This window comes from Pustulibacterium marinum, from assembly GCF_900116665.1.
Classification (GTDB): domain Bacteria; phylum Bacteroidota; class Bacteroidia; order Flavobacteriales; family Flavobacteriaceae; genus Pustulibacterium; species Pustulibacterium marinum.
In genome coordinates, this window is record NZ_FPBK01000001.1 from 699,783 (window position 1) to 757,453 (window position 57,671).

Here is a 57,671-nt window from a genome sequence, read left to right on the forward strand (position 1 = left end):
ATTATTCGTGCAGCTGCGTTAGAAGATTTTAGACAAGCTTATCAAAAAGATGCAGCATTGCCAAACATTTTATTGGATGAAACAATTGGGAAATCTATGGTTGAGAAACAAACTGCAGCGAGAGCAATTGTAAAAAAAGTTATAGATAAAGGAATTCCGGCAGCAGTATTTACTTCTGCATTAGCGTATTTTGATGCGTTTAGAAGCGAAACATTACCAACTAATTTAATCCAAGCACAACGCGATTTCTTTGGTGCGCACAGATATGAGCGTACCGATGTGGAAGGTATTTTCCATACTGAATGGAATTCATAAAAGTTGCACCGCTATCAAACCCAAAACAAGATGAAAACAGAAAAAAAAGCAGCTCCCACCATCATTGTTATCTTTGGAGGAACAGGAGATCTTGCCAATAGAAAATTGATTCCCGCCTTCTACAATTTGTATGTAGACGGAAGAATGGCCGATAATTTTGCCATTTATGGTCTTGGTAGATCCGATTATAATGACGAGTCATACCGCGAAACCATGTATGATAGTTTGAAAGAATTTTCACGAAGAGAGCCAGATGCCGAAAAATGGGAAACTTTCAAAAAATCAATATTTTATTTTAAATCAGATATCACCAATGAAAAGTCATATGCTGCGCTTCAGAAAAAGTTAGTAAAGCTTGATGAAAGTTGGGGGCAAAGAGCCAATAGATTATTTTACCTGTCAGTTTCGCCGCGTTTTATAGAGCCGGTAACTACAAATCTGAAAGATCAAAATCTGGTTGAAAAAGTAGAGAAAGATAGAATTATTATTGAAAAGCCTTTTGGTTACGATAAAGAATCGGCAATTGAGCTTAATAATCTTTTAAAACGAACTTTTGTTGAAGAACAAATCTTTAGAATTGATCATTATCTAGGAAAAGAAACCGTTCAAAATATCCTTGCGTTTCGTTTTGCAAATGCACTTTTTGAGCCACTTTGGAACAGAAGTTATATAGATTATGTTCAAATTACAGTGGCAGAAAAAGTTGGGGTAGAAGAGCGTGGCGGATATTACGAAGGTTCTGGTGCCCTACGCGATATGATTCAAAACCACTTACTGCAAATTTTATGTATGGTGGCTATGGAAGCGCCAATTTCTTTTGATGCAGAAGAAATTAGAAATAGAAAGGTAGATGTTTTACGTGCTATACGTAGAATCAAACCAGAAGAAGTGAGCCACAACGCTGTGCGTGGGCAGTATAGTGAAGGTTGGATAGAAGGTGAAAAAGTGCCAGGATACCGTGATGAAAACGGTACAGATTCAAAATCCAATACCGAAACTTTTGCAGCATTGAAGTTCTTTATAGATAACTGGCGTTGGCAAGATGTTCCGTTCTATTTGAGAACAGGAAAGCGTATGCAAGAAAAAACATCTTCAGTGACAATTCAGTTCCGTCCGGTGCCACATTCTACTTTCAAGGGAGCGCAAGCCGATAATATTGTTCCGAATAAATTAACCATCAATTTACAGCCGCAAATGGATATTCGTTTACGTTTCATGACTAAGAAAACTGGTCTGGAAATGAACTTAAATCCTTCAGAAATGATTTTTAATTATGATGATTGTGCAACTGATACTCCAGAAGCATACGAAACATTACTGTTAGATGCTATGTTGGGTGATACCACGTTGTTCATGAGATCAGATCAAGTTGAAGAAGCTTGGGATGTGATCAAAACCGTACAAGAATCTTGGGAAGGTCGTGAGTCTATCAATTTTCCAAATTACCAAGCTGGAAGTTGGGGCCCAGAGAACGCAGAGATTTTAGTAGCCCAACAAGGTCATGTTTGGTCTGTAAACACAAAAAAAATAGATAGTAAGAAATGCTAAACATATTTAAAGACAAAGCAGCGGCAAGCAAAGCAGCTGCCGAACTTTTTGTAGAAAAATCTAAGGAAGCTATTGCAGCAAGTGGAAAGTTTACCGTAGCCTTGACAGGTGGTTCTTCCCCTGCAGGAATGTATGAATTACTACTTACAGAATACAAAGAACAGGTAGATTGGGAAAAAATCTATGTTTTTTGGTGTGATGAGCGCTGGGTTCCTATTAGTGATGATCGTAGCAATGCGGGAAATGCTTATAAAGATTTACTGAATAAAGTTGATATTCCTGAATCCCAAATTTTTCCAATGTGGAAAGATGATGTAACTCCGGAAGCTTATGCCGAAGCATACGAAGCTATCATGGATGAAGTTTTGGAAGATGGAAAAACATTTGATTTGATCTTTTTAGGAATGGGAGATGACGGACATACAGCTTCTTTATTTCCAGGAGAAAGTATCATTCATGAAACTGAAAAAAGAGTGGCTGCCTATTTCTTGAAGCCGCAGGATATGTATCGAATTACGTTGACAGCTCCAGTTTTAAATGCAGCTAAAAATGTAGCATTTATAGCATTTGGAGAAAAGAAAGCTCCTGCGCTGTATGAAGTTTTAAAGGGAGTGCCAAATGTAGAGCAATATCCATCACAAATTGTAAAACCTGATAGTGGCGAGGCAATTTGGTTAGTAGATGAAGCTGCCGCAGCGAAGTTGTAGCAAACTAAAAATAGCGATAAACAAAAAGAGAGGTTCTTATCATAAGAACCTCTCTTTTTGTTTATGTAAAATGTTTCAACGTTTTTATAGTGTAAACATAGCTTTGATCTGTTTTGCAGTATCACGACCTTCAGCAATAGCATTCACTACCAAGGATTGTCCTGTTCGAGCATCACCAGATATAAAGTATTTTGGATTGTTTGTGGCATAATCCTTCAAGTTGAAAGGTTTTCTTTCTAGACTTACTTTTTCTGTAAAATAGCGTGCATTAGACGGACCTGTAAATCCAATAGCTATAAACAAAGCATCGCAAGGAACTGTTCTTGTTGTATTTGGAACTACTTCTTTTGTTCTTCTTCCTTTGGCGTCTCTTCCAACATTTACTTCGGTAATAGTTACAGAAATAAGATTGTTGTTTTGGTCAACGTGAAACTCTTTTGCGTAGCTTTTGAAAATTCTATTACAACCTTCTTGGTGCGAAGTGCTTTCAGCGTATTTCAAAGCATCCATAGGCCATGGAGTCTTATCAGATCTTTTGATAGGTGGACGTTCGTGGTAATCTAATTGTGTTACACTTTGCGCTCCATCTCTATTAGCGGTACCAATACAATCAGAACCTGTATCTCCACCACCAATTACAATCACATGCTTGTCTTTTACATCAATGGTTCGGTTGGTATCTTCGTCTGAGACAAATCGGTTTGCTTCTGCAAGATAATCCATCGCATAGTATACGCCATTGATGTTTGAAATATCTTCATCATATTTTCTGTGTTCTTGAGCACCTAAGGCTAGAATGATGGTTTCAAATTCATTTTCTAGTTCTTCCAGCGTAATATCTTTACCTACTTCGGTATTCATTCTGAATTCAACACCAGAAGCTTTCATTACTTCTACACGGCGTTCAATAAATTGTTTTTCAAGTTTAAAATCTGGAATTCCGTAACGTAAAAGTCCGCCTGCTTCTTGGTCTTTTTCAATAATAGTAACATTGAATCCGTAACCATTTAAAAAATGTGCAGCAGCCATTCCTGCCGGACCAGAACCAATTACCGCAACTTTAACTCCAATATATTTTTCGGGAGTATTTGGCTGAACTAGATTTTTTTCAAATGCTTTTTCGGCAATTGTTTTCTCTATTTCTTCAATAGTAACTGCATCGCTATTGATACCTAAAACACAACCTTGTTCACATGGAGCAGGACAAATTCTTCCTGTAAATTCCGGGAAAGGATTTGTTTTAAGTAGAATGTTGTATGCATCGTCCCAGCGGTCTTCAAATGCTGCTTTGTTAAAGTCTGGAATGTTATTTTCCAACGGACATTTGAAGTGGCAAAACGGTACGCCACAATCCATGCAACGTGCAGTTTGCTCTTTCTCTGCCTTTGGTTCAAAAGGTTTGTAGAATTCGTTATAATGTTGAACTCTGTTTTCCGGTGCTTCCGCTTTAGCGTTCTCTCTCTTGTATTTTAAAAATCCATCTGTCTGTGTAGCCATAGTAAGTACCTTTTATTTTTGAACCTCTAAGGTTTGTTGTGATAATATTTTCTTGTATTCTGTTGGAATGATTTTCACGAATTTGGATACATAATTGTCCCAATCTTCAAGAATTTCTTTTCCATAACTACTGTTGGTAAATTTGATATGTTGTTCAATTTTATCTTTGATATATTCAATTTCTTCTTGTTGAAGTGTATCAAATTCAATCATTTCCATATTCACCATTTCCTTGAAGTTTTCTTGATTGTTAAGAATGTAAGCAATTCCTCCACTCATACCTGCTCCAAAGTTTCTACCAATGGTTCCCATAACAATGATTCTACCTCCGGTCATATATTCACAGCCGTGAGCACCAATTCCTTCTACAATAACATGAGCTCCTGAATTTCTAACAGCAAAACGTTCACCAGCTCTACCATTTATGTAAACATGACCACTTGTAGCTCCGTACAAAGCAACATTTCCAGTGATGGAGTTGTCTCTAGAACGGAAAGTAGCAATGCTATTTTTCTTTACCACAATGGTTCCGCCAGATAATCCTTTTCCAAGGTAATCATTGGATTCTCCGGTAAGCGTCAATTTCATGTTTTCATTGGTGAACGCTCCAAAACTTTGTCCGGCAGATCCTTCGAACTCCAAATCAATATATGGAGGTTTTTTAAGATTTTCTTTCTGATATTTGGTTTGATAGTAGGATAAAGTTGCTCCAACTGCTCTGTCAAGATTTATAATCTTATACTTTTTAGAGATTACATTTTCCTGATTGAATTTTGGAAGTAAGTCGTTCACCATACGCTGATTTAAACTTCCTTCTAAATCAAAAGCCTGACAAATAAAGGCGTGATTGGTAACATTGAAATTGTTGGTTGGTTTGTATAGAATAGGCTTCAGATCTAAATTTTGAAGTTTCCAGAAGCCATTGTTTTTATTTTCTTTTAATACTTCAACTTGACCCACCATTTCATTAATGGTTTTGAAACCAAGTTTTGCCATAATTTCACGAAGTTCGGTAGCTATGTGTGTAAAATAGTTCACTACATATTCCGGTTTACCGCTAAACAATTCTCTAAGTGTTTTATTTTGAGTAGCAACCCCAACAGGACATGTGTTTGTATGACATTTACGCATCATAATACAACCTTGTGTAATCAGTGCGGCTGTGGAAATACTCCATTCTTCAGCTCCTAAAAGTGTAGCAATAGCAATATCTCTAGCGGTACGCAATTGCCCATCCGTTTGTAAAACTACACGGTCTCTTAGTCCATTCATTACAAGAGTTTGGTTTGCTTCTGCTAAACCAAGTTCCCAAGGTAAACCTGCATGTTTGATAGAGCCAATAGGAGAAGCTCCTGTTCCACCATCGTAACCAGAAATCATGATAGCTTCGGCTTTTGCTTTGGCAACTCCGGCAGCAATGGTACCAACTCCTGCTTTTGAAACCAATTTCACATTGATTCTTGCTGAAGGGTTTGCTGATTTCAAATCGTAAATCAACTGAGCTAAATCCTCAATAGAATAGATGTCGTGGTGTGGAGGAGGAGAAATTAAACTCACTCCAGGAGTAGCATTACGAACGCGTCCAATCCATTCATCCACTTTGAATCCTGGTAATTGGCCACCTTCACCGGGTTTTGCGCCCTGTGCTACTTTAATTTGTAATTCATTTGCTTCTGATAGATATTCAATAGTAACACCAAAACGTCCTGAAGCAACCTGCTTAATAGCAGAACGCATATAGTCTCCATTTTCTTTTGGCGTATAACGTTCTGGATCTTCACCACCTTCTCCAGAATTCGATTTTCCACCAATTTTGTTCATGGCAATGGCCAATGAAGTATGTGCTTCCCAAGAAAGGGAACCAAAAGACATAGCGCCAGTAGAAAATCTTTTTAGGATATTGGTTACCGGTTCTACTTCTTCAATAGGAACTGGTACACGTTTTTTAAATTTCAATAGACTTCTTAATGAAACTCTACTGGTATTATCTATAAGATTTGCGAATTGTTTATAAACTTGATAGTCATTTTTCCATGCACACTGCTGAAGTAAATGAATAACTTCTGGAGAGAATAAATGTTCTTCTCCATCTTTTTTCCATTGAAAATATCCACCGGCTTGTAGATAATTGGTATGCTCATCATACGCCAATGAATGTTTGCTCAAAATTTCTCTTGAGATATCATCAAATTTTAATCCTCCAATACGACTCACAGTTCCAGTGAATGAGTAGTCAACCACTTCTGGGTGAATTCCAACTGCTTCAAAGATTTGTGCTCCGTGGTAAGATTGTAAAGTAGAAATTCCCATTTTAGAGAAAATCTTCAATAAACCTGCATTTACAGATTTAATATAATTGTCGTACGCTTTTTCTTTTGTGATTTCTCCTTTGCTTTCTGCTACAATTTCGTCAATGTTAGCAAAAGTCATATACGGATTTACCACATTGGCACCATAACCAATTAGAGTAGCAAAATGGTGAGATTCCATAACGTCACCAGCTTCTACTAAAATTCCGGTACGTACTCTTAATTTTTTTCGGGTTAAATGGTGATGAATTGTTCCGGTTGCTAATAATGAAGGAATTGGAGCGTATAACTCATTCGCTTCACGATCCGAAATTAACAGTACATTCATCCCTTCATCAAGTAATGCTTTATCGGCTTCTTTACAAAGTTGTTTTAAAGCTTCTTCCAGTCTTCCAGGTTTTCCGTCCGCCAAATAAACTGCATTCAATTGACGAGTACGAAAATTGGTATGATCTATTCTTCGCATTTTTTCCAATTGCTCATTGGTGGCGATTGGATGTTCAAATGTAATTTGCTTACAATGTGCTGGTGTACTTGATAAAATATTGAAAGATCTACCAATACTGGTTTTAGTAGACATCATTACTCGCTCTCTAAGCGGATCAATTGGTGGATTACTTACCTGAGCAAAATGTTGTTTAAAGTAGTTGCTTAAATGTTGAGGTTTGTCCGAAAGAACAGCCAAAGGAGTATCTGCACCCATGGAGCCGATTGGTTCTTTTCCGCCCGTTACCGTATCTACTAAGTTTCTATGTAAATCTTCTTCGGTATAACCAAACATTTTTTGCTTGGTGAATAGTTGTTCATCCGAAATGGTGTAGGATAACTTTTTGTTTGGTAAAGCATCAATTTCAATTTCATTATTTTCTAACCATTGACCATAAGGTTTTTCGGTTATGATGCGTTTTTTTACATCTTCATCTTCTATGAATTGCTCTTTTTTCAAATCAATTAAAAAGATTCTTCCTGGCTCCAATCTACCTTTTCTGCTGATGTTTTCTTCTGCTACAGGTAATGCCCCAGCTTCCGAAGACAAAATAATTCTACCATCTTTAGTGAAACAGAAACGCGATGGTCGTAATCCGTTACGGTCTAGCGTGGCTCCAACAATTTCTCCATTCGTGAAACAAAGAGAAGCGGGTCCGTCCCAAGGTTCAATAAGTGAAGCATGATATTGGTAAAACTCTTTTCGCTCTTTATCCATAATATCGTCTTCTTGCCACGCTTCCGGAATGAGCATCATGGCGCTGTTTTCCATAGTTCTTCCTCCTTGATATAGCAATTCTAACATATTGTCAAGATTGCAGGAATCAGAATTTGTATGTTTTACTACAGGATTTAATGTTCTGATGTCATCTGGAGAAAAATGAGAAGACTCTAAGTGGTTTTGGAAAGATTGCATCCAATTGACATTTCCTTGAATGGTATTGATTTCTCCATTGTGAGCCAAATAGCGGAATGGTTGCGCCAAATGCCATTTTGGAAATGTGTTGGTTGAGAATCTAGAGTGAATTAAGATAATTCTAGATTTATATAAAGGATTGGTAATATCTTTATAATAGTCCTTTAATTGAAAGGTAGTTAATTGTCCTTTGTAAATAATAGTTCTGGAAGAAAATGAAGGAATATAGAAATCTTCATCGCTCATGTTTCTTCCGGAGTGAATTGTATTGGTAATTTCTTTTCTCAATACATAAAGGCGTCTTTCAAACTCACGAGAATCTTCGGCATAGGATTCATGCGTAACAAAAAGTTGCTCTATAGCAGGTTCTGTACTTTTTGGAGTATCGCCCAAGGTAGAATTATCTACAGGAACTTTTCTGTAACCAATAAGATCAAAATCATTCTTTTCTAGAATTACGTTGATATCGTTTCTACATTTCGATTTTAATTTTTTGTCACTAGGTAAAAAAAGCATGGCAACACCATACTTGCCAGCTTCAGGAAGATCTAGCCCAAAATTTTCAAGTTGATTTCTAAAGAACTCATCTGGGATTTGGGTTAACATACCAGCTCCGTCACCAGAACAAACGTCAATTCCTGTTCCACCTCGATGCTCCATATTTTCTAACATGGTAATACCATCTAAAACCAATTGATGATTGGCTTCTCCTTTCACTTGGGTGATAAACCCTATTCCACATGCATCATGCTCAAATGAATCTCTATATAATCCTTTCATGTTTACCTTTGTTTAATTGAGAAATGTTTACCAATTTAAGTTATTAATTGTAATATTTTAACTTAAATTAACAGTAGTTTGAAATTAATACTGAATTTTTAAATTACAGTTGCATAAAATTCAAAGCTCAGATATTTCACTTCAAGTTATTTATAATTTCTTAATTCTGCAATTGAAATTCGGGGTTATCCTGTGACTAGAAAGGGGTGTTTGAAGATAATTTGTGAAATAAATATAATTTACCCCTAAAAAAAGAGGGGGTTGATTCATTTTTTAAAAATATAAACAAAACAACCCTTCTTTTGGAAGGGTTGTTTTGTTTTTGAAGTAAATAGAATGTTGTTAAAATGTAAAAACTAAGTAAATTTCTTAGGTATTTTTCAGTAATTAATCCTGAAGTAACCCTCTTGAGATTACGATTTTCTGAATTTCAGAAGTTCCCTCGTAAATTTGTGTGATTTTGGCATCACGCATCAAACGTTCTACATGATATTCTTTTACATAACCATTTCCACCGTGAATTTGAACAGCTTCAATTGCGGTGTCCATAGCAACTTGAGAAGCATATAGTTTTGCCATAGCTCCAGAAACGTCGTAATTATTTCCGTTATCTTTGTCCCAAGCAGCTTTGTAAACCAAATGTCGGGCAGCTTCAATTTGTGTATGCATATCGGCCAGTTTGAAAGCAATAGCTTGATGGTTACAAATTTCTGTTCCGAAAGATTTTCGTTCTTTAGAATATTTTCTGGCCAATTCATAAGCACCAGCTGCGATTCCCAAAGCTTGCGATGCAATCCCAATTCTTCCACCGCTTAATGTTTTCATGGCGAATTTAAATCCGAAACCATCTTCTCCAATTCTATTTTCTTTAGGAACTTTAACATCGTTAAAAATTAACGAATGCGTGTCTGAACCTCGAATTCCCATTTTTTGTTCTTTTGGTCCAATTTCAAAACCTTCCCATCCTTTTTCTACAATAAAAGCATTGATGCCTTTGTGTTTCTTTTCTGGATATGTTTGCGCAATAACTAAATAGAAATCGGCTGAACTACCGTTGGTGATCCAGTTTTTGGTTCCGTTTAAAACGTAATGATCATCTTTTTCAATGGCAGTAGTTTTCTGTGAAGTAGCGTCGCTACCTGCTTCGGGTTCCGATAAGCAAAATGCTCCAATAACTTCTCCAGTAGCCAATTTGGTTAAGTATTTTTCTTTTTGGGCTTCGGTTCCAAAATGTTCTAGACCCCAGCACACCAAAGAATTATTAACAGACATAACTACAGATGCAGAAGCGTCTACTTTAGATAGTTCTTCCATGGCAATCACATAGGAAAGTGTGTCCATTCCGCCACCGCCATATTTGGGATCAACCATCATTCCTAGAAAACCAAGTTCTCCCATTTGTTTCACTTCCTCAGTAGGAAATTGTTGTTTTTCGTCTCTTTCAATCACGCCCGGAAGCAGTACATTATTTGCAAAATCACGAGCAGCTTGTTGTATCATTAAATGTTCTTCTGATAAAGAAAAGTCCATATGTTTTGTAATATAATTAACGTATTGTTGATAGATTGTTTCAAATATAGATTTTAAATGTGATATTTTCAATAATCAATTTCTATTTTTGTGAAAATGGAAAATATAAATTACAAGGTTGTAGGTGTAATGTCTGGTACTTCGTTAGATGGAGTAGATTTGGTCTATTGCGAAATTTATGAAGATGCTACTTGGAAATTCAATATTTATGAAGCCAGGACGTATGCTTACTCTTCTTTATGGAAATCAAAATTAGAAAATGCTATTTCGCTTGCTGCTGAAGAACTGGAAGAATTGGATATAGCGTACACCAAATATCTTTCTGAAGTAATCAATCAATTCAAGAGTGAATTTTCTTTAAATGATATTGATGCTGTTTGCTCTCATGGTCATACGGTTTTTCATGAACCTCACAATGGTATTACCAAGCAAATTGGAAATAGGCCAGAATTGGCAAGTTTGATCAATGAGCTTGTGGTCTGTAATTTTAGAGTTCAAGATGTGGAATTGGGTGGGCAAGGAGCACCTTTGGTTCCAATAGGAGATCAATTGTTATTTTCAAATTTTGATTTTTGTTTGAATTTGGGTGGTTTTGCAAATGTTTCTTATCAAGAAAATGAAATCCGTATAGCTTTTGATATTTGCCCTGTGAATATTGTGATGAATGTTTTTGCACGTCAATTGGGTGAAGAATATGATAAAGGAGGTGCAATTGCCAGAACAGGTAAAATACATGAAGAACTTTTAAATGAACTCAATCAACTTTCTTATTATCAAAAAACACCCCCAAAATCCTTGGGGCTAGAATGGGTGAAAGCGGAAGTTTTACCCATAATTCAGAAGTTCACATTAGTAGAAAAAGATGTTTTAAGAACATTTGTAGAGCATGTTGCTATTCAGTTGAGTGAGGTAATTCAACCCAATAAAACGGTTTTGGTTACGGGCGGTGGCGCTTATCATAGCTTTCTTATGGAGCGTACTGAAAAATTAGCTGGTGTTTCGATTGAATTACCTGAAAATGAACTTGTAGAGTTCAAAGAAGCTTTGATTTTTGCATTTTTGGGAGTTTTGCGTATGTGTAACAAAGTCAATTGTTTAAAGTCGGTTACAGGAGCAAAACATGACCATAGCTCAGGATATATTTATAAACCTTAATATATCCTTAAATTAAAACATCTCCATTTTTATATATTTGTTGCTTCCAACTAAAAAGAACTAATGAAAGAACTAATAAATCAATACGAGAACAAACAACCGGAAATAGTATTTAACTGGAAAGATTCTGAAACCGAAGCAGAAGGCTGGGCAGTAATCAACTCCTTAAGAGGTGGAGCCGCTGGTGGAGGAACTAGAATGAGAGCAGGACTTGATATGAACGAGGTGCTTTCCTTGGCTAAAACGATGGAAATTAAATTTACAGTTTCCGGTCCTGCAATTGGAGGCGCAAAGTCAGGAATCAACTTTGATCCAAAAGATCCTCGCAAAAAAGGCGTATTAGAAAGATGGTACAAAGCGGTTTCTCCATTATTAAAAAGTTATTATGGAACCGGTGGAGATTTAAATGTTGATGAAATCCATGAAGTAATTCCGATTACTGAAGATTGTGGTGTTTGGCACCCACAAGAAGGAGTTTTTAACGGACATTTTCATCCAACCGAGGCTGATAAGATCAATAGAATAGGGCAATTGCGTCATGGAGTTATAAAGGTGCTTGAAAATGAACAATACTCTCCAGACATTACCAAAAAGTACACAGTTGCAGATATGGTGACTGGTTTTGGCGTTGCAGAGGCTGTAAAGCATTATTACGATATTTATGGTGGTGATGTTAAAGGAAAAAAAGCAATTGTTCAAGGTTTCGGGAATGTAGGTTCTGCAGCAGCATATTATTTGGCTCAAATGGGAGCGAAAGTTGTGGGGATTATTGATATTTCTGGAGGAATGATCAATGAAGAAGGTTTTACTTTTGAAGAGATAAAAGAGTTGTTTCTTAAGAAAAAAGGAAATACACTGGAAGCAGATAATTTGATTCCGTTTGAAGAAATGAACGAACGAGTTTGGAAATTGAATGCTGAGGTGTTTGCGCCTTGTGCCGCTTCCCGACTTATTACAAAAGATCAAATTGCTTCTTTAATTGCATCTGGTTTAGAAGTAGTATCTTGTGGAGCAAATGTTCCGTTTGCAGATCAGGAAATTTTCTATGGTGAGATTATGGAATATACCGATGAAAAAATTAGTTTGATCCCTGATTTCATTTCCAATTGTGGAATGGCTAGAGTTTTTGCTTATTTTATGGAGCGAAGAGTTGCAATGACAGATGAAGCTATTTTTGAAGATACATCTAACACTATTAAAAAAGCATTAGAAAAAACATATCAAAAAAGTAACAAAACAAGTGGTATTAGTAGTACCGCATATGAGATTGCCTTAAACCAATTAGTATAAATAATTAGAAGTAAGTATAAATAAAGGATGGAAACAATTATTATTATAGTATTCGTACTTGGATACTTGGGTATTGCTTTTGAGCATAGTGTGAAGGTAGATAAGCTAATTCCGGCTTTAATAATGATGGCAGTTTTATGGGCTATAATAGGTGTAGCACATCTTCCTGTTTTTGAAGTGAACACTGAACTCCGTGAGCTAGAGCCTACACACATTGACGAGATTTTACTACACCATTTAGGAAAAACAGCAGAAATCATAGTCTTCTTATTAGGAGCTATGACTATTGTTGAGATTATTGATTATTTCAATGGGTTTTCAACCATTAAATCATTTATTAAAACAAAGAAAAAGAGAACGTTACTTTGGATTTTCTCTATCATGGCGTTTGTGTTATCAGCCATTATTGATAACCTAACTGCAACCATTGTATTAATTACAATTCTTCAGAAATTGGTTAAAGACAAAGACCTTCGTTTATGGTTTGCCGGGCTTATCATTATTGCTGCAAATGCGGGTGGAGCTTGGTCTCCAATTGGAGATGTTACTACAACTATGTTGTGGATTGCGAATAAAGTTTCTGCTCCTTCATTAATTGAGCATGTATTGGTGCCATCTATCTTATGTTTTGCAGTGCCAACTTTTGTAGCTTCAAGAATGAAGATTTTCACTGGAAATGTTGAAGTGGATGAAAGCACTGAAGAATCAGGTAGTAAATATGCTTCTACAATGTTCTATTTAGGACTAGCTGCAATTGTATCTGTGCCAATTTTTAAAACTGTAACACATTTACCTCCATATGTGGGAATGATGTTAGCATTGGCTGTTGTGGCTACTTTTGCTGAATTCTACAGTAATACAAAAATTAGTATTTCCCATGTAGATAAAGAAAGTGAAGCAGCTGCTCATCACAGTCCGGTTCACAGAGCTTTGTCTAAAATAGAATTACCAAGTATTTTATTTTTCTTAGGTATTTTGTTGGCAGTAGCAGCTTTAGAATCATTAGGAATGTTGTTCGAATTTGCTGATGTATTGAATACTTCAATGCCAATGTTAGGTACAGAATCTGCGGGCGAACATGTTTCAGATTTAGTGGTCATGTTACTAGGAGCTGGTTCTGCTGTGATAGATAACGTGCCGTTAGTTGCTGCAAGTATCGGTATGTTCTCAGTGCCTGTAGATGATCCTGTTTGGCATTTTATAGCTTATTCAGCTGGTACTGGTGGTAGTATGTTGATTATTGGATCTGCTGCTGGTGTTGTGGCTATGGGGATGGAAAAAATCAACTTTATGTGGTATCTAAAGAAAATTTCTTGGTTAGCATTTGTAGGTTTTATTTCTGGATCTATAGGATTTATGTTGATACGAAATTTCATTCTGAACTAACATTCAGATTTTCATAAAATTTAGAAAAGAATTGTCTTATTTGTGGTAGATGTGATATCGCTACAAAAGACAATTCTTTTTTTTATTAAATTTTGAATATCTTTCCATAATTTTAACCACGTATAGTCGTTAGTTAACTATAATTGCAAAACATAAACTTAATTAAACCAAAAAATTAAATGTTTCTATTGTTCCAAGATCCTGCTGTAGAAGAAATGGCTCAGGAAGTCGCTTCTGAAGAAAAAACACTTTCATTGATAGATTTAGTAGTAAATGGTGGTGTTGGTAGTATTGTTATTATTGCCGTTCTGTTTATAATGCTTGGGATAGCATTGTTTATTTATTTTGAAAGAACATTTGCTATTAAAGCAGCTTCCAAGATCGATAAGAACTTTATGAATCAAATTAGAGATCATATTTCAAATGGGAAAATTGACTCAGCATTGGTATTATGTGCAAATACAGATTCTCCAGTAGCTAGATTAACAGAGAAAGGAGTTTCAAGAATTGGTAAGCCTTTGGAAGATATCAATAAAGCCATAGAAAATGCCGGGACTCTAGAGGTGTACAAGTTAGAGAAAAACGTAAGTGTTTTGGCAACCATTGCGGGAGCAGGTCCTATGATTGGATTTCTTGGAACTGTAATAGGAATGATCTTGGCATTCCATGAAATGGCAACAAGTGGAGGTCAAGCAGAAATGGGTATGTTGGCAAATGGTATTTATACGGCTATGACAACTACTGTTGCAGGTCTTATCGTGGGTATTGTTGCGTACATTGGCTATAACCACCTAGTTGTAAAGACAGATAAAGTAGTCCATCAGATGGAAGCAAATGCGGTAGAATTCTTAGACTTATTAAACGAACCTGTATAAACTGATTTATGAAGTTAAGAGGAAGAAATAAAGTAAGTCCAGAATTCAGTATGTCGTCTATGACGGATATTGTTTTCTTACTGCTCGTGTTTTTTATGTTGACGGCAAATTCTCCAAATGCATTGGATTTGTTATTACCAAAGGCAAGAGGGAAATCTACCAACACACAGAATGTTTCAGTAAGTATCAACAAGAATCTTGATTATTTTGTAGATGATGTAAAGATTGATCCGGAAAATTTGGAACAAGAATTGATGAATGCATTATCTGCCGAAGATAAACCTACTATTATTCTAAGAGTAGAAGAATCTGTTCCTATTGAAAATGCTGTTTCTGTAATGGATATCGCAAATCAAAATAGTTATAAAGTAATCTTGGCAGTAAGACCAAATTAATAGCATCATGAGTATTCTAAACACAAAACATGAAAAGAAATCATTTACAATAACTACGGTGTTGCTGTTGCTATTGTTGCTTATTATGTTTTATGCAGGAATGAGTTATTTAGATCCGCCAATTCCAAACGGTGGTATTTCTGTGAATTTGGGATACATGGATCAAGGGAGTGGAAATGTACAGCCATTAGAAAAAATAAAGTCACAACCACAGCCAACTCCAACTCCGCCAACTCCTCAAGAGGTGGTTCCCGAAGAAACCGAAGAAGTGCTGACAAGTGAAGATGTAGAGGCTCCTGTGATTCCTACTGAGAAGGAAACTCCTAAGGAAAAACCTATAGAGAAACCGAAGGAAACTCTAAAAGAGGAGCCGAAGAAGGTTGAGCCAAAACCAGATCCCAAACCATCTAAAGAGACTACGAATGCTTTAAATAGCATTATAAACGGTCCAACGAGTAACGGAACTTCAAGTCAAAGTGAAGGCGATGGAACGGAGGCAGGAGATAAAGGCCAGGAAAATGGAGATCCATATGCTGCAAGTTATTATGGCGCACCTGGCACTGGTAGCGGCGGTGGCCGCGGTTGGGGTTTGAATGGTAGAGGAAGGCCAACCAATGGTAAAGTGGTTCAAGATTGTAATGAATCGGGTACGGTGGTAGTTCAAATTGTGGTAAACAGAGCTGGTAATGTAGTCAAAGCTACGCCGGGAGTTAAAGGTACTACCAATAATAATCCATGTCTCCTTGAGCCAGCAAAGCAAACGGCATTAACTTACAAATGGCCATCAGATAGTAAAGCTCCAGCACAGCAGGTAGGTTTTATTGTTGTAAACTTCAGATTAGGGGAGTAATATCCTTATTTTCTATTTATGAATTATTCAGAAACATTGCATTGGCTATTCAATCAATTGCCAATGTATCAAATGCAGGGTGCTTCTGCCTTAAAGCATAAGCTTGATAATATTTTAAATTTATCTGCTCATTTAGGTAATCCACATACAAAGTTTAAAAGTGTTCATGTGGCTGGTACCAATGGGAAAGGTTCGTCTAGTCATATGCTAGCTTCAATATTACAGGAAGCAGGATATAAAGTTGGGTTGTACACATCACCACATTTAAAAGATTTTAGAGAGCGGATAAAGATTAATGGAATTAGTATTTCAGAAGAAGAGGTAATTCGCTTTGTAGAGAATCACAAAAGTTTTTTTGAGGTAAATCAATTGTCGTTTTTCGAAATGACTGTGGGTATGGCGTTTGACTATTTTGCCAATCAAGAAGTAGATGTAGCTATAATAGAAGTAGGTTTAGGAGGACGTTTAGATTCAACTAATATTATTACTCCTTTAGTTTCGCTTATTACGAATATCGGTTTTGATCATATGGATATTCTGGGTGATACGCTAGAGAAAATTGCAGCAGAAAAGGCAGGAATTATCAAACCAAATGTTCCTGTAGTTGTTAGTGAATACCAAAGAGAAACTGAGCCTGTTTTTAAAAGGATAGCAAATGAAAATAACGCTCCAATCATAATTGCCTCAGAGACTCTAACTACTGGTCTTAAGAGCGATTTAAAAGGAGTTTATCAGGAAATGAATATCAAGGGAGTCTTAGCTACTGTAAATGTATTGAAGAAGTCTTTTCTTATAAACGATAGTTCTATTAAGAATGGATTATTGAATGTGGTAAACAATACAGGGCTTTTGGGTAGATGGCAAATTTTAAATGAAAGCCCGAAGGTTGTTTGTGACACAGCTCATAATAAAGATGGTTTGTCGATCATTACAAATCAATTGAAAAAAGAAAATTATAATACGTTGCATTTAGTTTTGGGTTTTGTAAAAGATAAGAAGCTGGAAGGAATTTTGCCGTTATTTCCAGTTGAAGCAACCTATTATTTCGCTTGTCCAAATGTTCCGAGAGGATTGGATGCAGAATATTTAAAAAATGTAGCAGAAAATTTTAATTTAATTGGAAAAAGTTTTTCTTCGGTGGAATTGGCATATAATACTGCATTTCAATCTGCTAAGAAGAATGATTTCATATATGTGGGAGGTAGTACTTTTGTAGTTGCTGAAATAATTTAAAAAAAAGCTATTTTATTTTTTGCGAGATTTAAAAACTGTTATATATTTGCATCCGCAATAAGCAATAAGGGCTCTTAGCTCAGTTGGTTCAGAGCACCTGCCTTACAAGCAGGGGGTCACTGGTTCGAATCCAGTAGGGCCCACAAAAATGAAAATCTTTCTCTTTATTGTTTATTCGGGCTCTTAGCTCAGTTGGTTCAGAGCACCTGCCTTACAAGCAGGGGGTCACTGGTTCGAATCCAGTAGGGCCCACAAAAAAACCTCAACATTTGTTGAGGTTTTTTTTATTTATAAAATTTCCAAAAGTCTTTCCATTTTCATCCCTCGTGATCCTTTGATGAGGATAATGCTGTTTTTGATATTTAGCTGACTTATGTATTTCTTTAAGCCTTCAAAATCTTCAAATTTTTCAGTTTGTCCATCGCAATTATAGAAAATTTTTCCTAATGTGATCGTTTTGTTGAAATGAAAGCCTTTAGTGATGTTTATGATTTCTTGATGTTCTTTCGATGCTTCATTTCCTAGTTCTAGCATGTCTCCAATAATAACATACTTCTCTTTTCCTGCGGTTTTGTCAAAATTATTCAGTGCAGCTTGCATGCTTGTGGGATTGGCGTTGTAAGCGTCTAGAATGATTTTGTTAGAATTCTGTTGAATTATCTGAGATCTATTATTTGTGGGGGCATAATTTTCAATTCCTTGTTTTATTTGGTCTAAAGGAACATTGAAATAATTTGCTATTGTGATAGCTACGGCAATATTTGTGCTGTTATAGAAGCCAATTAAATTGGATGTAATTTTTGAATCCTGAAAATTAGCTTGAATAAATTCGTTTTCTATCGAGGTTTCAATTTGAATATCGGCTTCTGATTCGTTGGATAAACTAAACGAAAATGTTTTATGGTAACTACTTAGTTTTTCACGTTGAATTTTATCGTCGTAGTTGTAAAATATAGTTTTGTTGTTAGATGTAAGATAAGTGTAGAGTTCACTTTTTCCTTTGATGACACCTTCGAAACCACCGAATCCTTCAAGGTGTGCTTTCCCAAAATTGGTGATATACCCGTAATCTGGTTCAGCTATACTGCATAGAAATTCTATTTCTTTTTGATGATTGGCTCCCATTTCTATAATAGCGAACTGTGTGTCTTCTTTAATTTGTAAAAGACTTAAGGGAACTCCAATGTGGTTGTTTAGATTTCCTTGGGTAGCAATGGTATTATAATTCTCTTTGAGAGCATGGAAAATCAATTCTTTGGTGGTGGTTTTTCCGTTACTTCCTGTTAATGAAATAATAGTAGCGTTGCATTGGTTTCTATGATAATTGGCAAGTTTTTGAAGTGTTTTTAATACATCTTCTACTACTATTGTGGTTTCTTCATTTAAGTAATATGATTCTTCGTCAATAATAACAGCTTTAGCGCCTTGATTTAAGGCTTCTTGGGTGAAAGTATTCCCATTGAAGTTTTCGCCTTTTAGGGCGAAGAAAATGTTGTTATTCTTGATGTTTCTAGTGTCCGTGGTAACTCCTGAGCTTTCTAAGAATAGTTGGTGAAGTTTTTCAATATTCATGTTTACGTAAATTAATCTCGATATATGTAAAAATAAAAAAGCTCTGAAATTACTCAGAGCTTTTTATGAATTATGTTATAATCTTTAAGATTATTTAGTCTGCTTTTGTTTTTCTTCCACCGTTGGTTGATTTAGCTCCAACTTTAGACATTGCACATCTAAATCCGATGTAGTTTGTGGCCATATATTCAGGGTAGTATCTACGTTGCGCAGGATCTAGCCAGTAAGCTCTATCTTTCCAAGAACCTCCTTTGTATACTCTTGCATGATTATCAATCAAAGTAGTTCTGCTGTTTGATTGGTCATATTGTCTAACTAGACCTGTTGAATCAGCTGAAACTACTCCTTGAGGAGAGTTGTACATTCCGAACTTATTTTTCTCTTCTGCAGTAGGATTGTTATCATCACTAAATCTATCAAAGAATCTGGTTGATTGTGGATCACCATCTCTATAGTCTCTGTTGTCTGCTTTGTTGTAGTTTGTTCTCAAGTAAGTTTGCTCTTCTCCAACAGGTTCAGTAGCAATTTCTCCAGGTAAAGTTCTTGCAACGATTTTACCATCTACAAGAGTATCGTATTGAGCAGTTTCTGCTGTAACTACTACAACTTTACCGTCTTCTCCAATTTTTGGTTTGGTATACACGTTACCACGATAGTAGTTGAAGTCATTTGCTTGATCGTCAACTATAGGACGGTAAATATCAGCTACCCATTCAGCAACGTTACCAGCCATGTCATAAAGACCAAAGTCATTCGGTGGGTAAGATTTTACTTCATTGGTGATATCTGCGCGGTCATCAGACCATCCAGCGATTCCGCCGTAATCACCTTTACCTTGTTTGAAGTTTGCTAATTGATCACCTCTAGTTTTTCTGTCTCCAGTTCTAGTGTATTCACCAGACCAAGGGTATTTTTTTCTACCTCTAATATTATTGTATTCTCTCTGTCCGTTTAAAGAAGATGCTGCGTACTCCCATTCAGCTTCGGTAGGAAGTCTGTATTCTGGGTAAATGGCTCCTGTTTCTCTTCCTGCAAAAACACTTACAGAATCTTTTTTGTTTTGTTTTCTACCTTGTAAAGAATCGATAGCTCCATTGTAAGTAGAGGTTGGATTGTTAAGATATGTTTCTGTACTGAACATTCCAGGGCTCTCACCGTCTTCTGATTTGTTGCTCATAACAGTACGATCTATGTAGCCTTCATCAACAAGAGATTTTTCGTTAACACGATCTGTTCTCCACTTAGCGAATTCTGTTGCCTGAATCCAGTTAACACCAACTACAGGATATTCTGCATAAGAAGGGTGTCTTAAGTAGTTGTTGGTCATGTTTTCGTTAAATCCAAGTGGGCTTCTCCAAACTAATGTATCTGGTAAAGCTCCTATATAGATGTTTTTGTAGTTCTCATTACTTGGTGGAAAAACTCTTTTAATCCAATCTAAGTACTCCAAGTACATAATGTTGGTAACCTCGGTTTCGTCCATGTAGAAAGATTGAACGTGTTGCTGATTTGGACTGTTGTTCCAGTCATGCATTACATCATCCTGAACTTTACCCATGGTAAAAGTTCCTCCTTCAACAAAAACAAGTCCTGGAGCGGCTTCTTGTTCAGTATAGCTTGTGTTGTACTGAAAACCTCCGTCTTTGTCATTTATGTTCCAGCCGGTACCTCTGGAAACATCCGTTCCTCCTCCTGATTTTTTACAGCTCACAAAAGCCGAAGAAATAACCAAGGCGGTTAAAAGAAATTTAATAGATCGCATTCTCATGTAATTGAATTAGGGTTATCAAAAAACGTTCGCAAGATAATAATTAAGTATAAATAATCAATTTTTTTAAAAAAAATATGATGGTTCACTTTAAATTATTGTTGTAATGTGTTTTGATTAACGTATTGGTTGCATTATTATTATTTTATTGATGGTGATTTTTATAATTATTTTAATCTTTGCGATACGATTATACTTGTTACAACGTTTATTTGTAAATGAAGAACGCTTTACCCTTAATTTTATTTTTCGCTATCCTTTTAAATGTAAAAGCACAACAGAAAGTAGTGACTTTTGATTGGGATGGATATAAGGAATTGGTGAATGAGTCCGGTTCCGTAAGAATTCCTAATGCCACCGATGTTAATTTTGATTTTGAAGACGGTGTTTTAATATATCGTACACAATGGAAAGATAATCAATATATAGATGAAACCTCGGTAACGATTTCAAATATTAATTATGAAACAGTCTCCAAAAGTAATTTGTATGATTTATCTATAGACGGTCTTCAAAATTCTATTGATGGAATTATAGAAACTACAAAGGCAAGAGGTAAGTTTTACAGTATTTTGCAATTTTCACCTTATATATATGATCAAGGTGTTTATAAAAGAGTGACCTCGGTAACTTTCAACTATTCTTATGCTGCGAGTGCACAACGCCTGTTTGATGTTCCGGAAGTAGGTAATTCAGTGTTGGCAACTGGAAATTGGTTTAAATTTTATGTTCAGGAATCTGGGGTTTACAAAATTGATAAGTCTTTCTTGTCATCATTGGGTATAAATGTTTCTCAAATAGATCCAAGAACTCTAAAAATTTATGGTTATGGTGGTGAAATGCTTCCCTTGCGAAATGGAAATACGTCATATTATGATCTTCCTGAATTGTCTATAAAGGTAAGAGGGGAAAGTGATGGGAGTTTTGATGCTGCAGATTATGTTCTGTTTTATGCAACTGGAGTAGATCAATGGAATGAAGAAAGTAATACAAGCAATAATGTGTATACAGATATTGCTTACTACTATATTACATATGGTGGTGACTATGGGAATAGAATTCAAGTAGCAACGCAGCCTGCAGCATCACCTAGTTATACATTTACAAATTATGACGATTATCAATTTCATGAAGTTGATGAGTATAGCCCTATTAAAGTAGGAAGAAGATGGTATGGTGAAATTTTTAATGTAGAAAACGAACAAACTTTTTCTTTTGATTTAGAGGATTTGGATAGTTCCGAAGATGTAAACGTATATGTTTCTGCTGTGGCTGTTTCTAGCGTTGGTACTTCTATGGCGGTTTCTGCAAATGGGCAATCCATAGGAAGTTTGAACTTAAGTGGGACTTCTAGTGCTGTAACTTTAATGACAGGAGGAGTAGGTTCTTATAATGCAAGTTTATCTTCGGAAGAGCTAGATGTTACTCTGAGTTATAATAATGCTGGTAATCCATCTTCACTTTGCTACTTGGACTATTTATTAATAAGTTCAAAACGACTATTAAAAGGAAGGAATTCGCAATATCCTTTTACAAGAGAAGATGCTGCAAACTTGTTTAATGTCGGAGCATATAGTTTTTCAGATGCATCTGGTATAGATGAAGTTTGGGATGTTACGGATATGTACAGCGTAACTACCTATGAAAATGATGATAATGCAAGCGATTTTTCGTTTAAGGTTCAGTTGGGTTCATCCAGAAAATATGTTGTAGTAGATGATAACGATTTTTATGTGCCGGGAATTAATTCCTCTGATAAAACTGTTGCAAATCAAAATTTAAAAGGTACTATTTTTCAAAATGCTTCTGGAGGTTCAGAAAGTGTAGATTACATTATCGTAACACCTCAGGAATTTGTGTCGCAGGCAAACCGATTGGCAAGCTTTCATGAAAATGACTCAGGTTTGAATGTGAGGGTAGTTACTTTAGATGAAATCTATAGCGAGTTTAGTACGGGAAATCAAGATATTGCTGCGATTCGTAATCTTATTAAGTACGTGTATGACAATGCATCTTCAGCAGATGATAGATTAAAATATGTGTGTCTTTTTGGTGATGGCTCCTATGATTATAAAGATAGAATTAGTAATAATACCAATTTTGTTCCGCTTTATCACAATGTGCAAAGTTTTAGTTTGGCAACTTCATACGCTACCGATGATTTTTATGGAATGATGGATGCTACAGAAGGTGATATGAGCAATGATCTTTTGGATGTTGCCGTAGGTAGAATTATTGCGCGCGATCTACAAGAAGCTACAGAAATGGTAGATAAAATAGTAGCATACCGTAGTGAGGAGGCTATGGGGAGATGGAGAAACAATGTAATCCAAATTTCTGATGACGGAGATGATAGTACAGATGTGTATTTTCAATTTGATTTAGATGCCGTAAGTCAGGAAATTGCTACCAACAGACCTTCGTTTAATGTAGAAAAAATTTATGAGGATGCCTATATACAGCAATCTTCTTCTGGCGGAGAAAGATATCCAGATGCCAAGGAAGAATTGTTAGATAAAATAAAAATGGGTGTGCTTTCCATGAATTATTTTGGACATGGAGGAGAGGAAGGTTTATCTAGTGAGCGTCTTTTTCAGTCAACAGATATTCAAGAATTAGATAACGAAAACAAATACCCACTATTCATTACTATTACATGTGATTTTACTAGGTTCGATAATCCTGAGTTGACTACCGGAGGAGAGTACATGTTTTTAAATCCATCAGGAGGAGCTATTGCGTTGGTAGCTACCACAAGAGAGATTTATATTACAAACGGAATTAATTACAATCCTGTATTTGCTGAATATCTATATTCCTATAATTCCGACGATTTTACGAGTATGGCAGAATCTGTTCGCTTAGCAAAAATAGACTTGGCTTCCGGGGCTCAAAAGCGTTTGATCCATTTTATTGGGGATCCAGCTTTAAAGCTAGCTATTCCAAAACCAAAAATAAATCTTACACATATAAATGATATTCCTGTTTCTCAATCTGTAGATACGCTTAAAGCACTGAGTACAGTAAAGCTTTCAGGAAATATAACCAATGCAAACGATGTACTTTTGAATGAGTATAACGGAACTGTTTTTGCAACGGTTTATGATAAGAATATTGAAAGAACAACCTTGGGGAATGATGGTGTTCAAGTGGATAATACCTTGGTTACTATGGATTTTGAAACCTTGGGTGAAGTGTTGTTTCGTGGAAAAGCTACTGTAACCAACGGTGAATTTGAGTTTAACTTTGTAGTTCCAAGAGATGCATTGATTCCTGTGGATGAAGGTAGGGTTAGTTTCTATGCGTATAAAGATGATAAATCGGAAGATCAAACAGGGTATAATACAGATATTTTAGTTGGAGGATTAAATGAAAACGCACCTGCAGATAACGAAGGTCCCGAAATAACGCTGTACATGAATGATGAAAACTTTATTTATGGAGGAATGACCAATCAAGCACCTATTTTTCTAGCATTCCTAGAAGACGAAAATGGGATTAATACATCAAGTGGAATAGGTCACGATATTGTTGCAATACTCGATGGAGATGAAACCAATCCGTATGTGATGAATGATTATTATGAAGCAGATACAGATGTGTATACAAGTGGAGCTGTTAATTATCCTTTTAGTGATTTGGAGCCAGGCTTGCATACAATTACTTTCAAAGCATGGGATACTTATAATAATTCTTCTACTGCAGAGATTCAGTTTTTGGTTGTGGATGATGACGAAATGAAACTGGAAAAAGTTTTAAATTACCCAAATCCTTTTGTAAGCTATACTGAGTTTTGGTTTCAGCATAACAAGCCTTTTGAACCATTAGATGTACAAGTTCAGGTTTTTACAGTTTCTGGTAAAATAGTCTGGACGCATAACCAAACCATTACTACGGAAGGATATTTATCAAGAGAAATTACGTGGGACGGAAGAGATGATTTTGGAGATAAAATAGGAAAAGGAGTTTATGTATATAAGATTACGGTAAAATCTACGTTATCTAACAAGAAGGCAGAAAAGTATGAAAAACTTGTCATACTCTAATTATAACTTATATTTGTTCAAATTTTGAAATCTAGATGAGAAAAATTTTCTTTTTGAGTCTTATACTATGCGCAGCAAAGGCATTGGCTCAAGACAACCCAACCGTTATTCTACCCAATACAAACGATACTAGAGTTATTACTACCGGAGTTCCTTTTCTAATGATTGCTTCTGATGCTAGAGCTGGAGGTATGGGAGAAATGGGGGTTGCTACCTCTGCAGATGCCTATTCTCAGCAATGGAATCCTGCTAAATATGGTTTTATTGAAAAACAGATTGGAGTTGGAGTAAGCTATACACCATATCTAAGTCAGTTGGTGAATGATATCGCATTGATGAATTTAACGGTATATAACCGTATTAGTGATCGTAGTGCGTGGGCTGCTAGTATCAAATATTTTAGTTTAGGAGATATTGAGTTTACAGAACAAGTAGGTAACGATATTGTTTCGCAAGGTACTCAGCGTCCCAATGAATTTGCATTTGACGCTTCTTATACATTAAGATTAACAGATAGGTATGCAATGGCTGTAACAGGTCGTTTTCTAAGTTCAGATTTAAAAATACCTTCTGAAGGAGTAGATGCGAAAGCTGCAAATAGTTTTGCCGTAGACGTTTCAGGTTATTATCAATCAGAAGAAATTGCCTATGATAATTATGATGGACGTTGGAGAGGTGGTTTTGCAGTAACAAATATTGGGCCTCCTATTAAATACGATCAAAGTGTAGGAGATGAATATGATAGTTATTTACCAACCAATTTAAGACTTGGTGCTGGATTTGATTTCATTTTTGATGCATACAGTAAACTTTCTTTAGTTGGAGAAGTGAATAAATTATTGGTTCCAACGCCGCCGATTTTAGGTACAGAATGGTCGTATGTAGATAATGATGGGAATGGAGAGTACGATGAAAATGTTGATGAGTTAGACGAAAATATTTCAGGAACAAATGAAGTGATATATAGTGGTCAGGATGATAATGTATCTTTTGTGTCAGGAATGTTTCAATCATTCTACGATGCTCCGGGAGGTTTAAGTGAAGAGTTAAAGGAATTTACATGGGCTTTGGGAGCAGAATATTGGTATGCAGATTCTTTCGCGTTACGTGCTGGTTATTTCAACGAGGCGGAATCAAAAGGTGCTCGTAAATTTTTTACGCTAGGAGCTGGCTTTACTTATAATGTGATCAAAATAGATATGTCATACTTGTTCTCAGCTTCAAAAGTGAGAAATCCGTTAGAAAATACACTTCGTTTTTCGCTTACGCTTAATTTTGGAGAAGAGTACGACGAATATTAGAATATAAAATTTCAATTTTTTGAAAGAACTACAACTTACATCTACCTTATATGTGTATGATGATTTGAATGAATTATCAGAAGAGGTACAGCAATTAATGTTAACGGCAATCGAAACTCGAAAAAAAGCCTACGCTCCTTATTCTAAATTTAGAGTAGGAGCAGCATTATTGTTAGATAATGATGAAGTTGTTGTAGGTAGTAATCAAGAGAATGCGGCGTATCCTTCTGGTTTGTGCGCTGAGCGTGTAGCTATATTTTATGCTGGCGCTAAATTTCCTGATGCTATTGTCAAAAGAATAGCTATTTCAGCTACTTCTGATACCAAGGTTACTATAGAGCCTATTCCGCCTTGTGGAGCATGCAGACAATCAATTGCAGAGTACGAAGTAAAACAAGGTGCGCCCATAGAAATCTATTTTATGGGAGAAACAGGAAAAGTGATCAAATCAAATTCCTTGAAAGATCTATTGCCATTAATTTTTGATGGTTCTGCATTGTAATTCTACAACAATCTAAATTTCTTTGTTAAAAAAGCACTACAAAACCCTGTTTTAGTTTTTCATCTTTTAACTAAAATAGTACTTTTGTATTCCACAATTTTGAAAACTAAAGTTTCCAAGAAATAAGTCCTGTTTTGTGATTTGAAAATCTTAACTTTAGCCATTCAAAGTTGAAAATTTATTCAGTACAAAGAAATTTAAAATAACACATGAAAAAAGTAACCAAGGAAGTCTACCTAAAATGGTATGAGGACATGCTTTTCTGGAGAAAGTTTGAAGACAAACTTGCTGCAGTTTATATTCAACAAAAAGTTAGAGGTTTTCTTCATTTGTACAACGGTCAGGAGGCTGTGTTAGCCGGAACGTTGCACGCAATTGATCCTTCTAAAGATAAATTGATTACTGCATATCGTAATCACGTTCAGCCAATTGGTATGGGAGTAGATCCTAAACGAGTTATGGCAGAACTTTATGGTAAAGCAACCGGTACTTCTCAAGGTCTTGGAGGTTCTATGCATATTTTCTCAAAAGAGCATAATTTCTACGGAGGTCATGGTATTGTAGGTGGTCAAATTCCTTTAGGTGCGGGTCTTGCATTTGCAGACAAGTATTTTGAAACAGGAGGTGTTACTTTGTGTTATATGGGAGATGGTGCTGTACGTCAAGGTTCGTTACATGAAACCTTTAACATGGCTATGAACTGGAAATTACCTGTAATCTTTATTTGTGAAAATAACGGTTATGCCATGGGTACTTCAGTAGAAAGAACAGCAAACCACACCGATATCTGGAAATTAGGATTAGGGTACGAAATGCCTTGTGGTCCAGTTGATGGTATGAATCCTATTAAAGTGGCAGAAGCAATCAGTGAAGCAGTGGAAAGAGCTAGAGCTGGTGAGGGACCAACTTTCTTAGAGGTTAAAACATACCGTTATAGAGGTCATTCTATGTCAGATGCACAACACTACAGAACAAAGGAAGAAGTAGAAGAATACAAAAAAATTGATCCTATCACGCAAGTTTTAGATGTGATCAAAGAAAATGAATACGCTAGCGAAGAGGAAATCAAAGCAATTGATAAGCGCGTAAAAGATTTGGTTAAAGAATGCGAGAAATTTGCAGAAGAATCTCCGTTCCCAGATAAGAACGTTATGTATGACGTTGTTTACGAACAAGAAGATTATCCTTTTTTACCTCATAAACTATAATAAGAAATGGCAGAAATTGTAAATATGCCTCGTTTGAGCGATACCATGGAAGAAGGTACCGTTGCAAAATGGCTAAAACAAGTAGGAGATAAAGTAGAAGAAGGCGATATTCTAGCCGAAATAGAAACCGATAAAGCAACCATGGAATTTGAATCTTTCAACGAAGGGGTTCTTTTACATATTGGTGTTCAAGAAGGTGATTCTGCTCCGGTAGATACACTTTTAGCTATTATAGGTGAAGAAGGTGAGGATATTTCTTCTATAGTGAATGGTGGAAGTGCACCTGCACCAGAAGCAAAAGAAGAAGCTCCTGCTGAAGAAAAAAAAGCAGAAGAAGTTTCTGGAGAAAGTGGTTCTGAAATGCCTGAAGGTGTTCAAGTAGTAACCATGCCTCGCTTAAGTGATACAATGACCGAAGGTACTGTAGCTACTTGGTTGAAGAAAGAAGGAGATAAAGTGGAAGAAGGAGATATCTTAGCTGAGATTGAAACAGACAAAGCTACTATGGAATTTGAATCTTTCTACGAAGGAATTCTACTGCATGTAGGTATTGAAGAAGGAGGTTCTGCTCCTGTAGATTCTCTTTTAGCTATCATCGGTCCTGAAGGAACTGATATAGAAGCTGCAATTGCTGCTGCAAAAGGTGGTGCTACTTCTGCTCCAAAGAAAGAAGCAAAAACTGAAAAAGCAGATGCTCCTAAAGAAGAATCAGCTCCTGCTGCTGAAACTACTACTACAGATGGAGGTAAGATTTTTGCATCTCCATTAGCTAAGAAAATGGCTGCTGATAAAGGAATAGATCTTTCAACGGTTAAAGGTTCTGGAGATAATGGTAGAATTATCAAGAGAGATATAGAAAATTATAAAGCGCCAGCTGCAACTCCTGCCGCTGCTGCTCCAAAAGCTGAAGCTGCTGCTCCTGCTGCTGCAAGTACACCGGCTGCTATGCCATTTGTTCCTGCAGGTGAAGAGCGTGTAGAAGAAGTGAAAAATTCTCAAATGAGAAAAACAATAGCGAAGCGTTTAGGTGAATCTAAATTTACTGCGCCTCACTATTATTTAACTGTTGAGTTAGATATGGAGCAAGCAATTGCTTCTAGAGCTCAAATTAACAGTTTGCCAGATACCAAAGTTTCTTTCAACGATATGGTTGTTAAAGCTTGTGCTATGGCACTTAAAAAACATCCTCAAGTAAATACTTCTTGGAAAGGAGATGTTACTCAGTTCAATCAACACGTTCATGTTGGTGTTGCAGTAGCTGTTGAAGATGGTTTGGTGGTTCCTGTTCTTAAATTTACTAACGAAATGAGCCTGACTCAAATTGGAGGTAAAGTAAAAGAATTGGCTGGTAAAGCAAGAAACAAAAAATTGACTCCTGCAGAAATGGATGGTAGTACTTTTACAGTTTCTAATTTAGGAATGTTTGGTATTGAAGAATTTACTTCTATCATCAATCAGCCAAACTCTGCAATTCTTTCCGTAGGTGCAATTGTTGAAAAACCAGTTGTTAAAAACGGTGAGATTGTAGTTGGTAAAACAATGAAAGTAACTTTAGCTTGTGACCACAGAACAATTGATGGTGCTACAGGAGCTCAGTTCCTACAAACGTTAAAAGCGTATGTAGAGAATCCTGTAACTATGCTTGCTTAAGATTTACAGATATTATACAACAAAAAGCATCCAATTTATTGGATGCTTTTTTTATATTTAGGAAAATTAAATTGAATGATTAGAAAAATTGTATTTGCGGTTATAGCAACCGCTTCTTTGACTTTATCTGCACAGACATCAAAGAAAACTGTAGAAAAACATATGAGCTTTCTTGCTTCAGATGATTTACAAGGAAGAAAAGTGGGTACAGAAGGTATAGCGAAAGCTGCTGATTATATAACCCAGTATTTCAAGAAAAATAATGTAAAGCCTTATTTTGAAACCTATAAGGATACGTTGTCCAATATTACAGAGCTTGGGTACAATGTAGTGGGAGTAGTTCCTGGAACGGACCCTGAATTAAAAAAGGAGTTCATTATTATCGGAGCGCATTACGATCATATTGGTCTAATAAAACCCGAAAATGGAGACGAAATAGCCAATGGAGCTAATGACAATGCATCTGGGACGTCTTCGGTTTTGGAATTCGCTAAATATTTTGGGAAACATCATACCAATAAGAGAAGTTTGTTGTTCGTATTATTCTCTGCTGAAGAAGCTGGGCTATTAGGTTCAAAACATTTGGCTGGTAAATTGAAAGAAGAGAATTTCAATCTTTATTGTATGGTGAATTTTGAGATGGTGGGTGTTCCAATGACTACGGATTATTTAAGCTATCTTACAGGTTACAATGAAAGCAATATGGCTGCTACTTTAAATTCATTTTCTAATAAAAAAGTGGTTGGTTTTTTGGAAACTGCAAAGAAATTTCAGCTTTTCAAAAGATCTGATAATTATCCATTTTATGAGGAATTTAATGTTCCTGCACAAACGGTTTGTACATTTGATTTCACCAATTTTGAGTATTATCACAAAGTAGATGATGAGCTTAGCGAAATGGATTTTGATCATATGACAAATTTCATCAATACATTTATTCCTGTATTAGAAAAGTTAGCTAATACGCAGGATGATGTTGTAAAAATGAATTAGAATGAAAAATGTTGTAATTACCGGAACCAGTCGAGGAATTGGATTTGAGATGGTAAAACTTTTTGCTGATGCAGGTTATCAAGTATTGGCATTATCTAGAAATACAGCTTCCGTAGAAGCCTTGGGTTATTCAAATGTTCATTCGTTTACTTTTGATTTATCAAAAGATGAAAGCTTTGATACGCTAAGCGAGTTTGTTGCTTCAACTTGGGATTCAAAAGTGGATGTGTTAATAAATAATGCTGGGGCTATTGTAAATAAACCTTTTAAAGACATTTCACAGGACGAGTTTTTAAAAGTTTATCAAGTGAATGTTTTTGGTGTAGCTAAAACAATTCAAACGTTGTTACCATTCATGAATACCAATTCTCATGTGGTTTCAGTAAGCTCGATGGGCGGAATTCAAGGAAGTATGAAGTTTCTTGGTTTAGCGGCATATAGTTCTAGTAAAGGAGCTATTATTACGCTTTCAGAATTATTAGCAGAAGAATACAAAGATAATGGTCCTTCTTTTAATGTACTAGCGTTAGGTGCTGTTCAAACAGAAATGTTACAAGAGGCCTTTCCAGGATACAAAGCACCTATTCTTCCTGAGGAAATGGCATCATATATAAAAGAGTTTGCTCTTACCGGAGCTAAATTTTACAATGGAAAAGTATTGGAAGTTTCTAGTACAACCCCTTGATAAATGAATAATGTTTTAGAAAAATACATACCGGAAAAGTCTGTTCATGCTTGTTTGGAGTTGATTAAACTCACCAATGCGCATATCAAAGTGGTAAGCGAACGTGCAACAAGGCATGGAGACTACAGAAGACTTCCAACCGGGCAACATTTAATAACAATTAATGCTAGTTTAAATAAGTATAAGTTTTTGATTACGCTTATTCATGAACTGGCACATTTGGTAGCTTTTACCAAGTATGGTAGGCGAATAAAACCGCACGGGAAGGAGTGGAAACACACATTTTCAGAAATGATGACACCATTCATTCATCCGGCTATTTTTCCAAAAAGGTTACTTCCTTTATTATTAAATCATTTTAGAAATCCAACCGCCAGCAGCGATACTGATGCTAAATTATCGTTAGCTTTAAAAGAATACGACAAAAAGACGGATAAAAATTATATATTTGAAGTGCCTCACGGTAGTATTTTCAGGATTTATAATGGAAAGATTTTTAAAAAAGGAAATAAACGTGTAAAACGTTATGAATGCCTTGAGGTCTCTACGGGTAGAGTTTACCTTTTTCAGCCCAATGCTGAAGTAGAATTATTACACTAACTATATCATTATAACAGTCAAACAACAAAATTAGTTATGAATAAGAATTATTATGCAATTTTAATGGCCGGTGGAGTAGGTTCAAGGTTTTGGCCAGTGAGTACCAACTCTTTTCCTAAGCAGTTTCATGATATGCTTGGAACTGGAGAAACATTAATTCAAAAAACGTTTAATAGACTTGGAAAGTTGATTCCAAAAGAAAATATTTTTATTCTAACCAATGAAAAATACAATGATCTTGTTTTTGAACAGTTGCCAGGAGTAACCCAGAGACAAGTTTTGCTAGAGCCAGCAATGCGTAACACAGCACCTTGTATTTTGTATGCATCTTTAAAGATTCAAAAAGAAAACCCAGATGCTGTTATGATTGTAGCGCCTAGTGATCACTGGATTGAAGATGAAACTACTTTTATAGACAATGTTCAGCAGTGTTTTGATGCTTGTGAACAGAACGATATGTTGACAACTTTGGGAATCAAACCAACATTTCCAAATACAGGATACGGTTATATCAAATTTGAAAAAGAATCTGAGGGAGATATTAAAAAGGTAGCTCAGTTTACTGAAAAGCCAGATTATGATACTGCAAAACAGTTTTTAGCTACTGGAAGTTATCTTTGGAATGCGGGTATTTTTATCTGGAGTGCAAAGAGTATTACAAAGGCATTTGCTCAATATCAAGAGAAAATGACTGCTCTATTTTCAGATGGAATTTCGTCTTATAATACGGATGATGAAATTCCTTTTATCAATGAAAATTATGGTGAAGCTGAAAATATTTCTATTGACTACGCTATTTTGGAAAAAGCTCCCAACGTACATGTTTTGCCGGTTTCTTTTGATTGGAATGATCTTGGTACTTGGGGTTCTTTATATTCAAAATTAGATAAAGATGAAAACCAAAATGCTGTAGTAAATGCAGATACTTATACAGTAGATGCTAATAATAATATCATCCGAACTGAAGGCAAAAAAGTTGTAGTAGTAGATGGTATTAGCGATTATATAATTGTTGATAGAGATGATGTGTTATTGATTTATCCAAAATCTAAAGAACAAGATATCAAGAAAATTAGATCTGCTGTTCAGGATAAATTTGGTGATGATTTAGTATAAGATCATAAATAATTATAAAAAAAGAAAAGGATGCCTAAAGCATCCTTTTCTTTTTTTATGTCAATTAGAGTTTCTTGTTAATTTCTTTCTTCAATATACATCTGACGCACTTTTTTGAAAAGATCGGAAGAATAAACAAAATCGGTTACGGCTTCATTGTCCGTTTTAAAAATTTCTTTGTTACTTCCTTCCCATTCTTTTAATCCTTTTCTTAAGAATACGATTTTCTCTCCAATTTCCATCACAGAGTTCATGTCGTGGGTGTTGATGACGGTTGTAATTTCAAATTCTTTAGTAATTTCATTTACTAAATTGTCAATCACAATTGCAGTTTTAGGATCCAATCCAGAGTTTGGTTCATCGCAAAACAGGTATTTAGGGCGGTTAACTATGGCTCTTGCAATAGCAACACGCTTTTGCATACCTCCAGAAATTTCAGCTGGAAATCTTTTGTGTGCATTTACTAGATTTACGCGTTTTAAAACCATATCAGCTCTGTCTTGACGTTCGCTTTTAGACATTTTGGTAAACATTCTTAATGGAAACATCACGTTTTCTTCAACAGTCATAGAATCGAATAATGCACTTCCTTGAAATACCATTCCTATTTTCTGGCGAAGACCTACTCTTTCATCAATATCCATTTCAGAATAGGGTTTTCCAGAATATGAGATTGTGCCGTCATCTGGTGTGTGTAATCCTAAGAGAGATTTTAAGAATACCGTTTTTCCTGAACCACTTTGTCCAATAATTAAGTTAGTTTTTCCACTTTCGAAAGTAGTGGTAATTCCTTTCAACACTTGAGTGTCTCCGAAAGATTTTCTTAAGTTATCAACTTCTATCATTATCCTAAAAGCAATTGAGTGGTTAAATAGTTAACGAGTATAATGGCGATACTTGTCCATACGAAAGCGGTAGTACTTGCTTTTCCAACTTCCAATGCACCACCTCTCATAAAATAACCATGATAAGAAGGGATTGTAGCTAGGATAAATGCAAAAAGTATCGTTTTTATAAATGCATAGGTAACATGGAAAGGTATGAATTCATCTTGTAGACCAAAAATAAAGTCTGCACTGTTGCTATAACCTCCATAGACAGAAGCAGCCCATCCACCAACAATTCCAAGGAACATGCTGGTTGCAACCACAAACGGATATAACATTAAGGCAATGATTTTAGGTAAGACTAAATAATTAATAGAGTTCACGCCCATAACTTCCAGTGCATCAATTTGTTCTGTTACGCGCATAGTACCGATACTCGAGGTAATGTAAGATCCCATCTTACCAGCCATAATAATGGAGGTAAATGTTGGTGCAAATTCTAAAATAACAGATTGTCTGGTTGCAAACCCAACTAAATATTTTGGGATTAACGGGTTGTCTATGTTTAATGCGGTTTGAATGGCTACTACACCACCCACAAAAAATGAGATAAAAATTACAATTCCCATAGAATTATAAATCAGATCTTCTATTTCTTTAAAGATCAAATCTTTAAGTATTGACCACTTTGTGGGTCTTCGGAATACATTTTTAATCATTAAAAAGTATCCTCCTATCGCGGTTAAATATGTCATGTTCTAAAATTACAGCTACTAAAGTAAAAAAAAATCACAGCATTCTAATTTTAACCTTGATTTAAAGTTTTACCTTCTTCAAACCTTTATTTTTGTTAAAAATATAGTAGCATGTATAAAAGATTTTTGGCGCTTGTAATAGCGTCTTTTTCAGGGAGTATAATGCTGGCACAGAACAGCAACCCTTATAAGCAACCAAAACTTGTTGTTGGTATTGTAGTAGATCAAATGCGATATGACTACATTCCTAGATATTGGAACAAATATTCAGATGGTGGTTTTAAACGATTGGTTACAGATGGATTTAATTGTAAAAACAATCATTTTAATTATATGCCAACCAAAACAGGGCCTGGGCATGCTTCAGTTTATACAGGTACAACTCCTAAATTTCATGGGATTATAGCGAATGATTGGTATGATAAAGAATTAAAAATGTTGGTCTATTGTGCGCAAGATGATAGCATTCAACCTGTAGGTACAGATGATCCAGGTTGTAGAATGTCTCCAAATAGATTGCATACATCAACAGTAACTGATGAGCTAAAATTGGCAACTCAGAAAAGAGGGAAAGTTATTGGAATATCGTTAAAAGACAGAGGTTCTATTCTTCCGGCTGGTCATATGGCAGATGCTGCGTATTGGTTTCAAGGTGGTGACGAAGGTGCTTGGGTAACTAGTACGTATTATATGAATGAATTGCCGAGTTGGGTACAAAAGTTCAATAAGTCAAATGCAGCGAAATCATACAAAAAAACTTGGAACACCATGCTTCCTATAAAACAATATGTAGAAAGCGGTAGTGATAATAATACTTTTGAGGGGAGGTTTAAAGGTGAAGAAGCGCCAGTTTTTCCTCATGAATTGAAAAAAATCTGGAAAGATAACGGTGGGTATAGTTTATTGAAAGCAACGCCTTACGGAAATAGTTTAACAGCAGAGTTTGCTATGGAAGCTATTAAGCAAGAGGATTTAGGTAAAGATGATGTTACAGATTTTCTTGCCGTAAGTTTTTCTTCAACAGATTATGTTGGCCATAAATTTGGAACCAATTCCATAGAAGTAGAAGATACCTATCTTCGATTAGATGCCGATCTTGAAAAATTATTAAAATATTTAGACCAGCAAGTAGGAGAAGGTAATTATACTGTATTTTTAACAGCTGACCATGGTGCAGTTCCTACACCGTCTTATTTACATGATGTTCATGTTCCCGGTGGCTATGCCAATACTTCAGGATTGGCATTGGAAATTCAGCAATATTTGAAAGACAAGTACCATTCAGAGAATTTGATAGAGAATGTTTCCAATGATCAAATATTCTTCAATATGGATGAATTGAAAAAACTTGATATTGAGGTGGAAGATCTTGAAGAAGATTTAGCAGCAAGAATTCTGGAAAGTCCAGAGGTTTTTGAAACCTACACAGCAACGGAAATGAAAGAGAATAATTATACAGATAAAATTGCTTCACTAATCCAAAAAGGATTCAATGCTAAAGAATCAGGAAACGTAATTGTAATCACCAAACCAGGATATATTGGTGGTAATGGTTCTTTAGGAACCGGAACTACACATGGTTCTCCATTTATCTATGATACGCATGTGCCTCTGCTTTTTTATGGGTTTGGTGTCAATAAAGGAAGTACTGTGAAAAGAACAGAAATTACAGATGTGGCTCCAACTATTTCAGCTTTGTTAGGTATTGCTTTTCCTAGCGGTACCATAGGAAATCCAATTCCTGAAGTATTAGATTAATTTATTTTCCAAGGAGTTTTTTCAGAATTCCTTTGTAACGATATTTTCTTATAAAAGCGCCTTCTTGTGGAGTAACCATAAAAGGCGTTTTTTCTTTTTTAGAAGTAAAATATCCTTTTAAGTTGTTGATGAAAACAGTCTTTTTTTTCTGTTGAAGAGCCATTTTAGCAGAAGCTATACAAGTTAAAGGTAATTTATAACGCATTTTATACATCGCAATTCCTTGTAACAACTTAGCTTTTGAAGTGTAAATTTTTCCTGTTGGGCGCAAATGTTTTACATGAAGATCTTTTATAGTTTCTACATCAAAACCATGGAACTTGGCTAGCAGCTCATCTACGGTATCCCAACCAATGGATTTCTTTAAACCACCAATTTTTTCAAAACACAATTTGCTATATGATTTTATTGGTCCGCGAACATGATCTTTGTGCGCAATATTTTCATAAATCCATTTATTATCTTGTGCTTTTATAAAGCATAAACCACTACACATACCAAGATTTGGATTGTTTTTATAGCTTTGAGATAGTTTTTCCAAATAATCTTCAGGAAATATAATATCAGCATCAAACTTGCAAATAATATCAAAATCAGCAATGGAAACTTCAGATAAACCTCTGTAAAAAGTATCTATCACCTTTGCTCCGGGAATGTGTTCACTTTCACCTTCTTTTTGAATAACCTGAATAAAATCGAATTGCTTTTCGTAAGTTTTTAAAATACTCAAAGTGGTGTCGGTAGAGCTGTCGTCTACTAAAACTAAGCGGGTAGGTTTGAGTGTTTGTCTTACTAGGGAATCTAAACAATAGGAAATGGAAGCTTCTTCGTTGTGAGCAGGAATGATGATTAAAATAGACATGAAATATTCACTACTTTTTATTCAAAATTACCTATTTCTGTTAAATTATGAATTATTTAACTATAATTTAAATTTTTTATTTCATAAAATACAGTATTTCTTATCTTTAGCGTTCATAAAACCAACGCTATGCAGAAAAACTACTCTAAATTATTAATTGTATTGCTATTACTGGTGAGCGGTTATAGCTTTTCTCAGGTAACAGTAGAAACCGATACTTACACTGTTGAAGAGTTAGTTCAGGATATTTTGATTGGAAATTCCTGTGCTAATACCTCTAATTATTCATCTTTGACCGGAACAGATTATGGAGGAGCAAGTGGAATAGGATATTTTGAAGATCCAGATGGTACTTTTGAATTCAATGAAGGAGTGGTCTTGGTTTCTGCTGGGGCGGCCAGTGCTGGTGGACCCAATGGGACTTACCCTGGGGGAAACTGGCCAGGAGATTCAGATTTAGATGCTATTGTTAGTGCAATACCAGGAAGTAGTGCTACTTCTACCAATGATGCTACTGTCATTGAGTTTGATTTTGTGCCTATGACAGGATCTATAAGTTTTGACTTCCTTTTTGCTTCTGAAGAATATGGTAGTGATAGTTTTGAATGTACTTATACAGATGTTTTTGCTTTTTTGTTAACGGATTCTGATGGTAATACAACTAATTTAGCTGTAGTTCCTGGTACAGATATTCCGGTTGCGGTTACTACGGTGCATCCTGACTCAAATACGGTATGTGGTGGAGCAAATCCAGATTATTTTGACACCTATTTTGATGCCGGAACAGGTCCGGTAAATTTTAATGGAATAACACAAGTGATGACGGCTTCTTCTGATGTTACTCCTGGGGAAACATACCATATTAAGTTGGCGGTAGCAAATGCTACGGATCATGCATTACCATCAGCAGTATTTCTTGGAGCTGGTACTTTTAGCATTGGAGGTGATTTAGGTGGCGATATGACCTTGGCAAATGAAAATCCTGTTTGTTATGGCGCTACAGCTGATTTATCTTTATTAGCGGGTGATGGGAATTCGTATCAATGGACCTTTAATGGAATGCCTATTCCTGGTGAAGTTAATTCAACATATTCTGCAACTAGTTCAGATTTTGGGGGTTATGGTTCAGGTACTTATGGAGTTTCTGCTCAAATTGGGGGTAGCGAAGGTTGTGTTATTGATGATTCTGTTGAGATTGAATTTCTTGAAAATTTGCCTACAGATCCAATACTGCCTTATGTCATTTGTGAGGATGATGTAAGTGATGGATTTACTGAATTTGACTTAACATCAAAAGAATATGAAATTACAGGAGGGGTTGATGGTTACATCTTTGAATACTACACTTCTGAAGAAGATTTAGAAAATTCGGTGAATGAAATAGCCGTTCCTGAAGCTTTTACAAATACAATTCCTTACGAGCAGGAAATTTTTGTTAGAGTTGGAGCTTATAATTGTGAATATGTTAGAACCTTTACGTTATATGTTTCCAAACCAAATATTGGAGAACCTGAACCTTTAGAGGTTTGTGATGAAGAAACTTTAAATGATGGTTTTGAAGCATTTGATTTGAATTCAACAATAGATGTTATTCTGGATGGGGCTTCGTCAGATGATTATATCGTATTATTTTTTGAAAGTGAAGAGGCAGCTATAACGTCTGATTTCAATGAATTAATATCAACTCCGGATTCATATGTTAATACTACAGCTTATGAACAAACAGTATATGCTCGCTTAGAAGATATGACTACCGGTTGTTATAACACCGTAGGTTTTGATTTGATTGTTCACGATTTACCTGAAATTCTAACGCCCACCCCTTTATACGGTTGTGATTACGCACCTACAGACGGTTATGTAGAATTCATGTTAACGGAGAAGAATGCAGAGATTGTAAACGGACAATCCAATATCAGTGTTAGCTATTTTGAAAGCGAAGCAGATTATATGAGTGGTGAGAGTCCGCTTGCTAGTGCATATACCAATATAGCCACGCCAACACAGGAACTTTTTGTAGTGTTACGTAATGTGGTAACCGGTTGTGAAAACTTCACCACCCTTCAATTAGTAGTATCCACACCACCCGTTGCTGTGGCGCCAGCGCCAATGGAATTCTGTGATCCTGACAATGACGGTTATGGTGAATTTGACATAGATGCAGTAGCTAGTGAAGTAGTTCCAGATGACGGAGACTATATTGTAACGGTTCACGAAACGCAATCAGATGCCGATACAAATGTGAATGCCTTTGAAAGCATGTATGAAAACATTTATCCAAATGATCAGACCATGTATGTACGCGTAGAAGATGCTATCACGGGCTGTTATGATGTAGTTCCTTTAGAACTGATCGTACATCCAACTCCTGTAGTAGCAGTGAACTTGCAGCCTTTAGAAATTTGTGATGATTCAGTAGCCGATGGCTTAGCAGAGTTTGATTTGAGTCTTCAAAACGAAGCAGTTTACGGCACTCAGAGTACTTCAGAGTTTAGTATTAGCTACCACGCAACCGAAGATGATGCGATAGCAGATCAAAGCCCTTTACCAACATACTATACCAACATCACCCCATTTTTACAAACCATTTACGTACGTTTAGAAACCAACGCTACGGGTTGTTACACGGTGCGAGAGTTTGATCTTATCGTACACCCAAATCCAGTGATCAATCCAGATTATGACAACGAACTAGCTTTGTGTGATGATTTTGGAGAAGATGGTGATGAAACTTTAGTATTCGATCTTACTGTAGAAAATGAAGAAGTAACCGGTGGCGTAGATGGTTATATGGTGCTATATTACGAAACCTTGGCAGATGCACAGAACAATACCAATCAGATCATTCCAGATACAGCGTATACCAATTTAGAAAACCCACAAACGATCTTTGTAAGAGTAGAAGATGCCCTTACAGGTTGTACATCGTTCACCACAGTAACCTTACGAGTGTTGAACAATCCAACGCCGCTTGCAGAGATCGAAGCACAGGAAGCCTGTGATGATGACTTGGATGGTGATGAGAACAACGGCCAAACCGTATTTAATTTAACAGTGGATGAATTGACTATTTTAAATGGTGAAACCGGCGTAACGGCAACCTATTATGAAAACTATGATGATGCTTTTGCGGGTACCAATGCGATTGACAATCCAGAGAGTTACTACAATGTAACCCCTTACAACCAAACGATCTATGTAGCCGTGACCAACAACATGACGGGTTGTTTGACTATTACAGAGTTTGAATTGATTGTTCATCCATTACCGGAAGTTACGGAAGAACCAGTATATTATTTATGTGAAGTAGACAACGATGATGTAGAAACCATTCCCTTGACCGATATGGATAGTTTTGTATTGGACGGAGGCGATGCAACCGGACTTGTGATCACCTACCACGCTACTGAAGCAGCAGCCGAGGCTGGCACAGGAGAGATCGTGGGGCCTAACATAACAGTAGAAGGTACCCGAGACATTGCTGCCCGCGTATTGGATACCATCACGGGTTGTGCACAGACACTAGCTTATACCATAGACATAGAACAAGCACCACTAGCAGAAACACCAGAGTCTTATGTACTTTGTGAAAGTTTAACGGCAGAAGGTTATTACAATAACGATGGTATAGAAGTATTTGATTTAAGCAGTTTAGAAGCAACCATTCTTGCAGGACAGGACCCTAATGGTTTTACCGTAAGCTTCTATGAAAACTATGATGATGCCTTAGCGCAGCTTAATGCTATGCCTTCTGAAGATGTAGCAGCCTATGAGAGCGGTTCAACCATTGTATACGCCGTGGTAACCAATGATGCTACCGGATGTACCAATGGAGAACCTATAGAGATAGAACTGATCGTAGAACCATTACCAGAGATCACGCTATATGAAAAGAATGAAGGGATCGTATGTATCGATGCAACGAACAACCCTGTGATCGGAATGGATCTAGGAACAGGTTACAGCTACCAGTGGAATACCGGAGCCACCACACCAACGATAGAAGTAACTCAGGGAGGCGAGTACTATGTAACGGTAACCAATACCAATACAGAGAACCAATGTAGTTACACCAGTAACACGGTGGTGTATGAAGAAGCATCGTTACCAAGTGTCACACCAACAGTGATCCAATCAGAAATTTTTAGTGGAAACAATAGTGTAGAAGTGATAGCCGAAGGAACCGGAATAGCCAGCTACACCTATCAGTTAGATGACAATACCCCACAAGACACAGGACTGTTCTTAGGCGTAATCCCCGGTGTACATACCGTAACGATAGCAGAGGAAAACGGCTGTGGAAGTTTAACCATCGAGGTAAGTGTAGTAGACTATATGAAATACTTCACTCCAAACGGCGATGGTGTCAACGACACTTGGAAGATCATCGGATTAGAAAATCAAGAGAATGCACAGATCTTCATTTTTGACAGACAAGGAAAACTGTTAAAACAGATGAGTGCTACCAGTGAAGGTTGGGACGGAACATACAATGGAAAAATACTCACTTCCAACGACTATTGGTTCAAGGTCGTGTATACCGAACCAAACACTGGCCAAGTGAAAGAATACACCGATCACTTTTCGATGAAGAAATAATAGCGATTAAGAAATCGGATAGAGATTTATATAAATAACAACAAAGCCTCCAGAATTGGAGGCTTTGTTGTTATTTACGTTCAGCATATACAATATAATATCTTGGAGTGATATATCTTAACAATGGGCGAATACCGATTTTCTTAGTAGGGTTAGTCCATTTTTTTGAATCAATAATTTTCCATCCGGTTTTTTCTAAAAGCCAATCTAGTTGCCAATCTTCAAATTCATGGTAATGTCTGTCCCATTTATCAGTTTTGCTTCTATATGCCGTAGCAAACCAAAGTCTTAATGGGATAGAAATAATTAGTTTTTTCGATCGAATGTTTTTAAGAACCGTATAAGGATTTAGTAAATGTTCTGCAATTTCCAATGCTGTAACAACATCTGAATTTGAATTTTCAATGGTGCTTCTGTCTTCATCAAGATCTTCACCACTAGTGTTTTCAACCTGATATCCTTCTTCTTTCATGATTTTAGAAAAGGGATTTTCTATACCCAAATCTAAAATAGTTTCATTTTTAGAAACATATTTGTGAAGAAAAGAAAGGGTTTCTTTGTAGCGTTTGGTGGGGTAATACTTATACATTTTTAAGAGTCAGTAAAATTTCCCACGAATATAACAATTCAAACTTTATACTTTATAAGTAACCGCATTGATATTCATACCGGCGCCTACACTCGCAAACATTATAATATCTCCTTTTTCTATATTTTGATCTTTTATTTCACCACGTTTTACCATATCTAAAAGCGTAGGGATGGTTGCAACAGAACTATTTCCTAACTTTTGGATGCACATAGGCATAATACCTTCTGGAGCTTGCATTTTGTAAAGTTTATAGAAACGTTTTATAATGGCTTCATCCATCTTTTCATTGGCTTGATGAATAAATATTTTCTTTAAATCTGAAATGTCTACGTTAGATTTGTCTAAACATGTTTTCATGGCATGAGGAACTCGTGTACAAGCAAACTCATAGATTTTTCTACCGTTCATTTTTATGTAGCGCGTATCCTGACATGAATTTTGATTGTAAGAAGCTCCAAAGCCTAAGTACTGCGCTTCGTTCTTGGAATAAGTGGCTGCTTCAAAAGAAAGAATACCATGATTGTCTTCAGTAGCTTCTAAAATTGTAGCACCAGCACCATCAGAAAATATCATGGAATCACGATCATGCTTATCAGTAACCCTTGAAAGTGTTTCTGCCCCAATAACCAAACAGCGTTTTGCCATACCACTTTGGATAAAAGCATTTGCATGAATTACTCCTTGCAGCCAGCCTGGGCATCCAAAAATGAGATCGTAAGCAACACAAGCTGGATTTTGAATTTCTAGAAAGTGCTTTACTCTTGCAGCGATACTAGGTACCATATCGCTTTGGATTGTATTGTGTTTTACATCGCCAAAATTATGGGCAACTATAATTTGATCTATGGTTTCAGGATCAATTTTAGCATCTTCTATAGCTTGTTTTGCAGCTAAAAAAGCAAGATCTGATGTGTTGTGGTTTGTATTTGCATAACGGCGTTCGCGAATTCCTGTAATAGCCTTGAATTTCTCTATGATCACATCATTTGGTTGTTCAAACTTGCTTCCATCATCATTTAAAAATTCATGTTCACTAAAGTTTTCATTCATTTGAATATTTGAGGGAATGAAAGATCCTATTCCTGAAATTTTAACATTCATGAAATTCCGATTTAAAAATTTGCTAAAGATATAATTTACGAACTTCTAAATTAGTTTTTTTTCAAAAATGATACGATGTTCAAAATCATTGCACAAAAGATTTATACAAAAAAGGCTTTTCAGTAATATTCTGAAAAGCCTTTTTATTTATAGGTTTAAAGCGTATTTTATGCCTCTACGTACTCTTCGATAGGAGCACAAGTACAGAATAAATTACGATCTCCATATGCATCATCAACTCTACGAACAGTCGGCCAGAATTTATTATCCTGAAGGTGTTCTAGAGGGAATGCAGCTTTTTCTCTTGAATAAGGAAGTACCCAATTGTCTGAAGTTAGCATTTGCAATGTGTGCGGAGCGTTTTTCATAACGTTATTTGGTTCTTCAGCCGTACACGCATCGATTTCTTGTTTGATAGCGATTAATGAATCACAAAAGGTATCCAGTTCTTCTTTGTTTTCACTTTCGGTAGGTTCTATCATAATAGTTCCTGCAACAGGGAATGATACCGTAGGCGAGTGGAAACCATAGTCCATTAAACGTTTTGCGATGTCACCAACTTCAATTCCGTTTTTCTTAAACGGACGACAATCAATAATCATTTCGTGAGCTGCTCTTCCACGTTCTCCTGTGTAAAGCGTTTGGAAATGACCTTCTAATTTATTTTTGATATAATTTGCGTTCAGTATAGCGTATTTGGTAGCATCTGTTAATCCTTCAGATCCCAACATGGTAATGTATCCGTAAGAAATTAAACAAACTAAAGAACTACCCCAAGGAGCCGAAGAAATGGCAGTAATCGCTTTTTCTCCTCCGGTTTTAATAACTGGGTTGCTTGGTAAAAATTCTGCTAAATGCGCCGCTACACAGATTGGTCCAACACCTGGTCCACCACCACCGTGAGGAATAGCAAAGGTTTTGTGTAAGTTTAAGTGACAAACGTCTGCGCCAATAGTTGCAGGGTTTGTTAAACCAACCTGAGCATTCATGTTAGCACCGTCCATATAAACTTGTCCGCCGTTATCGTGAATGATTTTTGTGATCTCTTTAATAGAAGATTCAAAAACTCCATGAGTTGAAGGATATGTTACCATTAAAGCAGAAAGACTGTCTTTGTACTTCTCAGCTTTCTCTCTTAAATCTTCAACATCTATATTCCCTTTTTCATCGGTTTTGGTAACCACTACTTTCATACCGGCCATTACCGCAGAAGCAGGGTTCGTTCCGTGAGCAGAAGCAGGAATCAAACAAATATTTCTTTCTCCATTTCCGTTCGCTTCGTGGTATGCTTTGATTACCATTAAACCAGCGTATTCTCCTTGTGCACCAGAGTTTGGTTGTAAAGATGTAGCTGCAAAACCAGTAATCACATTTAATTGTTCTTCTAATTTCTTTAAAACAATTTGATATCCTTCGGCTTGTTCAACAGGAGCAAAAGGGTGAATGTTACCCCATTCTGCCCAACTTACTGGAAGCATTTCAGAAGCAGCATTCAGCTTCATAGTACAAGATCCTAACGAAATCATAGAATGATTTAGAGAAAGATCCTTACGCTCTAATTTTTTAATGTAACGCATCAAAGCAGTTTCTGAATGGTAACTGTTGAAAACATCCAACGTTAAAAATTCAGAAGTTCTACTGTTGCTTCCTGTAATAACTTTGGCTTCTGATAAGGCTTCAACTTCTGTAAACTCTTTTCCGGCAACTTCAGCAAAAATGGCAACAATTGTATTGATGTCCATTAAAGAAACAGTTTCGTTCAGAGATATAGAAATTGTAGTATCATCTACATAATAGAAGTTTATTTCTTTCGCTTCTGCCAAAGCTTTTACTTTAGCAGCATCAGCTTCTACTAAAATCGTATCAAAATAAGAAGTGTTCTTTTGAGTAAACCCTAATTTACCTAACTCTTCAGCAACGGTTTTTGTTGCTCCGTGAACTTTGTTGGCAATATATGTTAAGCCTTTTGGTCCGTGGTATACAGCGTACATTCCGGCCATTACTGCTAACAATACCTGAGCGGTACAAATGTTTGAAGTAGCTTTATCTCTTTTAATGTGTTGTTCGCGGGTCTGTAACGCCATACGTAGCGCACGGTTACCGTCTTTGTCTTTGGTAACACCAATAATTCTACCCGGAATATTTCTTTTGAATTCTTCTCTTGTAGCAAAATAAGCAGCGTGCGGTCCACCGTATCCTAACGGAATACCAAAACGTTGTGTAGTACCTACGACCACATCAGCTCCAAATTCACCAGGAGGCGTTAACAATACCAAACTTAAAATATCGGCTGCAACAGCTACACGAATTTCATTTTCATGCGCTTTTTCAACAAAAGCAGCATAGTCATTTACTTGTCCGTATTTCCCCGGATATTGTAATAAAGCACCGTAGAATTCAGTAGAGAAATCAAAATCTTCGTGATTTCCAATAACTAACTCAATTCCTAAAGGAAGTGCTCTGGTTTGTAATAATGAAAGTGATTGTGGTAAAATTTCTTCAGAAACAAAGAATTTTACAGCATTGGCTTTTTTCTGAGCTCTGCTACGTAATGCAAAAAGCATTGTCATAGCTTCGGCAGCTGCGGTACTTTCATCTAGCAAAGAAGCATTAGCCAATTCCATTCCGGTAAGATCAGCGATCATGGTTTGGAAGTTTAACAAAGCTTCTAATCTACCTTGAGCAATCTCGGCTTGGTAAGGCGTGTAAGCTGTATACCATCCCGGATTTTCCAAAATATTTCTTTTGATAACAGAAGGAGTGATGCCTTCATGATATCCTAAACCAATATAAGATTTATAAATTTTATTTTTTAAAGCGATTTTTGAAAGATGATTCAAATATTCGTATTCGCTCATTGCAGCTGGCAAATCTAGCGGTTTCTGAAGTTTGATGTCATCTGGAATGGTTTCGTAGATAAGTTGGTCTAAGCTTTCTACACCAACTGTAGCTAACATGTTTTGTAAATCGTTTTCATCTGGGCCAATGTGGCGCAATGCAAAAGAATCTGTTCTCATTCGCTTAAATGTCTATTGAATTGTATAGTTGCGTTTTATGCGCGCAAAAGTACTGATTAAATTTTTGATTTTACTAAGAACTAAATTGAAAGTTTTGAACCATAAAATGCAGGTTGTAAACAGTTTGCTATATGTATAACAAACTGTTGATGAACTGTTTTAAAATTAAAGGTGAAGAAACTCCTTCTCAAGAGAAAAAAATATATGATACATTTGCCAGATGAAATTTTTAAAACAACTACTTCAGTTTTATGTAGACGCTAGTTTGCATGTGGCGTTATCCGTTGCGTGCTTAATGGCACTTACGTTTTATAAGTTTCATATTCCGTTTGATCTTAACTTGTGTTTGGTAGGGTTTTGTGCTACCATTTTTAGTTATAACTTCATGAAATTTGGAACCAAAGCAAAATCTTATTTTAGAGTTTCTGGGTTTTATATGAAATTAATTCAGTTTATAAGTTTTGTATCTTTTGCGGTAATGAGTTTTTTGGTGCTTCAGCTTGATTGGAAGGTTTGGCTGGTATTAGCATTAACTGGAGTTTTAACGGTTTTGTATTCACTTCCTTTTTTGCCAAATCAACAAAGTTTCCGAAGTTTAAGCGGACTGAAGGTTTATTTTGTAGCCTTGTGCTGGGCACTAACTACGGTTATTATTCCTGTTGTTGATGATAACAGAGAAATTGATAGTGCTGTTTGGCTAGAGTTTTTTCAAAGATTTTTCTTGGTATTGGCACTATTGATTCCTTTTGATATAAGAGATTTGAAGGACGATAATATAAGTCTTGGGACTATTCCTCAACAAGTTGGAGTGAAAAATGCGAAATATGTGGGATATGGATTTACGGCAATTTTCATAGCGTTCGGTTTATTGTTTTTTGAGGAGAAACCAAATCACATCATTGCCGACGTTGTTTTGACCTTTCTGCTATTGGTTTTTATTTTCTTTGCAGATACAAAAAGATCAAAATATTATGCAGGATTTTGGGTAGAAAGTTTGCCTATAGTTTGGCTACTGATTTATCTTGAGTTATGATGATTTTTTCATTTCAGATTCTATGATTTTCTGAAGTTCTTTTTTCTTTTTAGAACACATACATTTTACATCTGACTTTTGAATCAACGCTGAAAGTTTAGAGTTTTTTTGGTTGTATTCCCTACAGGATTTACACAGAGCCAAGTGCATTTTCAATTTTAGCTTATCTATAAATCCAGCTTCTTCATATTGGCTTTGGTCACAGATATAACACGATTTTTGACAAACGGATAAGAAATTATTCTTCATAAACTTAAATTTAAAACCAATTTTTCTGGAGGCAGTCGGCTAAAGCAGTTCGAGCGCGGTGAATAATCACCCAAAGGTTAGACGGAGTCATATTCAATTCATTACAAATAGTATCGGTATCCAATCCTTCTATAGTTTTCATTTTAAAAACCTGCGCTTGCTTTTTTGGTAGTTTTGCAAGGCATGATTGAATAGCCAATCCTAATTCCTCATTTTCCAGAAGATCTTCAGCATTTTTTGTATCATCCTCGGCTCTCACTTCTATCCAATCTTTTGAATCTTCATCAGGATCGCCAAGTTGCATATGTACTTCTGCTTTTCCTTTGTTTGAATTGATTTTTCGATAGTGATCAATAATTTTTCGTTTCAGAATAGCAAAAAGCCAAGTGCGCTCTGCAGCTTCTCCTTTAAAATTGGGAGCAGCTTTTAATGCCGCCAAAAAAGTATCTTGTACAATATCTTCAGCAACTTCCTCGTCGCTTACCCTAGCAATGGTATAATTGTAAAGGTAATCGGCATGGTTTGCTATCCAACCTTCTGGATGTAATTTGTGTGGCGGCATTAAAAGCTTTTTATCAAAAATAGAATTATTTCTATGAATATGAAGACTTAAATTGATTCGCTTTTGCATTTAATTTCGCTTTGCGTTTTCCTCTAAAGAAAAAGTATAAGTTTAAGAACAGCATAATGCCTAAATAAATAGAGAACCCGCCTATTTTTCTGCTTAATTCTTCAATCAGATTTTGATAGGTGTTGTCATACAATCGCATTTCTAGAATGATAAAGGCAAAACCTAAATTTAATAGGTAGAATCCGGTTTTAAAGAGGGTGTTGGTAGCATTTGCAATTTCTTCTCTTCCATGAAAAATGTCGTTCATATACACCACGCTATTTTTAAAAAGAGTGCGCGATACATAATACGTAAGTACAAGCGCAATGGGCAAATAAATTGCGTAGCCGATGATGATTTTTGTAGTTTCCATAATGAATAATTTTACTGTTTTGATTTAATAAATTTGATGATTGAAATGATGTTGATATAATGCAGAACTCCTATGATGAATAGAATTGTTGCAGTTTTAGTGCACACCATTTCTATAAGTTCTTGTGAGTTTGTAATGGTTGTCCAGCTAATTAATGTGGTGGCGCAATACCCAAGATTTAGTAGATAATAACCAACCAACAATGTGGTGTTGATTTTTTTTGAAAGCTCTCGGTCATCTGGAAGTAAGTTGGCCACAAAAGTGTTACCGTTGGTATAGCAAATAATACCTACCTTGATAACTGTTGCTGTGGTTACTATAAAATAAATGAAATATGCCAGAATATTATAGTTCATAATACTAGAGTTGCAAGTGCGCTGTCGATGGTTGGATATAGAAATTGAAAGTTATTTTCTAGTAAAGTTTCCGGATACACATTTCTACTTTTTAAAACAAGTTCCGGTTCAGTTCTTATGATTTTAGCTCCTATGGTTAATAAGCTTTCGGGAGTTGGAAGAGATACAATTGGCTTTATATTTCTAGCTAAACTTTTCATAAACTCTTGATTTGGGACGGTCTTGGGAGCTGTCACATTGATAACTCCTGTTATTTTTTGCTGTATGATGAAATGAATGCTTCTGGCAAAATCTAGTTCATGAATCCAACTCATTAATTGTTTTCCATTGCCTTGTTTTCCTCCAAAACCAAATTTTGATAATCGCTTTAACGGGATAAAAGCACCTCCTTTTTTACCTAGTACAATGCTGGTTCGTATAGCTGTTTTTAGAGTGTTTGGAGTTTTAGTAGCAAAGAATTTTTCTTCCCATTTTTTGGCTACTGTCATAGAAAAGTCGTTCCCAATATCTCCATTCCGTTCAGTCATTTTTTTGGTATTCGAATCAATATAAATGGTCGCCGTAGAAGAATTGATGAAATGCTTTGGCGGCTGTTTGCATTCTAAAATGGCTTTGTTAAGAATGTAAGTACTGTCTAATCTAGATTGTAAAATTTCTTTTTTGTTGGCTTGTGTGTATCTGCAATTCACAGATTTCCCTGTAAGATTGATTAACACGGCAGCATTCTCCAATTCATGCTGCCATAATCCAAGTGTTTTTGCATTCCAATGAATGTGTTTAATGCCATTTTTAAGCTGTGTTTTACCTCGGGTAAGTATCACTACGTCATACAAATCTTTGAAATAGGTGAGGAGTATGTTTCCTAAAAATCCGGTGCCACTAGCAATAATTAGTTTTTCTTTCATGATTGAATGTTTTAAAGTTTCAGAAAAAAATGAAACTTTTGATTAAAAAAATAGACTACGTGAGTAATCTTTTTAATAATTTAGATAACCAGTTGTCATTATATTCAGTAATTTTTTCAATAGCATTGTCTGCTTTCGAAACAAAATTATACAATGCGCATGTTTGTGTTTTAAAGTGTTTTTCTTTTTCGGTAGCGTTGGCATCAATAGCAGAAACTTCTTTTAAAACTTTTAATGCGGGCTTGATTTCTCTTTTGGTACGCTCGCGAGAAATTTTAATAGCCAATTCATCTAAATCTTTTTCGGCATAGAAAAACTCTTTGCGTTCACCTTGCTTAAAATCTTTGTAAACAATTCCCCAATCAATTAAGGAGCGGAGATTCATACTGGCATTTCCTCTTGAAATTTTCAGTTCATCCATAATTTCTTCCATAGAAACAGATTCAGGAGAAATCATTAAAAACGCATGGATTTGCGCCATGGTTTTATTAATGCCCCATTGAGAACCTAATGCTCCCCAGCTCTGAATGAATTTATTTTTTGCTTGTGAAAATTCCATAGTTCAAATGTAGAATAAGTTTTTAAACTTTCAAAAAATATTGAAAGTTTATTTCAGAAGAAAACCGCTCCTAAATTCTAGAAGCGGTTTTTTTATGTTTTATGTATGGAATAATTTATGCAGGAATCAATCCAGCTCTTTTTAACAAAGCTTCCGGTTTTGGTTCAGCTCCTCGGAACTTTTTGTACAATTCCATTGGGTTTTGAGTTCCACCTTGCGATAATACAAAATCCTTAAATTTGCTAGCAACTTCTTTGTTGAAGATACCTTTTTCTAAGAAATACTCAAACGCATCAGCATCTAAAACTTCTGCCCATTTGTAGCTGTAATATCCAGAAGAATAACCTCCTTGGAAGATATGCGAAAAAGCGGTGCTCATACAAGTTTCCGGCGTATCCGGATATAATTTGGTACTTGCGAAAGCTTCGTTTTCATGTTGTTGTACATCCGTTACATTGCTTGGATCAATTCCGTGCCAACTCATATCGAGCAATCCAAAACTTAATTGACGAACGGTTTGCATGCCTTCCATAAACGTAGCTGATTCTTTGATCTTTGCTACATATTCCATCGGAATTACTTCACCGGTTTCGTAATGTTTGGCAAATAATTCCAAAGCTTCTTTTTCATAACACCAGTTTTCCATCACCTGACTTGGCAATTCCACAAAATCCCAGAAAACGCTTGTTCCGCTTAGGCTAGGATAGGTAGTGTTGGCTAACATTCCGTGTAAGGCGTGTCCAAATTCGTGGAATAAAGTAGTAACTTCATTGAATGTTAACAATGATGGTTTGGTAGCTGTTGGTCGGGTAAAATTACACACAATAGAAATGTGTGGTCTGCTGTTTTCGCCATCTTTTACATACTGATTTTTATAAACCGTCATCCAGGCCCCATTACGTTTTCCGGGTCTTGGATGGTAATCTGTATAGAAAATAGCAACAAAATTATCATCGGCATCCGTTACTTTGTATGTGGTAACTTCTTCGTTGTATTTGTCAATATCGTTGATTTCTTCAAACTGTAAACCATATAATCTGTTAGCGACTTCAAAAGCTCCTTTTTCTACATTTTCAAGTTGGAAATAAGGTTTCAGTTTTTCATCATCTAAGTTGAATAACTGTTGTTTTAGCTTTTCAGTATAGAAAGCGCTGTCCCATTTTTGTAAAGTGTCAATTCCGTCAGTGGCTTTGGCAAATTCTGTTAATTTGTTGAATTCAGCTTCCGCAGCAGGTTTCGCTTTTTCTAGTAATTCTTGTAAAAAGCTGTTTACTTTTTCAGGAGTTTCTGCCATGCGTTCTTCTAGAACAAAATGGGCGTGAGTTTGGTAGCCTAGCAAATTAGCGCGTTGGTGACGTAATTTGGCAATTTTAAGTACAATTTCCTGATTGTCTAATTCATCATTATGAAATGCTTTGCTACCAAAAGCCAACGACATTTGCTTGCGCAGGTCTCTGTTTTCGGCATAAGTTGCAAACGGAATGTAACTTGGGTAGTCTAGCGTAAATAACCAGCCTTCTTTTTCTTTTGATTCGGCTAAATTTTTAGCAGCTTCTACAGTTCCTTCTGGTAAGCCGGCTAAATCTTTTTCGTCTGTGATCAGCAATTCAAATTTTTGTGTTTCGGCTAAAACATGTTCGCCAAATTTCAAGCTTAATTGCGAAAGCTCTTTATCAATAGCTCTTAATTCTTGTTTTTTGTCTTCCGGTAAATTGGCTCCGTTTCTAGAAAAACCTTTGTATTTTTTGTCGAGCAATGTAGTTTGTTCCGGAGTTAAATCTAGCGAGTCTTTTTGATCGTACACTGCTTTTACTCTTTTGAAAAGAGCTTCGTTTAAACGAATATCATTTCCGAATTCAGTAAGAATTGGTGAAATTTCCTGGGCTTGTTTCTGGATGGTATCGTTGGTTTCGGCACTGTTCAAATTAAAAAACATGCTGGTAACGCGGTCTAAAACTTCTCCGGTAAATTCCAAAGCTTCAATGGTATTTTCAAAAGTTGGCGCTTCCGGATTATTGGTAATGGCGTCTATTTCTTTTTGAGTGTTTTCTATTTCCTTTTGAATTATAGGAAGGTATTCTTCTGCTTTGATTTTGGAAAATGGAGCAGTGTTATACTTAGTATCTAAAAGTGACATAATGTATTTTTCTGAATTTGTAAGATTCCAAATTTAAGAAGATTTGAAACCAATTATGCTAAAAATAATATAATGTGTCTAGAGTTACTTAGGGAAGTATTGAAAATGTGCTATTAGAATATATCTCTTTATTAATCTTCAAATGATGTAGATTATTTATTCCAAATGAGCGTGGAAATACAGTTTTTTGAAAACGTGAAGTAGTCTTTGTCTTATAAGGGGTAGGATTTTAATGCTTAACAGTTTAGTTAAACTAAAAAAACGGTTATTTAATCGAAAACTAAAAAAAATGATGACCGTAAAATTCACTATTATGATTTATAACTACATCTTTGTAGTTAGAATTACTGATAATTAAAATTTTAGACCAATTTTGGTCTTCCATTTTAGGATTTAAGTAATTAATAGCGATAATTAAAAAGACCTCGGGACATTGAGGTCTTTTTTTATATTCTTTATTGGTTTAAGGATTTAGCACCTTCAATTACTTTGGTTTTTAACCCTTCTTTATAATCTATTATTTTCTGAAGAATTTCTCCGTTGGAAGCTCCAATGATTTGAGCAGCCAAAATACCTGCATTTTTAGCACCATTCAAGGCTACCGTGGCTACAGGAACTCCGCCCGGCATTTGAAGAATGGATAAAACAGAATCCCATCCGTCTATAGAATTACTACTTTTTACGGGAACTCCAATCACAGGAAGTGGAGACATAGAAGCTACCATTCCTGGTAAATGCGCAGCACCACCGGCTCCGGCAATAATTGCCTGAATTCCTCTAGTATGTGCGTTTTTACTGAAATCGAATAATTTTTCCGGTGTTCTGTGAGCAGAAACAATATCTACTTCTACTTCTAACCCAAATTCTTTTAAAATATCTATGGCGTCTTGCATTACAGGTAAATCACTTGTGCTACCCATAACTACAGCTACTTTATTCATTGCGTTTTGTTTTTTATTGACTAATTACTTTGATGGTTCCTTTTACTTCTGCAGCAATTTCTCTTGCTTTGGCTATATCCTCGTTCACAATGGTTACGTGTCCCATTTTTCTAAAAGGTCTGGTTTCTCTTTTTCCGTAAATATGCGGAGTTACGCCAGGAAGTTCCATAATCTGCTCTATATTTTCATACTTCACATTTCCTGTATGGCCTTCTGCACCAACTAAATTCACCATAATTCCTGCTACTTTACTTTGTGTATTTCCTAGTGGAAGATCTAAAATAGCACGTAAATGTTGCTCAAATTGGTTGGTATAACTTGCCTCAATACTGTAATGACCACTATTGTGTGGGCGTGGAGCACACTCGTTTACCAAAATTTCGTCGTTCTCAGTTTGAAACATTTCAACGGCTAACAAACCAACGTGGCCAATGGCATTAGAAACTTCAACTGCAACTTGTTGTGCTTGCTGTGCTACTTCCGGAGCAATTCTAGCTGGACAAATAACATACTCGACTTGATTTGCCTCTGGGTGAAATTCCATTTCAACAACAGGATAGGTAGCTACTTGTCCTTTTGGATTTCTAGTGACAATTACTGCTAATTCATTTTTGAAAGGAATCATTTCTTCAGCAATACATTCTACGTTAGGTAATCCTTCTAAATCTTCAATTTTTCGAATTACTTTCACACCATTTCCGTCATAACCAAATTGAGCACTTTTCCAAACAAAAGGTAAGGTAACGCCACCGTTGCTTACAGCTTCTTTTACTTCTGAAGTGTATGCAAATCTTGTAAATGGCGCTGTTGGGATGTTATGGTCTGTATAAAATAATTTTTGAGTTGCTTTATTCTGAATTATTCTCAAAGTTTTGGAGGAAGGATACACGTTCACGCCTTCTTTTTCCAGTGCCTCAAGCGCATCTACATTTACGTGTTCAATTTCAAACGTAAGTACATCTACGTCTTTTCCAAAATTAAAAACAGTATCATAATCCATCAAATCGCCTTGAACAAATTCATTGCAGGCAATTTTACAGGGAGCTTCGTTACTAGGGTCAATCACTTTGGTAGCAATATCATACTTGCGTGTTTCATAAAGGATCATTTTTCCAAGTTGTCCGCCGCCTAAAATGCCTAATGTAAAGTCAGATGAGAAATAATTCATTCTAAAAAAATTGTGTTGTAACTAATCGGTTTTGATTTAGAAATACAAAAATACCATTAATTATGAAAACATAAGCTTAAAATCGTGCAACTAAAATCAATTGTCTATCTTTGCCTTTTCTTATAAACCGCTTTGCAGTGATACAATTACACGATAAAAAATTTAAGCCTTTTATAAGTGCCGAAACACTAGACCAGGCTGTTGAAAAAATGGCCAATGAAATTGCAAAAGATTTGGGAGGTGAGATTCCTGTTTTTGTTGCAATTTTAAACGGGTCTTTTATGTTTGCGGCCGACTTCGTAAAAAAATATCCTACCAATTGTGAAATTACTTTTTTGAAACTAGCCTCTTATGAAGGTACAGGTTCTACAGGAAAAGTAAAGCAACTTGTAGGTCTTAGTACAGCTTTGAAAGGTAGAAGTGTAGTGGTTTTAGAAGATATAGTAGATACGGGTAATACGATAGAAGAGCTTCAAAAATTGTTTGAAAATGAAGGTGTGAAAGAGCTGAAAATAGCAACGCTATTCTTTAAACCCGAAGCTTATAAAAAAGAAATCAAAATTGATTACATAGGCATGGAAATCCCAAATAAATTTATAGTAGGTTACGGCCTAGACTATGATGAATTGGGTAGAAATTTGCCAGAAGTATATCAATTGCATGAATAAACTAAATACACAACATGATTAATATCGTATTATTTGGAAAGCCGGGAGCTGGTAAAGGAACTCAGGCAGCTTTCTTAAAGGAAAAGTATGATTTGGTTCATATTTCAACCGGAGACGTCTTCAGATTCAATATTAAAAACGAAACAGAACTAGGTAAGCTAGCCAAATCTTACATAGATAATGGCGATTTAGTGCCTGATGAAGTTACCATCAATATGTTGAGTTCAGAGGTGAAAGCAAATCCTGGAGCTAAAGGATTTATTTTTGACGGTTTTCCAAGAACTATTGCTCAAGCAGAAGCTTTAGATGTTTTGATGAGCGATAATCTAATGAAAATTGATGGAACCATTGCTCTTGAAGCAGATGATGAAATACTTATTCAACGTTTGTTAGAACGCGGAAAAGTAAGTGGAAGATCAGATGATCAAGACGAAGCTAAGATTAGAAACCGATTTGAAGAGTACAATGAAAAAACGGCTCCGCTTATCGATTTTTACAAAAAACAAGATAAGTTTCATAGTGTAAACGGTATTGGTACTATAGAAGAAATTACCGAGCGTTTAAGTGCTGTGATCAACACATTATAATTAATAAGGTTACCGAATAAATGACTGAAGGAAATTTTACAGATTACGTAAAAGTATATGCGGAATCCGGCAACGGAGGAAAAGGTTCTGCCCATTTACATAGAGAAAAATATATAGATAAAGGTGGACCCGATGGAGGTGATGGAGGCCGTGGTGGACACGTAATTATTCGTGGAAACGAGAACCTTTGGACATTAATTCATTTCAAATTTCAAAAACATTTTCGTGCTGGTCATGGTGAACACGGTGGAAGTAGCCGTAGTACAGGAGCCGATGGCGAAGATAAATACATGGAAGTTCCATTAGGAACTGTGGTTCGTGATGCAGAAACCAACGAAATTTTATTTGAAATAACCGAACACAACGAAGAAAGAATTCTATTGGAAGGTGGAATGGGAGGCCGTGGAAACTGGCATTTTAAAAGTTCTACCAACCAAACTCCAAGATACGCGCAACCAGGAATTCCCGGGCAAGAAGCAGCGTATCTTTTAGAGTTAAAATTACTAGCAGATGTAGGCTTGGTAGGTTTTCCAAACGCTGGAAAATCTACTTTGCTGTCTGTAATCACATCGGCAAAACCTAAAATTGCCGATTATCCTTTTACCACTTTAAAACCGAATTTAGGAATTGTTCAATACCGCGAATTTCAGTCATTTGTAATGGCAGATATTCCTGGGATTATTGAAGGAGCTTCTGAAGGAAAAGGTTTAGGCCATTATTTCTTGCGCCATATCGAAAGAAATTCAACATTACTTTTCTTAATTCCGGCAGATGCTGATGATGTTGCAAAAGAGTATGAAATTCTTCTCAATGAATTGAAAACATACAATCCAGAATTGTTAGACAAAGAACGATTAGTTGCTGTTTCAAAATCGGATATGTTAGATGATGAATTGAAAACAGAATTAAAAGCTGAGCTCGATGAAAACTTAAAAGGAGTGCCTTATATGTTTATTTCATCCGTAGCGCAGCAAAATATTCAGCAATTGAAAGATCGTTTGTGGCAAATGTTGAATGCTCAGAAGGAAGACTAAAGCAAATTACTTGGGTATAATTTTCCCAAATATTGTTGGTTGAATGCGGCTTTTGTTTGAGAAATGGAATATCAAATTTTGATAGTCCAATAAACTTCGGTGTCCGAAAATTTATAGAAGAACTTTCTATTTCTTATTTTTGAGTGCTCACAAAAAAAGTATGCGCTATTTCATTTGTATTTTTTTGGTTCTTTTCACAGGAACAATTTTTTCTCAATCTGATTTTCAGAAAGGGAAACAATTTTTTGATGAAGCGCAATACCAATCGGCGATTACGCATCTGAAAAAAACTGTAGATTCACATCCAACTGATGCAGTAGCAATAGAACTTCTTGGTGATGCTTATGGTCATTTAGAACAATGGGACCATTGTATTACTACCTATAAAAAGCTCGTAGAGATAGATGATAGCAATGCAAATTATCACTACAAATACGGAGGAGCTTTGGGTATGAAAGCATTGGAAAACAAAATGGCAGCTCTGGGTTTATTAGATGAAATAGAAACTGAATTTGTGACCGCTGCAGAACTAGATGCAAATCACATAGATACTCGTTGGGCATTGGTGAACTTTTTCACGGAGCTTCCAGGAATTCTAGGTGGTAAACAAGAGAAAGCATTGAAGTATGCAAACGAATTAGAAGTCATTTCTCCTGTAGATGGCTACTTGGCAAAAGGTTTTATCTACAAAGATGATGACGATTTTGCGCAAGCCGAACATTACTTAAAAAAGGCGGTTGTTACAGGAGGTTCAGCAACTTGTTATGAAAAATTGTCTGAACTTTATCAAGATGAAAACCGATATAATTCAGCATTATTTACACTTA

45 protein-coding genes and 2 tRNA genes (2 of these 47 cut by a window edge) are annotated in these 57,671 nt (G+C 35.9%); 28 read left to right on the top strand and 19 right to left on the bottom strand.

Translation table 11 applies throughout. The annotated features are described in order from the left end of the window. The 3 genes in view from gndA to pgl are tightly spaced (at most 30 nt apart) and all read left to right on the top strand, a layout consistent with a single transcriptional unit that may run on beyond the window. Positions 1-315 carry the 3' end of an NADP-dependent phosphogluconate dehydrogenase gene (gene gndA, locus BM383_RS03050; protein WP_093022836.1) on the top strand. Its footprint begins 1,101 nt before the window's first position, so the window shows 315 of its 1,416 coding nt (coding positions 1,102-1,416); the start codon falls outside the window, past its left edge; the stop codon is at positions 313-315. 30 nt (positions 316-345) lie between these two features. Then, complete coding sequence (gene zwf, locus BM383_RS03055) at positions 346-1,863, top strand: glucose-6-phosphate dehydrogenase (protein ID WP_093022838.1); 1,518 nt, start codon at positions 346-348, stop codon at positions 1,861-1,863. Next, entirely contained in the window at positions 1,857-2,570 is a 714-nt protein-coding gene (gene pgl, locus BM383_RS03060) for a 6-phosphogluconolactonase (protein WP_093022840.1), read from the top strand. The genes zwf and pgl overlap by 7 nt, the downstream gene beginning before the upstream one ends. Before the next feature lie 84 nt (positions 2,571-2,654). Here pgl and BM383_RS03065 read toward each other — a convergent pair whose 3' ends face one another. From BM383_RS03065 to BM383_RS03075, 3 genes are all read right to left on the bottom strand, one after another. Continuing rightward, positions 2,655-4,067 carry a glutamate synthase subunit beta gene (locus BM383_RS03065; protein ID WP_093022842.1) on the bottom strand — a complete coding sequence of 471 codons (1,413 nt, stop codon included), beginning with the start codon at positions 4,065-4,067 and terminating at the stop codon, positions 2,655-2,657. Between the two features lie 12 nt (positions 4,068-4,079). Continuing rightward, complete coding sequence (gltB, locus tag BM383_RS03070; protein ID WP_093022844.1) at positions 4,080-8,558, bottom strand: glutamate synthase large subunit; 4,479 nt, start codon at positions 8,556-8,558, stop codon at positions 4,080-4,082. A 387-nt stretch (positions 8,559-8,945) separates the two neighbouring features. Then, positions 8,946-10,088, bottom strand: a complete 1,143-nt coding sequence (locus BM383_RS03075; protein WP_093022846.1) for an acyl-CoA dehydrogenase — start codon at positions 10,086-10,088, stop codon at positions 8,946-8,948. Positions 10,089-10,184: 96 nt separating this feature from the next. Here BM383_RS03075 and BM383_RS03080 point away from each other — a divergent pair, with 96 nt between their 5' ends. The 9 genes from BM383_RS03080 (at position 10,185) to BM383_RS03120 (ending at position 17,524) form a co-directional block, all read left to right on the top strand. Then, positions 10,185-11,243, top strand: a complete 1,059-nt coding sequence (locus BM383_RS03080) for an anhydro-N-acetylmuramic acid kinase (protein ID WP_093022848.1) — start codon at positions 10,185-10,187, stop codon at positions 11,241-11,243. 63 nt (positions 11,244-11,306) lie between these two features. After that, entirely contained in the window at positions 11,307-12,533 is a 1,227-nt protein-coding gene (locus BM383_RS03085; RefSeq protein WP_093022850.1) for a Glu/Leu/Phe/Val dehydrogenase dimerization domain-containing protein, read from the top strand. 27 nt (positions 12,534-12,560) lie between these two features. After that, on the top strand, positions 12,561-13,919 hold the full coding sequence (nhaD, locus tag BM383_RS03090; RefSeq protein ID WP_093022852.1) for a sodium:proton antiporter NhaD: 1,359 nt from the start codon (positions 12,561-12,563) through the stop codon (positions 13,917-13,919). A 179-nt stretch (positions 13,920-14,098) separates the two neighbouring features. Further along, positions 14,099-14,794, top strand: coding sequence for a MotA/TolQ/ExbB proton channel family protein (locus tag BM383_RS03095; RefSeq protein WP_093022854.1), 696 nt, complete (start codon positions 14,099-14,101; stop codon positions 14,792-14,794). An 8-nt stretch (positions 14,795-14,802) separates the two neighbouring features. Beyond that, entirely contained in the window at positions 14,803-15,189 is a 387-nt protein-coding gene (locus BM383_RS03100; protein ID WP_093022856.1) for an ExbD/TolR family protein, read from the top strand. 7 nt (positions 15,190-15,196) lie between these two features. Beyond that, a complete protein-coding gene (locus BM383_RS03105) occupies positions 15,197-16,039 on the top strand; it encodes an energy transducer TonB (protein WP_093022858.1) in 843 nt (280 codons plus the stop codon). 18 nt (positions 16,040-16,057) lie between these two features. Next, positions 16,058-17,272, top strand: a complete 1,215-nt coding sequence (locus BM383_RS03110) for a bifunctional folylpolyglutamate synthase/dihydrofolate synthase (protein WP_093022860.1) — start codon at positions 16,058-16,060, stop codon at positions 17,270-17,272. Positions 17,273-17,340: 68 nt separating this feature from the next. After that, positions 17,341-17,415 (top strand) — tRNA-Val (locus BM383_RS03115). A gap of 34 nt (positions 17,416-17,449) precedes the next feature. Then, positions 17,450-17,524, top strand: a tRNA-Val gene (locus BM383_RS03120). 36 nt (positions 17,525-17,560) lie between these two features. On the opposite strand, the gene BM383_RS03125 is transcribed toward BM383_RS03120, so the two are convergent. Then, positions 17,561-18,844, bottom strand: coding sequence for a UDP-N-acetylmuramoyl-tripeptide--D-alanyl-D-alanine ligase (locus tag BM383_RS03125; RefSeq protein WP_093022862.1), 1,284 nt, complete (start codon positions 18,842-18,844; stop codon positions 17,561-17,563). Positions 18,845-18,938: 94 nt separating this feature from the next. Then, positions 18,939-20,612 carry a gliding motility lipoprotein GldJ gene (gene gldJ, locus BM383_RS03130; RefSeq protein WP_093022864.1) on the bottom strand — a complete coding sequence of 558 codons (1,674 nt, stop codon included), beginning with the start codon at positions 20,610-20,612 and terminating at the stop codon, positions 18,939-18,941. Positions 20,613-20,830: 218 nt separating this feature from the next. Between gldJ and porU the strand changes: the two genes are divergently transcribed. From porU to BM383_RS03175, 9 genes are all read left to right on the top strand, one after another. Further along, a complete protein-coding gene (porU, locus tag BM383_RS03135; protein ID WP_093022866.1) occupies positions 20,831-24,658 on the top strand; it encodes a type IX secretion system sortase PorU in 3,828 nt (1,275 codons plus the stop codon). 35 nt (positions 24,659-24,693) lie between these two features. Beyond that, positions 24,694-25,959, top strand: coding sequence for a type IX secretion system outer membrane channel protein PorV (porV, locus tag BM383_RS03140; RefSeq protein WP_093022868.1), 1,266 nt, complete (start codon positions 24,694-24,696; stop codon positions 25,957-25,959). Positions 25,960-25,978: 19 nt separating this feature from the next. Continuing rightward, the gene (gene cdd, locus BM383_RS03145) at positions 25,979-26,461 is read left to right on the top strand and encodes a cytidine deaminase (RefSeq protein ID WP_093022870.1); all 483 of its coding nucleotides are present in this window, start codon (positions 25,979-25,981) and stop codon (positions 26,459-26,461) included. A 209-nt stretch (positions 26,462-26,670) separates the two neighbouring features. Then, positions 26,671-27,669 (top strand): pyruvate dehydrogenase (acetyl-transferring) E1 component subunit alpha, encoded by a 999-nt coding sequence (gene pdhA, locus BM383_RS03150; protein ID WP_093022872.1) that lies wholly within the window; start codon positions 26,671-26,673, stop codon positions 27,667-27,669. A gap of 6 nt (positions 27,670-27,675) precedes the next feature. After that, positions 27,676-29,319 carry a pyruvate dehydrogenase complex dihydrolipoamide acetyltransferase gene (locus tag BM383_RS03155; RefSeq protein ID WP_093022874.1) on the top strand — a complete coding sequence of 548 codons (1,644 nt, stop codon included), beginning with the start codon at positions 27,676-27,678 and terminating at the stop codon, positions 29,317-29,319. A gap of 75 nt (positions 29,320-29,394) precedes the next feature. Then, positions 29,395-30,312: a M28 family metallopeptidase gene (locus BM383_RS03160; protein ID WP_093022876.1), complete on the top strand. Its 918-nt coding sequence runs from the start codon at positions 29,395-29,397 to the stop codon at positions 30,310-30,312. A 1-nt stretch (position 30,313) separates the two neighbouring features. Beyond that, positions 30,314-30,997, top strand: coding sequence for an SDR family NAD(P)-dependent oxidoreductase (locus BM383_RS03165; protein WP_093022879.1), 684 nt, complete (start codon positions 30,314-30,316; stop codon positions 30,995-30,997). A gap of 3 nt (positions 30,998-31,000) precedes the next feature. After that, positions 31,001-31,597, top strand: coding sequence for a SprT-like domain-containing protein (locus tag BM383_RS03170; protein WP_093022881.1), 597 nt, complete (start codon positions 31,001-31,003; stop codon positions 31,595-31,597). 36 nt (positions 31,598-31,633) lie between these two features. Further along, positions 31,634-32,713: a mannose-1-phosphate guanylyltransferase gene (locus BM383_RS03175; protein ID WP_093022883.1), complete on the top strand. Its 1,080-nt coding sequence runs from the start codon at positions 31,634-31,636 to the stop codon at positions 32,711-32,713. A 77-nt stretch (positions 32,714-32,790) separates the two neighbouring features. Here BM383_RS03175 and BM383_RS03180 read toward each other — a convergent pair whose 3' ends face one another. Together BM383_RS03180 and BM383_RS03185 are read right to left on the bottom strand one after the other, a co-directional pair. Further along, positions 32,791-33,558: an ABC transporter ATP-binding protein gene (locus tag BM383_RS03180; protein ID WP_093022885.1), complete on the bottom strand. Its 768-nt coding sequence runs from the start codon at positions 33,556-33,558 to the stop codon at positions 32,791-32,793. Beyond that, the gene (locus BM383_RS03185) at positions 33,558-34,295 is read right to left on the bottom strand and encodes an MlaE family ABC transporter permease (RefSeq protein WP_093022887.1); all 738 of its coding nucleotides are present in this window, start codon (positions 34,293-34,295) and stop codon (positions 33,558-33,560) included. Before BM383_RS03185 ends, BM383_RS03180 begins: the two co-directional genes overlap by 1 nt. A 111-nt stretch (positions 34,296-34,406) precedes the next feature. Here BM383_RS03185 and pafA point away from each other — a divergent pair, with 111 nt between their 5' ends. Beyond that, on the top strand, positions 34,407-36,053 hold the full coding sequence (gene pafA, locus BM383_RS03190; protein WP_093022889.1) for an alkaline phosphatase PafA: 1,647 nt from the start codon (positions 34,407-34,409) through the stop codon (positions 36,051-36,053). A gap of 1 nt (position 36,054) precedes the next feature. Here the strand turns inward: pafA and BM383_RS03195 are convergent, their stop codons facing one another. Further along, positions 36,055-36,915 carry a glycosyltransferase family 2 protein gene (locus BM383_RS03195; protein WP_093022891.1) on the bottom strand — a complete coding sequence of 287 codons (861 nt, stop codon included), beginning with the start codon at positions 36,913-36,915 and terminating at the stop codon, positions 36,055-36,057. 129 nt (positions 36,916-37,044) lie between these two features. Between BM383_RS03195 and BM383_RS03200 the strand changes: the two genes are divergently transcribed. After that, on the top strand, positions 37,045-41,514 hold the full coding sequence (locus tag BM383_RS03200) for a T9SS type B sorting domain-containing protein (protein WP_093022893.1): 4,470 nt from the start codon (positions 37,045-37,047) through the stop codon (positions 41,512-41,514). 70 nt (positions 41,515-41,584) lie between these two features. On the opposite strand, the gene BM383_RS03205 is transcribed toward BM383_RS03200, so the two are convergent. The 3 genes from BM383_RS03205 to gcvP form a co-directional block, all read right to left on the bottom strand. After that, the gene (locus BM383_RS03205) at positions 41,585-42,103 is read right to left on the bottom strand and encodes a class I SAM-dependent methyltransferase (protein ID WP_093022895.1); all 519 of its coding nucleotides are present in this window, start codon (positions 42,101-42,103) and stop codon (positions 41,585-41,587) included. A 45-nt stretch (positions 42,104-42,148) separates the two neighbouring features. Further along, the gene (locus tag BM383_RS03210) at positions 42,149-43,207 is read right to left on the bottom strand and encodes a 3-oxoacyl-ACP synthase III family protein (protein WP_093022897.1); all 1,059 of its coding nucleotides are present in this window, start codon (positions 43,205-43,207) and stop codon (positions 42,149-42,151) included. Between the two features lie 167 nt (positions 43,208-43,374). Continuing rightward, positions 43,375-46,224, bottom strand: coding sequence for an aminomethyl-transferring glycine dehydrogenase (gene gcvP, locus BM383_RS03215; protein ID WP_093022899.1), 2,850 nt, complete (start codon positions 46,222-46,224; stop codon positions 43,375-43,377). 220 nt (positions 46,225-46,444) lie between these two features. Between gcvP and BM383_RS03220 the strand changes: the two genes are divergently transcribed. Further along, the gene (locus BM383_RS03220) at positions 46,445-47,257 is read left to right on the top strand and encodes a UbiA prenyltransferase family protein (RefSeq protein ID WP_093022901.1); all 813 of its coding nucleotides are present in this window, start codon (positions 46,445-46,447) and stop codon (positions 47,255-47,257) included. 259 nt (positions 47,258-47,516) lie between these two features. On the opposite strand, the gene BM383_RS03230 is transcribed toward BM383_RS03220, so the two are convergent. The 8 genes from BM383_RS03230 to BM383_RS03265 all read right to left on the bottom strand — a co-directional run bounded on the left by BM383_RS03230 (position 47,517) and on the right by BM383_RS03265 (position 54,555). Further along, the gene (locus BM383_RS03230; RefSeq protein WP_093023442.1) at positions 47,517-48,068 is read right to left on the bottom strand and encodes a sigma-70 family RNA polymerase sigma factor; all 552 of its coding nucleotides are present in this window, start codon (positions 48,066-48,068) and stop codon (positions 47,517-47,519) included. A 31-nt stretch (positions 48,069-48,099) separates the two neighbouring features. Next, a complete protein-coding gene (locus tag BM383_RS03235) occupies positions 48,100-48,489 on the bottom strand; it encodes a hypothetical protein (RefSeq protein ID WP_093022905.1) in 390 nt (129 codons plus the stop codon). Between the two features lie 11 nt (positions 48,490-48,500). Next, positions 48,501-48,845 carry a hypothetical protein gene (locus tag BM383_RS03240; protein ID WP_093022907.1) on the bottom strand — a complete coding sequence of 115 codons (345 nt, stop codon included), beginning with the start codon at positions 48,843-48,845 and terminating at the stop codon, positions 48,501-48,503. Then, positions 48,842-49,750, bottom strand: a complete 909-nt coding sequence (locus tag BM383_RS03245; RefSeq protein ID WP_093022909.1) for a TIGR01777 family oxidoreductase — start codon at positions 49,748-49,750, stop codon at positions 48,842-48,844. Before BM383_RS03245 ends, BM383_RS03240 begins: the two co-directional genes overlap by 4 nt. Before the next feature lie 55 nt (positions 49,751-49,805). Next, positions 49,806-50,309, bottom strand: a complete 504-nt coding sequence (locus tag BM383_RS03250) for a GbsR/MarR family transcriptional regulator (RefSeq protein WP_093022911.1) — start codon at positions 50,307-50,309, stop codon at positions 49,806-49,808. Between the two features lie 115 nt (positions 50,310-50,424). Further along, a complete protein-coding gene (locus BM383_RS03255; protein ID WP_093022913.1) occupies positions 50,425-52,446 on the bottom strand; it encodes a M3 family metallopeptidase in 2,022 nt (673 codons plus the stop codon). Between the two features lie 455 nt (positions 52,447-52,901). Continuing rightward, positions 52,902-53,387 carry a 5-(carboxyamino)imidazole ribonucleotide mutase gene (gene purE, locus BM383_RS03260; RefSeq protein WP_093022915.1) on the bottom strand — a complete coding sequence of 162 codons (486 nt, stop codon included), beginning with the start codon at positions 53,385-53,387 and terminating at the stop codon, positions 52,902-52,904. Between the two features lie 13 nt (positions 53,388-53,400). Continuing rightward, positions 53,401-54,555 carry a 5-(carboxyamino)imidazole ribonucleotide synthase gene (locus BM383_RS03265; protein ID WP_093022917.1) on the bottom strand — a complete coding sequence of 385 codons (1,155 nt, stop codon included), beginning with the start codon at positions 54,553-54,555 and terminating at the stop codon, positions 53,401-53,403. Between the two features lie 137 nt (positions 54,556-54,692). Between BM383_RS03265 and hpt the strand changes: the two genes are divergently transcribed. The 4 genes from hpt to BM383_RS03285 form a co-directional block, all read left to right on the top strand. Then, the gene (hpt, locus tag BM383_RS03270; protein ID WP_093022919.1) at positions 54,693-55,223 is read left to right on the top strand and encodes a hypoxanthine phosphoribosyltransferase; all 531 of its coding nucleotides are present in this window, start codon (positions 54,693-54,695) and stop codon (positions 55,221-55,223) included. 14 nt (positions 55,224-55,237) lie between these two features. Further along, a complete protein-coding gene (locus tag BM383_RS03275) occupies positions 55,238-55,810 on the top strand; it encodes an adenylate kinase (RefSeq protein ID WP_093022921.1) in 573 nt (190 codons plus the stop codon). A gap of 20 nt (positions 55,811-55,830) precedes the next feature. Further along, entirely contained in the window at positions 55,831-56,844 is a 1,014-nt protein-coding gene (gene obgE / locus BM383_RS03280) for a GTPase ObgE (protein WP_093022923.1), read from the top strand. A gap of 160 nt (positions 56,845-57,004) precedes the next feature. Beyond that, positions 57,005-57,671, top strand: partial view of a tetratricopeptide repeat protein gene (locus tag BM383_RS03285; protein WP_093022925.1) — the 5' portion only. The gene runs 290 nt beyond the window's last position; 667 of the gene's 957 nt are visible here — the first part of the coding sequence; it begins with the start codon at positions 57,005-57,007; its stop codon lies off the right edge, out of view.

Excerpts from the sequence above, each read along its gene's own strand:
- BM383_RS03180 (WP_093022885.1), bottom strand. The coding sequence starts at position 33,558 with ATGATAGAAGTTGATAACTTAAGAAAATCTTTCGGAGACACTCAAGTG.
- pgl (WP_093022840.1), top strand. The coding sequence starts at position 1,857 with ATGCTAAACATATTTAAAGACAAAGCAGCGGCAAGCAAAGCAGCTGCC.
- zwf (WP_093022838.1), top strand. The coding sequence starts at position 346 with ATGAAAACAGAAAAAAAAGCAGCTCCCACCATCATTGTTATCTTTGGA.
- BM383_RS03075 (WP_093022846.1), bottom strand. The coding sequence starts at position 10,088 with ATGGACTTTTCTTTATCAGAAGAACATTTAATGATACAACAAGCTGCT.
- BM383_RS03085 (WP_093022850.1), top strand. The coding sequence starts at position 11,307 with ATGAAAGAACTAATAAATCAATACGAGAACAAACAACCGGAAATAGTA.
- BM383_RS03125 (WP_093022862.1), bottom strand. The coding sequence starts at position 18,844 with ATGAATATTGAAAAACTTCACCAACTATTCTTAGAAAGCTCAGGAGTT.
- BM383_RS03080 (WP_093022848.1), top strand. The coding sequence starts at position 10,185 with ATGGAAAATATAAATTACAAGGTTGTAGGTGTAATGTCTGGTACTTCG.
- BM383_RS03235 (WP_093022905.1), bottom strand. The coding sequence starts at position 48,489 with ATGGAAACTACAAAAATCATCATCGGCTACGCAATTTATTTGCCCATT.
- BM383_RS03220 (WP_093022901.1), top strand. The coding sequence starts at position 46,445 with ATGAAATTTTTAAAACAACTACTTCAGTTTTATGTAGACGCTAGTTTG.
- BM383_RS03100 (WP_093022856.1), top strand. The coding sequence starts at position 14,803 with ATGAAGTTAAGAGGAAGAAATAAAGTAAGTCCAGAATTCAGTATGTCG.
- BM383_RS03095 (WP_093022854.1), top strand. The coding sequence starts at position 14,099 with ATGTTTCTATTGTTCCAAGATCCTGCTGTAGAAGAAATGGCTCAGGAA.
- BM383_RS03110 (WP_093022860.1), top strand. The coding sequence starts at position 16,058 with ATGAATTATTCAGAAACATTGCATTGGCTATTCAATCAATTGCCAATG.
- BM383_RS03175 (WP_093022883.1), top strand. The coding sequence starts at position 31,634 with ATGAATAAGAATTATTATGCAATTTTAATGGCCGGTGGAGTAGGTTCA.
- BM383_RS03230 (WP_093023442.1), bottom strand. The coding sequence starts at position 48,068 with ATGCCGCCACACAAATTACATCCAGAAGGTTGGATAGCAAACCATGCC.
- BM383_RS03250 (WP_093022911.1), bottom strand. The coding sequence starts at position 50,309 with ATGGAATTTTCACAAGCAAAAAATAAATTCATTCAGAGCTGGGGAGCA.
- porV (WP_093022868.1), top strand. The coding sequence starts at position 24,694 with ATGAGAAAAATTTTCTTTTTGAGTCTTATACTATGCGCAGCAAAGGCA.
- obgE (WP_093022923.1), top strand. The coding sequence starts at position 55,831 with ATGACTGAAGGAAATTTTACAGATTACGTAAAAGTATATGCGGAATCC.
- pdhA (WP_093022872.1), top strand. The coding sequence starts at position 26,671 with ATGAAAAAAGTAACCAAGGAAGTCTACCTAAAATGGTATGAGGACATG.
- BM383_RS03205 (WP_093022895.1), bottom strand. The coding sequence starts at position 42,103 with ATGTATAAGTATTACCCCACCAAACGCTACAAAGAAACCCTTTCTTTT.
- pafA (WP_093022889.1), top strand. The coding sequence starts at position 34,407 with ATGTATAAAAGATTTTTGGCGCTTGTAATAGCGTCTTTTTCAGGGAGT.
- BM383_RS03165 (WP_093022879.1), top strand. The coding sequence starts at position 30,314 with ATGAAAAATGTTGTAATTACCGGAACCAGTCGAGGAATTGGATTTGAG.
- nhaD (WP_093022852.1), top strand. The coding sequence starts at position 12,561 with ATGGAAACAATTATTATTATAGTATTCGTACTTGGATACTTGGGTATT.
- gcvP (WP_093022899.1), bottom strand. The coding sequence starts at position 46,224 with ATGAGAACAGATTCTTTTGCATTGCGCCACATTGGCCCAGATGAAAAC.
- BM383_RS03065 (WP_093022842.1), bottom strand. The coding sequence starts at position 4,067 with ATGGCTACACAGACAGATGGATTTTTAAAATACAAGAGAGAGAACGCT.
- gldJ (WP_093022864.1), bottom strand. The coding sequence starts at position 20,612 with ATGAGAATGCGATCTATTAAATTTCTTTTAACCGCCTTGGTTATTTCT.
- BM383_RS03155 (WP_093022874.1), top strand. The coding sequence starts at position 27,676 with ATGGCAGAAATTGTAAATATGCCTCGTTTGAGCGATACCATGGAAGAA.
- BM383_RS03265 (WP_093022917.1), bottom strand. The coding sequence starts at position 54,555 with ATGAATTATTTCTCATCTGACTTTACATTAGGCATTTTAGGCGGCGGA.
- BM383_RS03160 (WP_093022876.1), top strand. The coding sequence starts at position 29,395 with ATGATTAGAAAAATTGTATTTGCGGTTATAGCAACCGCTTCTTTGACT.
- BM383_RS03170 (WP_093022881.1), top strand. The coding sequence starts at position 31,001 with ATGAATAATGTTTTAGAAAAATACATACCGGAAAAGTCTGTTCATGCT.
- porU (WP_093022866.1), top strand. The coding sequence starts at position 20,831 with ATGAAGAACGCTTTACCCTTAATTTTATTTTTCGCTATCCTTTTAAAT.
- BM383_RS03240 (WP_093022907.1), bottom strand. The coding sequence starts at position 48,845 with ATGAACTATAATATTCTGGCATATTTCATTTATTTTATAGTAACCACA.
- BM383_RS03245 (WP_093022909.1), bottom strand. The coding sequence starts at position 49,750 with ATGAAAGAAAAACTAATTATTGCTAGTGGCACCGGATTTTTAGGAAAC.
- BM383_RS03105 (WP_093022858.1), top strand. The coding sequence starts at position 15,197 with ATGAGTATTCTAAACACAAAACATGAAAAGAAATCATTTACAATAACT.
- BM383_RS03210 (WP_093022897.1), bottom strand. The coding sequence starts at position 43,207 with ATGAATGTTAAAATTTCAGGAATAGGATCTTTCATTCCCTCAAATATT.
- BM383_RS03255 (WP_093022913.1), bottom strand. The coding sequence starts at position 52,446 with ATGTCACTTTTAGATACTAAGTATAACACTGCTCCATTTTCCAAAATC.
- BM383_RS03275 (WP_093022921.1), top strand. The coding sequence starts at position 55,238 with ATGATTAATATCGTATTATTTGGAAAGCCGGGAGCTGGTAAAGGAACT.
- BM383_RS03185 (WP_093022887.1), bottom strand. The coding sequence starts at position 34,295 with ATGACATATTTAACCGCGATAGGAGGATACTTTTTAATGATTAAAAAT.
- BM383_RS03195 (WP_093022891.1), bottom strand. The coding sequence starts at position 36,915 with ATGTCTATTTTAATCATCATTCCTGCTCACAACGAAGAAGCTTCCATT.
- gltB (WP_093022844.1), bottom strand. The coding sequence starts at position 8,558 with ATGAAAGGATTATATAGAGATTCATTTGAGCATGATGCATGTGGAATA.
- purE (WP_093022915.1), bottom strand. The coding sequence starts at position 53,387 with ATGAATAAAGTAGCTGTAGTTATGGGTAGCACAAGTGATTTACCTGTA.
- BM383_RS03200 (WP_093022893.1), top strand. The coding sequence starts at position 37,045 with ATGCAGAAAAACTACTCTAAATTATTAATTGTATTGCTATTACTGGTG.